The organism is Pelomonas aquatica (assembly GCF_026712205.1).
GTDB classification, from domain to species: Bacteria; Pseudomonadota; Gammaproteobacteria; order Burkholderiales; family Burkholderiaceae_C; genus Pelomonas; species Pelomonas aquatica.
Genome location: NZ_JAPPUW010000010.1, coordinates 56,659 through 112,184 on the forward strand (window position 1 = coordinate 56,659; position 55,526 = coordinate 112,184).

The following is a 55,526-nucleotide window of genomic DNA, read 5'->3' on the forward strand; positions in this document are numbered from 1 at the left end:
CCGGCAACCCGCTGGCCTGCGCGGCGGCCAACGCGGTGCTGGACCGCTTCGATGCCGGCCAGCTCGAAGACAACCGCGCCCAGGCCGATCGCCTGGCCCGCGCCTTCACCCCCTTGACCTCGCGCACGACGCATTGGCGCCAGCGCGGCATGATCCTCGCCTTCGATGTGCCTGAAGCACCACCCCGCTTCGCCGAGCGCTTCCACCTTGCAGCGCGCGCACACGAACTGCTGATCCGACCGATAGGCAGCACCGTCTACCTGATGCCCCCTTACCTGATCGACGACGCGACCGCGGCCTTCCTGGCCGCGGCCGTGACGGCGACTTTGAACGATGTCCTTGCTTGAACACCTGAGCGCCAAGCTCGCCGCCATCTCGGCGCAGAGCCTGACCCGCACGCTGCGCCGCGCCGACAACGGCACCGCGCCCCGCCAGACCATCAACGGCCGCGAGCTGCTGATGTTCTGCTCCAACGACTACCTGGGCCTGGCCGCCGAGCCGGCGATTGCCGAGGCGCTGGCCGAAGGCGCGCGCCGCTGGGGTGGCGGCTCGGGCGCATCGCCGCTGGTCAGCGGCCACAGCGCCGCCCACGAGGCCGTCACCGACACGCTGGCGGCGTGGTTTGCGCCGCACATCCCCGAGGCCCGCGCCATCGGCTTCTGCACCGGCTATATGGCCAACCTCGCCGTCGTCACGGCGCTGGGCGACGAGCACACCGAGATCTTCTCGGAGCAGCTCAACCACGCGTCGCTGATCGACGCCGCGCGGCTGTCCAAGGCCAAGGTCACGCGCTTCCCGCACGCCGACCTCGCCGCCTTGCGCACGGCGCTGGCCGCCAGCATCGCCAAGGTCAGGCTCATCGTCACCGACGCCGTGTTCAGCATGGACGGCGACCTCGCGCCGCTGCCCGGCCTGCTCGCGCTGGCCGAGGAATTCGACGCCTGGCTCGTCGTCGACGACGCGCATGGCTTCGGCGTGCTCGGCAGCACCGGCCGCGGCTCGCTGGAACACTTCGGTCTGAACAGCGAACGCCTGATCCTCGTCGGCACGCTGGGCAAGGCCGCCGGCCTCGCGGGCGCCTTCGTCGCCGCCCACGCGACCATCGTCGACTACCTGCTGCAGGCGGCGCGCAACTTCATCTTCTCGACCGCCTCGCCACCGGCCGTCGAGCATGCGCTGCTGACCAGCTTCGCGCTCATCGACGGCCCCGTCGGCGCCGCGCGCCGCGCCAACCTCGTCGCCCGCCAGGCCCAGCTGCGCGACGGCCTGCTCGCGCTGATCGCCCGCCACCCGCGCCTAAGCTGGTCGCTGACCGACTCGGCCACGCCCATCCAGCCGCTGATCGTCGGCGGCAACGCCGCGGTCATGGCCCTGGCCGCCGCGCTGGAAAGCGCCGGCCTGCGCGTGCCGGGCATCCGCCCGCCCACCGTCGCCGCCGGCACCGCGCGGCTGCGCATCACGCTGTGCGGCACGCACACGGCCGCCGATGTCGACGCGCTGCTGACCGCTCTCGACCGCGCGGCTTCGGCGCAGGAGCTGGCCGCGTGAGCGCCGCGCCGGGCCGCCCCAAGCAAGCTCGCTCCCGCCTGGCGGGACAGCGCGTAGCGCGAAGGGTGCACTCATGAAAGGCTTCTTCATCACCGGCACCGACACCGAGATCGGCAAGACCGCCGTCACGGCCGGCCTCGCGCATGCGTTCGCGCAGGCGGGCCGGCGCGTCGCCGCGCTCAAGCCCATCTCGGCCGGCCTGGATTTCGTCGACGGCCACTGGCTCAACGACGACGTCGAGCGCCTGCGCGCGGCCGGCAATATGGGCCTGACCTCGGCCGAGGTCGGCGCGCTGCAGCTGCGCACCGCCTGCGCGCCCCACATCGCCGCCCGCGTCGAGAACGAGGCCATCGCCCGCGAGCCGCTGCTGCATGCGCTGCGCTGGGTGGGTGGCCGGGCCGACGTGGCCCTGGTCGAAGGCGTCGGCGGCTTCCGCGTGCCGCTGAACGACGAATGGGACACGGCCGACCTCGCCACCGACCTCGGCCTGCCCGTCGTCCTCGTCGTCGGCCTGCGCCTGGGCTGCATAAACCACGCATTGCTGACGGCCGAGGCCGTGCGCGCCCGCGGCCTGACCTTGGCCGCCTGGGTGGCCAACACGGTGGACGCGCATCAGCCCCACGTCACCGACAATCTGCAGGCGCTGCAAGCCGGCCTGCAGGCCCCCTGCCTCGGCCATGTGCCCCGCCTGGCCCACGCCGACCACACCACGGTGGCGCGCCACCTGGCGCTCCAACCCCTGCTCGGACACCTCCCCGCATGAACCAGATCCAGACCCTCACCCCCACCACCGACGCCGAGCGCCGCCAGGCCAAGCCCTGGACCGTCGCCGAGGTTGCAGCCCTGTTCGAGCTGCCCTTCAACGACCTGCTGTTCCGCGCCCAGCAGGTGCACCGCGAGCATTTCGACGCCAACGCGGTGCAGCTGTCCACGCTGCTGTCCATCAAGACCGGCGGCTGCGAGGAAGACTGCGCCTACTGCCCGCAGTCGGCCCACTTCGACACCGGCCTGAAGGCCGAGAAGCTGATCCCGCTGGAAGAGGTCATGGAAGCCGCCCGCGCGGCCAAGGCCAATGGCGCGACGCGCTTCTGCATGGGCGCCGCCTGGCGTAGCCCCAAGCCCCGCCACCTCGAAGCCATCGGCACGATGATTTCCGAGGTCAAGGCCCTGGGCCTGGAGACCTGCCTGACCGCCGGCATGCTGGAAGACGGCCAGGCCGAGCAGCTCAAGGAAGCCGGCCTGGACTACTACAACCACAACCTCGACACCGCACCCGAGTTCTACGGCCAGATCATCACGACGCGCACCTATCAAGACCGCCTCGACACGCTGGACCGCGTGCGCCAGCAGGGCCTGAAGGTCTGCTCCGGCGGCATCGTCGGCATGGGCGAGACGCGCCGCCAGCGCGCCGGCCTCATCGTGCAGCTGGCCAACCTCGACCCCTATCCCGAGAGCGTGCCCATCAACAACCTCGTGCAGGTGGAAGGCACGCCGCTGGCTGGCACGGCGCCGCTGGACCCGCTGGAGTTCATCCGCACCATCGCCGTCGCCCGCATCACCATGCCGCGCGCCATGGTGCGCCTGTCCGCCGGTCGCGAGGAGATGCCCGAGACCATGCAGGCCCTGTGCTTCCTGGCTGGCGCCAACTCCATGTTCTATGGCGACAAGCTGCTGACGACGAGCAACCCGCAAGCCGAGAAGGACCGCGCGCTGCTGCAGCGCCTGGGCATGCGCTGCTCGACCGAGGCCGAACTGACGCCTTCGGACGCGGCGGCCAAGGTGCAGGTCTGCGCGCACTGACCGCTGCGACATCAGCGCGTCGACGGCCCATCAACCCGTTGCGCGCCCCGAACCTGAATCCACAAGAAGACGGCTGAGGAGATATCAAGCATGTTCAAGAAGATCCTGATCGCCAATCGCGGCGCTCGCGCCGAAGGCGCGGTCGCGCAAGCGACAAATTGCATGGTGCTCGGCGCAGCCGAGCACGCAGGCGAGTTCCCCTCGGGAGCACGCCATGTTTAAGAAGATCCTCATCGCCAACCGAGGGGAAATCGCCTGCCGCGTCGCGGCCACGGCCCGCCGCATGGGCATCCAGACGGTGGCCGTCTACTCCGAGGCCGATGCCGACGCCCAGCACGTCAAGGCCTGCGACGAGGCCATCCTGATCGGCAGCCCCGCGCCGCGCGACTCCTATCTGCAATGGGAGCGCATCCTTGATGCCGCCAAGCGCACCGGCGCGCAGGCCGTGCACCCGGGCTATGGCTTCCTCAGCGAGAACGAGGCCTTTGCGCAGGCCTGCGCCGATGCCGGTGTCGTCTTCATCGGCCCGCCGCCCAGCGCCATCCAGGCCATGGGCCTGAAGGCCGAGTCCAAGCGACTGATGGAGGCCGCCAAGGTGCCGCTGGTGCCGGGCTATCACGGCGCCGACCAGGACCCGGCGCTGCTGAAGAAGGAGGCCGACCGCATCGGCTACCCGGTGCTGATCAAGGCCAGCGCCGGCGGCGGCGGCAAGGGCATGCGTGCGGTCTACGGCGCCGACGAGTTCGACGCGGCCCTTGCCTCGTGCAAGCGCGAGGCCATCAACAGCTTCGGCGACGACGCGGTGCTGATCGAGCGCTATGTCCAGCGCCCGCGCCACATCGAGATCCAGGTCTTCGGCGACACGCAGGGCGACTGCGTCTACCTGTTCGAGCGCGACTGCTCCGTGCAGCGCCGCCACCAAAAGGTGCTGGAGGAAGCGCCCGCGCCGGGCATGACGGCCGAGCGCCGCGCGCAGATGGGCGAGGCCGCCGTGGCCGCCGCCAAGGCGGTCGGTTATGTCGGCGCCGGCACCGTGGAGTTCATCGCCGAGCAGGACGGCCGCTTCTATTTCATGGAGATGAACACGCGGCTGCAGGTGGAGCATCCGGTGACGGAAGCCATCACGGGGCAGGACCTGGTCGAGTGGCAGCTGCGCGTGGCCTCCGGCCAGCCGCTGCCGCTGAAGCAATCGGAACTGCGCATGCACGGCCATGCCATCGAGGCCCGCATCTGCGCCGAGAACCCGGACGGCGGCTTCCTGCCCGCCACCGGCACGCTGGACGTCGCGCGCTGGCCGGCACACGTCGCCTTTGAACGCGGCAACGTCCGCATCGACGCCGGCGTGCGCGAGGGCGATGCGATCAGCCCCTATTACGACTCGATGGTCGCCAAGCTCATCGTCTGGGGCGAGGACCGCGCGCAGGCGCTGGCCCGGCTGGACGCCGCGCTGCGCGACACCCATGTCGTCGGCCTGCAGACCAACGTCGCCTTCCTGCGCCGCTGCGCCGCGACGGCCTCGTTCGCCGGCGCCGACCTCGACACCGGCCTGATCGAGCGCGAGAAGGCCGTGCTGTTCGACCAGCCCGGCCTGCCGCTGCGCATCAGCGCGGCCGCCATCGTGGCCCACACGCTGGCCGTCGAAGCCACGACCCAGGGCAGCGACCCGTGGAGCGCCCGCGACGGCTGGCGGATGTTCGGTTCGGCCACGCGCCGCTTCGACCTCGAAGCCGGCGGCAGGCACTTCGATGCGCTGCTGTCGCGCCACCACCGCGGCGGCATGACGCTGACCGTCGAAGGCGAGGCCATCGAGTTCGCCGTGCAGTCGAGCGATGCCGAGACGCACGAACTCTTCCTCGGCACGGATCCCGAAGTTCAGCGATTGCGCGTGAAGACCTATGCCCAGGGCGAGCGTGTCGCCGCGTTCGCGCCGACGGGTTCCGCCGTGCTGACCGAGGTGGACGTCATCGCCCACGCCGGCGACGGCCCGGCCGAAGGCGGCCGCCTGACGGCCCCCATGCCCGGCAAGCTGATCGCCTTCCTGGCCAAGGCCGGCGACACCGTTACCCAGGGCCAGCCGCTGGCCGTCATGGAGGCGATGAAGATGGAGCACACCATCAGCGCGCCGCGCGACGGCAAGGTGGCCGAGCTGCTGTTCGCCGTCGGCGACCAGGTGGGCGATGGCGCCGAGTTGCTGAAGCTGGAAGCGTGACAATCCGGCCATGCTGCGCACGCTGAAGATCACCAATCGCAAGAGCCAGGCCGCAGAGGATCTGGCTTACTGGCGTTCGCGCCCGATGGCCGAACGCATGGCGGCCGTTGAAACGCTGCGACAGCAACTTCTGGCACCCCACGAGTCCGGCGATGCTGAACCAAGACTTCAAAGAGTTTGCCGAGTTGCTCAACGCGCGAGGCGTTGAGTACCTGGTTGTCGGCGGCTACGCGCTGGCCGCACACGGGCACCCGCGCTACACCGGCGATATCGACTTCTGGGTCCGACTCAGTCAAGACAACATCCGGCGCCTGCTGGGCGCTCTGCAAGCGTTCGGATTCGGGTCACTCGCTTTGAAGGTGGAAGACTTCGACTCCGACACCATCCTCCAGCTTGGCCAGCCGCCCCGACGCATCGACATCTTGACGGCCATTGACGGCGTGGATTTCGATGCTTGTTTCGAGCGTCGCGAGTCGGCTGTGCTTGGCGGCGTGCCGCTCAACGTCATCGGTCTGACCGATTTCATCGCCAACAAAAAGGCCAGCGGAAGACTGAAAGATCAGGTCGATCTCGAAGCCCTGGACCCACCGCAGCAGTGAACCCATCATGCCCCTGCCCACCCACGTCAAGATCCTCGACGTCGGCCCGCGCGACGGGCTGCAGAACGAGAAGGAGAACGTCGCCACAGAGCACAAGGCCCGCCTCGTCGCGATGCTGCAGGACGCCGGCCTGAAGGAGATCGAGGTCACCAGCTTCGTCAGCCCGAAGTGGGTGCCGCAGATGGGCGACAACGCGGCCGTGATGGCCGCGATCGAGCGCAAGCCCGGCGTCCGTTACTCGGTCCTCGTGCCCAACACCAAAGGGCTGGAGCCGGCGCTGGCTTCGAAGCCCGACGAGATCCTCGTGTTCACAGCGGCCAGCGAGGCCTTCACGCAGAAGAACATCAACTGCTCCATCGCCGAGAGCCTGGAGCGCTTCGCGCCCGTAGTCGCGGGCGCGCACGCGGCCGGCCTGAAGGTGCGCGCGGCGCTGTCCTGCGCGCTGGGCTGCCCCTACGAAGGCGAGATCAGCGCCGACCAGGTGGAGCGCGTCGTGCAGCCGCTGCGCGCGCTGGGCGTGGACGCGATCGACATCGCCGACACCATCGGCGTCGGCACGCCGCGCAAGGTGCAGGCGGCGATGGAGCGGGCGCTGAAGCACTTCCCTGGCCCGGAGGTGTCGGGCCATTTCCACGACACCTATGGCCAGGCGCTGACCAATATCTACGCCAGCATGGAGCTGGGCGTGCACAGCTTCCACGCCAGCGTGGCCGGCCTGGGCGGCTGCCCCTATGCCAAGGGCGCGACGGGCAATATCGCGACCGAGGACGTGGTCTTCATGCTGGACGGCCTCGGCATCGCTACCGGCATAGTCCTCGACAAGCTGGTGGACGCCGGCGCCTTCATCTCCCAGGTGCTGGGCCGCCCGCCGATGTCGCGCGTCGCGCGCGCGATGCTGGCCAGGCGCGCCGGCTGAGCGATTCGCCCGGCGTCAGACCGGCGGGTTCCTGAGGCGCTGGCTGAACCACCAAAGATGCCCGTCCGGGTCCACGCAGCCGTAGCTGCGGTCGCACCAGTGGGCGGCACCATAGTCGTTGTCCGTCGGCTCGTAGGTCACGCGGGCGCCGGCCGCGCGGGCCCGGTCGCAATGCGCGTCCACGTCGTCGACGTAGAGGAAGAGGCCCTGCGTGTTGACGCCGCCGATGGCCCGCGGTGCGCGGCCCGGCACGCCAAAGCGCGCCTTCCGCCCGGCGCTGCCCTCCGAGACCATGACGATGGCCTCGCCGTAGCGCAGCTCGCTGTGCATGACGCTGCCGTCGGGCGCGTCCACGACGATCTCGACCTCGAAGCCGAAGGCGTGCTGGTACCAGGCGATGGCCTCGCGCGCGTTCTCGCAGTAGAGGGCCGAGGACAGGCGCGGCCAGCCGGGCGGGGTGGGTTTCATGGCGGTCTCCGGGGAGTGGGGCGCGGTTCAATTCCCGTCCCGATCAACGTCAACGGCCCGGTTCATCAGACCCGGGCCCTGAAGCTCAGCCGCGCCTGAGCACCTTGGCGACGGGGTTGGGCCGCAGCCGGTAGGCGTCCGGCATGCCCGAGCCCAGCAGCGGGCGCAGATAGAGGCGGAAGGCGTCGGTCACGTCGGTGCCGGCGGCGTTGATGAAGTGGTCTTCCATCGTGCGCGTCTTGCCGGCCACGGCGGCCAGCGGCAGCAGCTCGTAGTCCACCGAGTAGTAGCCCACGCGCCGGATGGCGACGGACCCGTCGCGGTCGCCATGGAAGGCGTATTGCACGGCCTTCTCGCCGACCTCTCTAGCCTCGCGCTGGTCCACGTCGGACACGCAGCCCAGGAAGCTGCGCTGCAGATAGCCGAAGGTGTCGCCGCGCACGCGCTTGATGCCGAGACGGGCCTTGATCTCCTCGCAGAGCAGGTCGGCCAGCGCGCCGGTGCCGCTGAGCTGCACATTGCCGTGGGCGTCGCGCTCCAGGTCGCCAGCCAGCCTGGACAGCATGGGCGCGCCCGAGGCGTCGTGGATGCCCTCGCTGACGGCGATGACGCAGCGGCCGTAGCGCGCGTGCGTGGCCTTCACGTCGTGCAGGAACTGCTCGATGTCGAAGCTGCGCTCGGGCAGGTAGATGAGATGCGGGCCGTCGTCGTCGAACTTCTTGCCCAGGGCCGCGGCCGCCGTCAGGAAGCCGGCGTGGCGGCCCATGACGACGCCGACGTAGACGCCCGGCAGCGCCGCGTTGTCGAGGTTGGCGCCGGCGAAGGCCTGGGCCACGAAGCGCGCGGCGGACGCATAGCCGGGCGTGTGGTCGTTGCCGACGAGGTCGTTGTCGATGGTCTTGGGGATGTGGATGCAGCGCAGCGGGTAACCGGCCGCCGCGGCCTCCTCGGACACGATGCGCACCGTGTCGGACGAATCGTTGCCGCCGATGTAGAAGAAATGCGTGATGCCGTGGGCCTGCAGCACGATGAAGATCTCGCGGCAGTAGGCGGCATCGGGCTTGTCGCGCGTGGAGCCCAGCGCGGACGCGGGCGTGTTGGCCACCAGCTCCAGGTTGTGGCTGGTCTCCTGCGTCAGGTCGACGAAGTCCTCGTTGACGATGCCGCGCACGCCGTGGCGCGCGCCGTAGACCTTGCCCACGCCGGCCTGGCGCCGCGCTTCGAGCACGACGCCGACGAGGCTCTGGTTGATGACGGCGGTGGGGCCGCCGCCCTGGGCGACGAGGATCTTGGCGAGGCTCATGGGCGCTCCTGGCAGGTCGTGGCAACGGCGCAGTTTAGGGTTCCGCCGCCTCGGTGCAACCAGGGGTTCAGCGCGCCATGAAGCTCTCGAGCTGGTCCGCCGGCATGGGCTTGGCGAACAGCCAGCCCTGGCCTTCGTGGCAGCCCAGACCGATCAGGTAGCGGCGCTGCTCCTCGGTCTCGATGCCTTCGGCGATGACCGTGAGGCCCAGGCCGCGGCCGAGGTTGATGACCATCTGCGCAATCGTGGAACCGGCCGACGAGGCCTGCGCCTCCTGCACGAAGGCGCGGTCGATCTTCAGGCGGTCCACCTGCAGTTGGCGCAGCTGGCTCAGCGACGAGAAGCCGGTGCCGAAGTCGTCGATGGCGACGGAAAAGCCCAGGCGCTTGATGTCGGCCAGCACGCGCAGCACGAGCTCGGCGTCCTCCATGGCCATGGACTCGGTGATCTCGAGCTCGATGCTCTGGCCGGCGACGCCGCTGTCCTTCAGCGCGCGGGCCAGCATGTCGAGGAAGGCCGGGTGGCGGAACTGGGCCATCGAGATGTTGACGGCCATGCGGAACTCGGCATGCCCCTGGTCCTGCAGCTCCCTGAGCTGCCGGCAGGCCGTGCGCATGACGAATTCGCCGATGGGGATGATGAGGCCGCTCTGCTCGGCCAGCGGGATGAACTGGTCGGGCGGGATGAAGCGGCCGTCCTCGGTGCGCCAGCGCAGCAGGGCTTCGGCGCCCAGCACGCGCCCGCTGCCCAGGTCGACCTGGGGCTGGTAGACGACGAAGAGGCGGTTTTCCTCGAAGCCGGTGCGCAGGCCCTTGAGCAGCTTGAAGCGCTCGCGCGCGTCGCTGCCCATGGCGGCGGAGAAATACTGCGAGGCGCCGCGCTGCTGCTGCTTGGCGCGCTTCAGCGCGATCTGGGCGTCCAGCAGCAGCTCGGAGCCCACGGCCGTGGACTCGCCCAGGCGCACGAGGCCGGTCGTGGCCGACAGCTGCAGCCGCTCGCCGGCGACGACGAAGGGCTCGGCGAAGACGGCCTGCACGCTGTCCGGGCAGACCTTGGCATGCTCGCCGAGCACGCCGAAGGTGTCGGCGCCGACGCGGGCCATGGCCGTGTTCAGGCCGAGCATCTCGCTCATGCGGTGCACGACGGCCTGCAGCACCTGGTCGCCGAAGTGGTGGCCGAAGGCGTCGTTGATGTCGGAGAAGTCGTCGATGTCGATCAGCGCGAGCGTGACGCCGGCCGGGTCCTTCAGGTTCTTGTCCAGCAGCTCGACGAAGCGGTTGCGGTTGGGCAGGCGCAGCAGCGGGTCGTTGTAGGCCTGGTCCAGCAGTTGGCTGTACAGCACGACGTTCTCGAAGCCGACCGCGATGTTGGAGCAGAAGGCGCGCAGCAGCTGCTGGTCGAGCTCGTCGAGCTCGCGGCCGACGTCGACCAGCGCGGCCATCGCGCGGCCCTGGCCCATGCCGAAGTAGAGGCAGGTGCCGTCGTCGTAGAGGTTGCGCTGCTCGCGCAGGCAGCGCTCCAGGCGCTCGCGCACGTTGGCGATCTTGACCTGGGCCAGCGGCCGGTCGATGAGGCCGCTGTACTGGCCGGCGGCGGCGACGATGCGGACCTCCTCGCCGGCATCGCCGCCCATCTGCGCGCAGACCAGGCCCTCGGGCAGGATGCCCAGCAGCGCGCAGAGCTGGGTGACGACCCCTTCGGCGAAGCGCGAGAGGCCGCGCATGCGCGACAGCGAGGTGCTGCTCTCGACGATCATCTCCAGGCCGCGGCGGTTGGCCTCCAGCGCGCAGATCTGCCGGTAGGAGCGCACGGCCGCGGTCAGCACCGTGTACAGCCGCGTGCGGGTCAGCTCGGACTTGGTCTTGTAGTCGTTGATGTCATAGGCCTGCACCGTCTCGATCTCGGGCGCATAGCCGGGCTGGCCGGTGCGCAGCACGATGCGCACCGCGCCCAGGCGCAGCTCGTCGCGGATGTGGCGCACCAGCTGCAGGCCGGCGTCCTCGCTCTCCATGACGACGTCGAGCAGCACGACGGCGAGGTCGTCCTCGCTCGCAAGCAGCTGGCGGGCCTGGGCGGCGGATGAGGCGTGCAGGAAGACCAGGGGCTGGCCTTCGACCGTGAGCCCCTGCATGGCCAGTTCGGTGGCCTTGTGGACGTCGCCGTCGTCGTCGACGATGAGGATGCGCCAGGGTCGGTCGTGGGGGCGGTGCTCCGCGTCCGCATGCTCGGGCTCGTCGAGCAGTTCGAGCAGGTCGTCGTCAGCGGCGGGCGTTTCTTGCATGGGGGCGGGGGCTCCGGGCAGGGCGGCAGCCACGGCGGCGCCGGCCTCTTCGGTCAGGACGCGCAAGCGTAGTGCATCCGCGCGCGGCATGTCACGTAAAGCGCGGGCAAATGTCCCGCAGTCCCCCTCAACGCTTACCGGGTTTGCCCGGACGCGGGCCGCCCGCGCGGGTGGCGCCCGTCACGCGCGGCGGCAGGCCGGTGTGCTGGGTCAGCAGCTGGCCCTTGCGCGGCGTGGCCGGCTTGGCCGAGGTCGAGTTCTTGCGCCGCGCGCTGTCGTAGCTGCCGTCGGTGACGGGCTGGTAGCTCGGGATCAGGTGGTGCTTGCCGTTGCCGATCAGGTCGGCCCGGCCCATGGCCTTCAGGGCCTCGCGCAGCAGCGGCCAGTTGTTGGCGTCGTGATAGCGCAGGAAGGCCTTGTGCAGGCGGCGGCGGCGCTCGCCGCGCACGACGTCGACCTTCTCGCCGCGGCTGTCGTCGCGGCTGATGCCCTTGAGCGGATTCAAGCCCGAGTGGTACATGGCCGTGGCCGTGGCCATGGGGCTGGGATAGAAGGTCTGCACCTGGTCGGCGCGGAAGCCGTTCTTCTTCAGCCACACGGCGAGGTTCATCATGTCCTCGTCGCTGGTGCCGGGGTGGGCGGCGATGAAATAGGGGATCAGGTACTGCTTCTTGCCGGCCGCAGCGCTGGCCGCCTCGAACATCTGCTTGAAGCGGTCGTAGGTGGCTATGCCCGGCTTCATCATCTTGGACAGCGGGCCGCCCTCGGTGTGCTCGGGCGCGATCTTCAGGTAGCCGCCGACGTGGTGGGTGACCAGCTCCTTCACGTACTCGGGCGACTGCACGGCCAGGTCGTAGCGCAGGCCGGAGCCGATCAGGATCTTCTTGACGCCCGGCAGCGCACGCGCGCGGCGGTACATCCTGATGAGCGGGTCGTGGCTGGTGTTCAGGTTCGGGCAGATGCCCGGGTAGACGCAACTGGGCTTGCGGCAGGCGGCCTCGATCTCGGGGCTCTTGCAACCGATGCGGTACATATTGGCCGTCGGGCCGCCGAGGTCCGACACGATGCCGGTGAAGCCCTTGACCTTGTCGCGCATCTCCTCGATCTCGCGGATCACGGAGTCTTCCGAGCGGCTCTGGATGATGCGGCCCTCGTGCTCCGTGATGGAGCAGAAGGTGCAGCCGCCGAAGCAGCCGCGCATGATGTTGACGCTGAAGCGGATCATTTCCCAGGCCGGGATCTTGGTCGCGCCGTCGTGGCTGCCGGCCGCGTCCGCATAGCTCGGGTGCGGGCTGCGCGCATAGGGCAGGTCGAAGACATGGTCCATCTCCGGCGTCGTCAGCGGGATGGGCGGCGGGTTGATCCAGAGGTCGCGCGCGATGCCGTTGAAGTCGTAGCGCTGCACCAGCGCGCGGGCGTTGCCGGGGTTGGTCTCCAGGTGCAGCACGCGGTTGGCGTGGGCGTAGAGCACCGCGTCGCTCCTGACCTGCTCGTAGGCCGGCAGGCGCACGACGGTGTGGTCGCGCGGCGGCATCACGATGCGGCCGGTCTTGTGGAGGGTGATCGGCTTGGGCGCGTCGGGTTCGGTCGCGCAGGCCTCCTGCTTGATCTCCTGGTAGGGGCTGATCAGCTCGTCGACGCGGCCGGGGCGGTCCACCTCGGTCGAGTCCAGCTCGAACCAGCCGTCGGCCGACGGATCGCCGTCGCGGCGCATGAAGGCCGTGCCGCGCACGTCGGTCAGGCTCTCGATGGGCTCGCGGCGCGCCAGGCGGTGGGCGATCTCGACGATGGCGCGCTCGGCATTGCCGTAGACCAGCAGGTCGGCCTTGCTGTCCACCAGCACCGAACGGCGCACCTTGTCCTGCCAGTAGTCGTAGTGGGCGATACGGCGCAGCGAGGCCTCGATACCGCCGATGACGATGGGCACGTCCTTGAAAGCTTCCTGGCAGCGCTGCGTGTAGACCAGCGTCGCGCGGTCGGGGCGGCGGCCGCCCTCGCCGCCCGGCGTGTAAGCGTCGTCGCTGCGGATTTTCCGATCAGCCGTGTAGCGGTTGATCATCGAGTCCATATTGCCGGCCGCGACGCCGAAGAAAAGATTCGGCTTGCCGAGCGCCTTGAACGCATCGGCGCTGTTCCAGTCCGGCTGCGCAATGATGCCGACGCGGAAGCCCTGGGCCTCCAGCGTGCGGCCGATGACGGCCATGCCGAAGCTCGGATGGTCGACGTAGGCGTCGCCCGTGACGATGACGATGTCGCAGGAATCCCAGCCGAGCTGCTCCATCTCCGGCCGGCTCATGGGCAGGAAGGGCGCGGGGCCGAAGCGCTTGGCCCAGAACGGGCGGTAAGCGGTCAGCGCCTTCGGCGCGGCGGCGGGGATTGCGGACATAGCCATCAATTGTCGTTGCGCGGCCACGGAAAGCACAAAGCCCGCGCCAGGCGCGGGCTTTGTGTCGGGGCGACGCGTGAATTACAGCGCGCGGATGTTCGAGGCCTGCAGGCCCTTGGGGCCCTGCTTCACTTCGAACTCGACCTGGGCGCCTTCGGCCAGCGTGCGGAAGCCGCCGTTGTTCTTGATTTCGCTGTGATGGGCGAACAGATCCTTGCCGCCGTCGGCGGGAGTGATGAAGCCGAAGCCCTTGCCGTCGTCGAACCATTTGACGATGCCGGTTTGCATGGTGCTCATGAGAGATTCCTAGGTGTTGTTGGATCAGGATTCATCCGCAGCCCGAGCGGCTGCGGCAAAACACAACACTCAAGATCAGACGACGCGGACGCCGGCGGCCGTTGCCGACCGGAGCGTGGATTGTAAAGGCTCAGACCGCCAGCAGCGGCTGGACGGCGGCGGCCATGCCGCGGGCGCGCGGCGCACCGCCCTCGACGCGGCTCTCCTCGAAGACCGCGCAGGCGCAGTCGCGGCAGGCGCCGCAGGCCGTGGCCACGCGCAGATCGTCCTGCAGGGCCTCGAAGCTCGGGCAGCCGCTGGAGGCGGCAATCGCGATGTCGCGGTCGGAGACGCGGTGGCAGACGCAAACAATCATGGTCGGAATTTTAATGCGAATCGATCTCATTTGCAGAAAGAGCGGTTTTGCCGAGGGGCTTTCGCTGGGGATACTGCCAGCCCAGTCCCACGTTCCGGAGAGCCCCATGAAAGGCGACGCCCAGGTCATCGTCCACCTCAATCAGCAGCTCAAGCTGGAGCTGACCGCCATCAACCAGTATTTCCTGCATGCCCGCATGCTGAAGAACTGGGGCCTGGCCAAGATGGCCAAGCACGAGTACGAGGAGTCCATCGAGGAGATGAAGCACGCCGACAAGCTCATCGAGCGCGTGCTGGTGCTGGAAGGCCTGCCCAATCTGCAGGACCTGGGCAAGCTGCTGATCGGCGAGAACGCCGTCGAGACGATGGAGTGCGACCTGAAGATCGAGAAGGCCTCCCACGTCCACCTGAAGGACGCCATCGCCTACTGCGAGAGCGTGCGCGACTACGTCTCGCGCGAGATCTTCGTCGAGATCCTCGACGACACCGAGGAGCACATCGACCACCTCGAGACCCAGCTGGAGCTGGTCAAGACGGTCGGCGAGCAGAACTACCTGCAGTCGCAGATGGCTGAATAAGACCGCCCCCACGCGCTTCGCGCGCCCCCCCAAGGGGGCACTGCCAGTGGCCCGGCAAAGCCGGCTCCACGGCAGTCGCGCGAGGGGCAGTCGCGCTGCGCGCGAACCTTGCTACAAGAACCGCTCCAGCAGCCGCCTGGAATGCTTGTCCAGCGCCCAGCGGTCCGGCACCTGCAGCTGCACGCCGTGCGTGGACGTGATCAGCAGCCGGCCTTCTTCCAGGCGGCGGATGTCTTCCTCGCTCTTCAGCACGAAGTCGACCTCGCCGCGGTCGGTCTCGATGCGCCAGGTGCTGGGCGTCGCGAAGGTGTTCACGGCGATCAGGCGCTTGAGCGTCGGATGGAATTCGCGGGCGGCGAGTTCGCTCTCCAGCAGGCGGCGCGGGCCGTCGGGCAGGGCGGACAGGTGCTCGACCCAGGCCAGCTCGTGGCCATGGCTACCGACCAGGGACAGGCCTTCGTCCGGCGCCGAGATCGGGTGGGCGCGCACCGGCGTCACGCCGACGTGGGCGTCGCCGTTCAGGTCGGTCAGCACCAGCCGGCCGTTGGCATCGAGGTGCAGGTCGCGGAAGGGAAGCGTCGTGCTCATGCGTTCACCGTGTGCGCATTCGGGTTGGGGGCCACGACCATCAGGCCGCCGTCCTCGGCGGCCTCGGCGTCGACGCGGCGGGCCTGGGCCTCCCACAGGCGCCAGTAATGGCCCTGCCGGGCGATCAGCTCGTCGTGCGGGCCCAGCTCGACGATCTCGCCGCGGTCCATGACGACGAGGCGGTCGGCCTTGCGCAGCGTGGACAGGCGGTGGGCGATGGCGATGGTCGTGCGGCCCTTGACGAGGTTGTCCAGCGCGCGCTGGATCTCCTTCTCGGTCTCGGTGTCGACGGCCGAGGTCGCCTCGTCGAGGATCAGGATGGCCGGGTCGATCAGCAGCGCGCGGGCGATGGAGATGCGCTGGCGCTCGCCGCCCGACAGGCCCTGGCCGCGCTCGCCGACGAGGCTGTCGTAGCCATGCGGCAGGCGCAGGATGAACTCGTGGGCATGGGCCGCGCGGGCGGCGGCCACGATCTCGTCGCGCGTCGCGTCCGGCTTGCCGTAGGCGATGTTCTCGGCGATGGTGCCGAAGAACAGGAAGGGCTCCTGCAGCACCAGGCCGATGTGGCGGCGGTAGTCGGCCACCTTCACTCTGCGCAGGTCCGTGCCGTCGACCTTGATGGCGCCCTCGGTCACGTCGTAGAAGCGGCAGATCAGGTTCACCAGCGTGCTCTTGCCCGAGCCGCTGTGGCCCACCAGGCCCACCATCTCGCCGGGGCGGATGTCGAGGTTGAGCGTGCGGATGACGGAGCGCGAGCCGTAGCGGAAGTTGACGCCCTGCAGGGAGATGGCGCCGGTCACGTTCTCGAACGGCTGGGGGTTGACCGGGTCGGGCACGTTGGAGACGTGGTCCAGGATGTCGAAGATGCGCTTGGCGCCGGCCGCGGCCTTCTGCGTGACGGACACGATGCGGCTCATCGAGTCGAGGCGCCCGTAGAAGCGGCCGATATAGGCCAGGAAGGCGGTCAGCGTGCCCACCGTGATGCTCTGGTGGGCGATCAGCCAGATGCCGACGCCCCAGACGACCAGCAGGCCCATCTCGGTCAGCATCGCGACGCTGGGCGTGAACAGGCTCCAGGTCTTGTTCAACCGGTCGTTGACCTGCAGGTTCTTCTGGTTCGCGTCGCGAAAGCGCGTGGCCTCGCGCTTCTCCTGGGCAAAGGCCTTCACGACGCGGATGCCCGGGATGGTGTCGGCCAGCACATTGGTGATCTCGCCCCAGACGCGGTCGATCTTCTCGAAGCCGGTGCGCAGCTTGTCGCGCACGAGGTGGATCAGCCAGGCGATGAAGGGCAGCGGCACCAGCGTCGCCAGCGCCAGGCCGGGATGGATGCTGAACAGGATGAGGGCCGTCATCGCCAGCATCAGCACATCGGTGATGAAGTCCAGCGCGTGCAGGCTCAGGAACACCGAGATGCGGTCCGTCTCCGAGCCGATGCGCGACATCAGGTCGCCGGTGCGCTTGTTGCCGAAGTATTCGAGCGACAGGCCGAGCAGGTGCTCGAAGGTCGCCGTGCGCAGGTCGGCCGCGATGCGCTCCGAGACCAGGGCCAGCAGATAGGTCTTGGCCCAGCCCAGCGCCCACGAGAACAGCGCCGCGCCAAGCAGGCCGCCCAGCAGCCACATGACGAGGCCGGGGTCGATGGCCTGGCCGTTCTGGAAGGGGATCAGCACCTTGTCCATCAAGGGCATGGTCAGATAGGGCGAGACCAGCGTCGCGCCGGTCGCGCCCATCATCAGCGCGAAGCCGAGCAGCAACTGGCCCTGGTAGGGCCGCGCGAAGCGCCACAGCCGCAGCAGCACCCAGGTGCTGGGCGGCGTGCCGGCCTCGCCGAAGTCGAAGCCGGAGTCCTCGCCCTCGGCCTCGTCGTCGAGCACGACATGGCCGGCCAGGCGCTGCAGCTCGCGCTCGAAGCCGGCGGCAAAGCGCACGGCGGCCGGGTTGCAGGCCAGCGTGAAGCGCCAGCGCGCCAGGCGCCGGTCGGCGCCGAACAGCTCCATGAAGGCCAGGCCGCCGTGGTCGATGAGCCTGAGGCTCTGGCCGACGGCCAGCGGGAACTCGGCCCAGCCGCCGCCCGCGGGCTCGAAGGCCAGCAGGCGTGAATTCGTCAGCGCGATCAGCCCCTGGGCGAAGCGGCCGTCGGCGCCCAGGTCAACCTCCAGCGTGGCCACCACGTTCTCGCCGGCCAGGAGCCGCCCCTGCAGGGTGGCCATTTGCGGATGATGCGCTGTGACGGGAGGGTGGTCTTGCATGTTGTTGTTCGCTCTGACGGGCTGTCGCAATTCTCCCCGATGACTTCGGCGCACAATTCCACGCGCTTCCCGGCGCCCAACTCCCCCACTCCATGAGCAAGAAGAACGACATCCGCCTGCTGCGCATCAACTACCTGCGCGGGCCGAATATGTGGACCTACCGGCCGGTGCTGGAGGTCTGGCTGGACCTGGGCGAGCTGGAGGACTGCCCCTCCAACCTGCTGCCCGGCTTCAACGACCGCCTGACCACCGCCCTGCCCGCGCTGATCGAGCACCATTGCGGCGTCGGCGAGCGCGGCGGCTTCATCGAGCGCCTGCGCGACGGCACCTGGATGGGCCACGTGCTGGAGCACATCGTCATCGAGCTGCTGAACCTGGCCGGCATGCCCACGGGCTTCGGCCAGACCCGCTCCACCAGCCAGCGCGGCGTCTACCGCATGGTCTTCCGCGCGCGCGACGAGCAGGTCGCCCGCGCCGCGCTCGCCGAGGGCCATGCGCTGCTGATGGCCATCATCAACGCCGAGGCCTTCGACGTGCCGGCCGCCGTGGCCCGCGTTCGCGACAAGCTCGACGACTGCTACCTCGGCCCCTCCACGGCGGCCATCGTGGCCGCGGCCACGGACCGCCGCATCCCGCACATCCGGCTCAACGACGGCAACCTCGTGCAGCTCGGCCACGGCCAGCGCCAGCGCCGCATCTGGACGGCCGAGACCGACATGACCAGCGCCATCGCCGAGGGCATCGCCGGCGACAAGGACCTGACCAAGACCCTGCTCAAGGCCGTCGGCGTGCCGGTGCCGGCGGGCCAGGAGGTCAAGACCGCCGCCGAGGCCTGGGAGGCGGCCCAGGACATCGGCCTGCCCGTCGTCGTCAAGCCCAGCGACGGCAACCACGGCCGCGGCGTCACGCTGGACATCTCGACGCAGGCCGACTGCGAGGCCGCCTTCAAGCTGGCCGATGCGCACGGCTCGTCGGTGCTGGTGGAAAGCTATATCCGCGGCAACGAGCATCGGCTGCTCGTCGTCGGCGGCCAGGTCGTGGCGGCCTCGCGTGGCGAGGCGGCCTGGGTCCACGGCGACGGCCGCCAGACGGTCACCCAGCTCGTCGACAGCCAGATCAACGTCGACCCACGCCGCGGCCTGACCGAGGACTTCCCGCTGAACCGCATCCGGGTCGCGGAAGACGGCGTCATCCTGCTGGACCTGCAGCGCCAGGGCCTCACGCCCGAGTCCGTGCCGGCCGCGGGCACGGCCGTGCTGATCCAGCGCAACGGCAATGTCGCGATCGACTGCACGCCCGAGGTCCACCCCGAGGTCGCCCACGCCGTGTCGCTGGCCGCCCGCACCGTGGGCCTGGACATCGCCGGCGTCGACCTCGTCACCGAGGACATCTCCAGGCCGCTGGCCGAGACCGGCGGCGCCATCGTCGAGGTCAACGCCGGCCCGGGCCTGCTGATGCACCTCAAGCCGGCCAGCGGCGCGCCCCAGCCCGTGGGCCAGGCCATCATCGACCACCTGTTCGCCGAGGACGAGTCCGGCCGCATCCCCATCGTCGGCGTCGCCGGCTCGCGCGGCGGCCACCAGATCACCCGCCTCGTCGCCTGGCTGCTGCACCTGAACGGCCGCCACGTCGGCCTGGCCTGCAAGGACGGCCTGTTCCTCGGCACGCGCCGCGTCGAGAAGCGCGACAGCGCCTGCTGGGACGCCGCCCACCGGCTGCTGATGAACCGCGGCGTCAACGCGGTCGTCGTCGAGAACGACGCCGCCTCCATCCTGCGCGACGGCCTGGCCTACGACCGCGCGACGGTCGGCGTCGTCACCGACCTCGACGGCATCGCGGCCCTGGCCGAGTTCGACGTGCAGGACGCCGACCAGCTCTACAAGGTGCTGCGCACCCAGGTCGACGTCGTGCTCAGCGACGGCGCCAGCGTGCTGAACGCGGCCCACCCGCGCCTCGTCGACATGGCCGAGCTCAGCGACGGCGAGGTCGTGTTCTATGCCGAGGACGGCACGCTGGAAGCCATCCGCCACCACCGCGACCGCGGCGGCCGCGCCGTCTTCCTGCGCGGCGGCGCCGCCGTGCTGGCGCAAGGCCCGGCCGAGACGCCCGGCGCCAACATCGAGGCCCTGCTGCGCCGCTTCGGCAGCAACGCGACGGACGCCGCCACGCTGCTCGCCGCCGTCGCCGCCGCCTGGGCCCTGGGCATCTCGCCCGAGCTGATCGCCGCCGGCCTCGACACCTTCGTTCCCGACCTCCACCTGGCATAAACAAGAAACCATGGACGTTTCCCGCACCCGCGCGCTGCGCGGCCCGAACATGTGGAGCCGCCACACGGCCATCGAGGCCGTCGTGCACTGCGCCGACACCGAGCGCTCGCTCGAACGCCTGCCCGGCTTCGAGGCCCGCCTGCGCAAGCTCTTCCCCACCATCGGCGAGCTGCGCGCCGACGCCTCTCTGGCCCAGGTGCTGGAGCAGGCCGCGCTGGCCCTGCAGGCCCAGGCCGGCTGCCCGGTCACCTTCAGCCAGACCCACGTCACGCCCGAGGCCGGCACCTACCAGATCGTCATCGAATACAGCGAGGAAGACGTCGGCCGCCTGGCCTTCGAGCAGGCGCTGAAGCTCGTGCTCGCGGCGCTCAATAGTGACGGTAGCGGCGGCGAGTTCGACGCCGACGCCGTCATCGCGCAGCTGCGCGAGCTGGACGAGGACATCCGCCTCGGCCCCTCCACCGGCTCCATCGTCAATGCGGCCATCGCCCGCGGCATCCCCTTCCGCCGCCTGACGCAGGGCAGCCTGGTGCAGTTCGGCTGGGGCGCCAAGCAGCGTCGCATCTGGGCCGCCGAGGTGGACGCGACCAGCGCGGTCAGCGAATCCATCGCCCAGGACAAGGACCTCTGCAAGCGCCTGCTGCAGGCCGCCGGCGTGCCGGTGCCCACGGGCCGGCCGGTCGACTCGCCGGACGACGGCTGGGCCGTCGCGCAGGAGATCGGCCTGCCCGTCGTCGTGAAGCCTCAGGACGGCAACCAGGGCAAGGGCGTGACGGTCAACGTCGCCACGCGCGAGCACTTCGACAGCGCCTACAAGGCGGCCGACGAGATCGGCCCCGTGATGGTCGAGAAGTTCCTGCCCGGCTCGGACTACCGGCTGCTCGTCATCGGCGACAAGCTCATTGCCGCCGCGCGCCGCGACCCGCCCCACGTCATCGGCGACGCCGTGCACACGGTCAAGCAGCTGGTTGACAAGGTCAACGCCGACCCGCGCCGCGGCGATGGCCACGCGACGTCGCTGACCAAGATCCGCTTCGACGACATCGCCGTCGCGCGGCTCACGCAGCAGGGCCTCAGCCCCGAGTCCGTGCCCGAGAAGGGCCAGCGCGTCATCCTGCGCAACAACGCCAACCTGTCCACCGGCGGCACGGCCACCGACGTGACGGACGACGTGCACCCCGAGGTCGCCGCGCGCGCCATCGCCGCGGCCCAGGTCGTGGGCCTGCACGTCTGCGGTGTGGACGTGGTGGCCGAGAGCGTGCTGCGCCCGCTGGAAGAAATCAGCGGCGGCATCGTCGAGGTCAACGCGGCGCCGGGCCTGCGCATGCACCTCAGCCCCAGCTTCGGCAAGGGCCGCAACGTCGGCGAGGCCATCGTCGGCCACCTGTTCGGCGGCTCGCAGAAGTCCGGCGGCGCGGCCGAGGACGGCCGCATCCCCGTCGTGGCCGTCACCGGCACCAATGGCAAGACCACGGTCACGCGCCTGATCGCCCATCTGTTCGCCAGCTGCGGCCTCAAGGTCGGCATGACCAACACCGACGGCGTCTACGTCGACGGCCGCCAGATCGACAGCGGCGACTGCTCCGGCCCCAAGAGCGCCCGCAATGTGCTGATGCACCCCGACGTCGAAGCCGCCGTGCTGGAGACGGCGCGCGGCGGCATCCTGCGCGAAGGCCTGGGCTTCGACCGCTGCCAGGTCGCCGTCGTCACCAACGTCGGCGCGGGTGACCACCTGGGCATGAACTTCCTGCACACGGCGGAAGACCTGGTGCTGGTCAAGCGCGTCATCGTGCAGAACGTCGCGCCCAACGGCTATGCGGTGCTGAACGCGACCGACCCGCTGACGGCGCAGATGGCCGCCATCTGTCCCGGCCAGGTCATCTACTTCGCGGCCGACCGCCACCACCCGCTGATGGCCACGCACCGCGCCCAGGGCAAGCGCTGCGTCTATGTCGACGGCGACCAGCTCGTCGCGGCCCAGGGCGTCTGGCGCGAGAGCATCCCGCTGCGCGACGTGCCGCTGACGCGCGGCGGCCTGATCGGCTTCCAGGTCGAGAACGCGATGGCCGCCGTGGCCGCGGCCTGGGCCGTGGGCCTGGACTGGGACACCATCCGCCGCGGCGTCGGCAGCTTCGCCAACGACGCCGACAACGCGCCGGGCCGCTTCAACGTGATGGACTACAAGGGCGCCACCGTGATCGCCGACTACGGCCACAACGGCGACGCGATGAAGGCCCTGGTCGGCGCGGTGGCCGCGCTGCCGGCGAACAAGCGCAGCGTCGTCATCAGCGGCGCGGGCGACCGCCGCGACGAGGACATCCGCGTGCAGACCGAGATCCTCGGCGCCGCCTTCGACGAGGTCGTCCTCTACGAAGACGCCTGCCAGCGCGGCCGCGCGGCCGGCGAGGTCGTCGCGCTGCTGCGCCAGGGCCTGCAGGGCGCCGCGCGCACCCGGCACGTCGAGGAAATCGTCGGCGAGTTCATCGCCATCGACCGGGCGCTGGCGCGCCTGCAGCCGGGCGACCTCTGCCTGGTGCTGGTGGACCAGGTCGAGGAGGCGCTGGCCCATCTGGCCCGGCGCATCGCCGAGGCCTGAGGCTTGGCCGCATGGGCCTGGGCGCGGTCAGCGCCCGGGGCCAAGCCATAATCCGCGCGGGCGCCGCCGGGCCATGGTGGCGCCGGATCCATGCCGCTCCGGCCTGCATTCGAACCGCTTCGCGCCTGCCACGAAACCCGCGACGAACCGCCAGCCGGTGGCAGGCGCCGTCCCCCTCTCACTAGGCCGCCGCGATGCGTTCAATTGCCGACTTCACCCGCCGCCTGCCGCCCTGGTGGCCCCTCGTCCTGCTGGCGCTGTGGCTGGTCGCCACGGCCGGCTGGCGGCCCGTGGCCCTGCCCGACGAAGGCCGCTACGGCGGCGTGGCCTACGAGATGCTGCGCAGCGGCGACGGGCTGACGCCAACTCTGTTCGGCATGCCCTATTTCCACAAGCCGCCGCTGATGTACTGGATCGACATTGCGGCCCTGAAAGTGCTGGGGCCCCATGCACTGGCCCTGCGCATGGCGCCGCTGGTGGGCGCCTGGGTGATGGGCCTGGCACTGTGGATCGAGGCCGGTGCGCGCTACGGGCACGACGGCGCATGCAAGGCGCTGGCCGTGCTGGCCGTGCTGCCGCTCTTCTACCTCGGCAGCCAGTACGCCAACCACGACATGCTGGTGGCCGGCTGGATCTCGCTGGCCGTCGCCGCCGCGCGGCGTGCGCTGACGCCGCAGCGGCGCAGCCTCGCCTGGCTGTGCACGGCCTGGGGCGCGATGGCCCTGGCCCTGCTGTCCAAGGGCCTGATCGGCGTCGTGCTGCCCGGCCTCATCGTTGCCCCATGGCTGCTGGCGAACCGCCGCTGGGCCGACCTGCGCTTCGCGCTGCACCCGCTGGCCCTGCTCGTTTTCGTCGCCATCGCGCTGCCGTGGATGGTGGCCATGCAGCAGCGCTACCCGGGCTTCTTCGACTACTTCATCATCGAACAGCATTTCGCCCGCTACACCGAGGCGCGCTTCAACAACCCCCAGCCCTGGTGGTTCTTCCTCGTCGTGCTGCCGCTGGGCACGCTGCCGCTGAGCCTGCGCCTGCCCGGCGCGCTGCGCCGCACGGGCTTCGACCTCTGGTGGGTCGTCGTCATCCTGGCCTTCTTCTCGATGCCGCGCTCCAAGCTGGTCGGCTATGTGCTGCCGGCGCTGCTGCCGCTGGCCCTGCTGCTGTTCGAGGCCTGGCGCGGCCGGCGCGGCGAGCGCGCGGCCTGGGTCGTCGCGGCGCTGGTCTGCGTGCTCACGGTGCCCGCCGTCGTGTACTGGGGCCGCCCCGATCATTCGGACGTCGGCACCGCGCTGCGCGAGCGCCTGGCGCCGGGCGACCGCGTGCTGCTGACCGGCGGCTCCTTCTTCGACCTGCGCCTGCAGGCCCGCCTCGACGCGCCGCCCGCCGTGCTGGACGACTGGGAGGCGCTGCGCAGCCGGGGCGGCGACAGCTGGCGGCAGGAGCTGCTCGACGCGGCCCGCTTCGACCCCGCGCGCGGCGACGAGGTGCTGTGGACGCCGGCCCGGCTGGCCCGCGAACGCTGCCAGGCAGGCCGCATCTGGCTCGTGGCCGCGCCCGCGGACGCCCTGCCCGACGCGCGGCCCGTGTTCACCGGCCGCCGCGCGACGCTGTTCGAGCTGCCGCCACCCGCCAGTTGCCCATGAAGCGGCTGGCGCGCTACGCGAGCGTCGGCGTCGCCGCCACGGCGGCGCACTATGCGCTGCTGGTGCTGGTGGTCGAGGCCTGGCACTGGCCGGCCTGGCTGGGCTCGGGCGCCGGCGCGCTGCTCGGCGCGCAGATCGCGTTCTGGGCCAACCGGCGCTACACCTTCGACCACCGCGGCCCCTGGTGGCCCGCCTGGTGCCGCTTCCATGCGACGGCCGGCGCGGGCGCGCTGCTCGGCATGCTGCTGGTGGACGCCGGCGTGCGCGCCGGGCTGCACTATCTGCTGGCCCAGGGCGCGGCGACCCTCATCGTCATGCTGGCCAGCTTCGCGGCCAACCGGGTCTGGACCTTCGGGCAGCGCTGAAGCAAGGTGCTCGCCCAGCCCCGCATCGCTGAACGCGGGCGAGTCTGGTCGGTCCCCCGCGGGACGAGGCTGTTTGCGGCATTGAGCCGCAAACAGCCTCAGGTGGGCCGGCTTGGGAGTGGCCCGGCGCTCGGCCCGGAAATCAGCGGCTCAGTTCGACGCCAAACTCCGCCAGGTCAGCCGCGAAGGCCTCGCCGGCCAGATAGGCCATCTCGTTGACCCGCGCCGCGCCGATCGGGTCGCCGGCATCGGGTTCGCCCAGCGCCGGGTGGCAGAACAGCAGCGCGCCGTCGGGCGCGGCGGCCAGCCAGCCGCGCATCAGCGCACGGTAGTCGGCCCGCGGGTCGAAGCCGTAGACGCCCACCAGGGCCGTCGCGGATGCCACATGGCTCGCACGCATCTCGGCCGCCAGCGCGCGGCCCCCGCAGGCCTCGATGACGCGGCGCTTGAACGCGAAGCCCTGGCCCGGCAGCCGGCCGGTGTTGCGCAGCGGCACGCCCAGGCTGCGCGCGGCCGCCAGCGCATGAGGGCGCACGCCGGGCAGCGCATGCACATGCTGGTGACCGTCGATGAAGGCGGGCGGACGGCCCGTGACGGCGACGAAGCGCTGCAGCTGGGCCTGGAACTCGTCGGCCACCGCGGCCGGCAGCCGGCGCAGGAAGGCCTGCGCGATGACGCTGCCGAGGGACGGGAAGCGCGGCCAGTGGCGGCGCAGCGCGGCGCTGAGCGGCTCGCCCTCGGTCAGGTTGAAGTGCAGGCCGGCGTCGGCCGGCACGTCGCGCAGGGCCGGCCCCGCCTCGGCCCAGCGCGGCGCCGTGACGAGGGCGCTCAGCGCCGTGACGCGGCCCTGAGCGGCCAGCGCCAGGATGCCGCGGTCCACCGCGGAGCCCTGGCCGTAGTCGTCCGCGCAGACGGCGAGCCGCTTCACCGCGGCTCGCCCGTGTCGTGGGCGACGACGTAGACCGGCCGCTGCTTGACCTCGTCGAAGATGCGGCCGACGTACTCGCCGATGATGCCGATGGACAGCATCTGGATGCCGCCGAAGAACATCAGGCCGACGACCATGGTCGCCCAGCCGGGGATCTGGTCGCCGAAGATCAGGTGCTCGACGACGATCCAGGCGCCATAGCCCAGGCCTCCGAGCGCCACCATGGCGCCCAGGCCGCTCCAGATGCGCAGCGGCATATTGCTGAAGGCGGTCACGCCGGTCAGCGCCAGCCGGATCAGGCGGCGCATCGAGAAGCTGCTGCGGCCGCCGGTGCGGGCCTGCGGCGTGTAGGGCAGGAACTCGGTGCGGAAGCCCACCCAGGCGTACAGGCCCTTCATGAAGCGGTTGCGCTCGGGCAGCGCGTTCAGCGCGGCGACGACGCGCCGGTCCAGCAGCCGGAAGTCGCCCGCGTCGGGCGGGATCTGCAGCTGCGAGGACGCGTTGACGATGCGGTAGAACAGGCTGGTGCCCAGGCGCTTCAACGCACCCTCCTCGTCGCGGTTGGCGCGCACCGCGCAGACCGTGTCGGCGCCGCGCTGCCAGGCCGCGTCCATCTGCGCGATCAGATCGGGCGCATGCTGGCCGTCGGAGTCCATCAGCAGCACGCGGTCGGCATCGGCCACGGCCAGGCCGGCGGTCAGCGCGGCCTCCTTGCCGAAGTTGCGCGACAGGCGCAGATAGCGGATGGGCGTGCCCGCCGCGATGGCCTGCTGCACGACGGCCGGCGTCGCATCGGCGCTGCCGTCGTCCACGATGATGAGGCGCCAGCGCGCCGACAGCGGCTCCAGCACCTGGGCGAGCATGGGCAGCAGCTGCGGCAGCGAGGCCGCCTCGTTGTAGGCGGGCAGCACCACGTCGAGGCTGGCGCGGGCGGGGCGGGGTTCGGTATGCATGCGCGCATTGTCCGCGCGCCGGCGGGTCAATTGACCCTGCAGACCTTCAGCATGTTGGTGCCGCCCGGGTAGCCCATCGGCTCGCCGCAGGTGATGGCATAGGTGTCGCCCGGCATCAGCGCGCCGCGCTCGACGAGGATCTTCTCGGCCGCGGCCAGGGCCACGTCGCGGTCGTCGAACTTGGGCATCAGCAGCGGGCGCACATTGCGGTAGAGCGCCATCTTGCGCTGGCTGATCGGCTGCGTCGTCAGCGCGTAGATGGGCACCTGGATGCGGTGGCGGCTCATCCACAGCGCCGTCGAGCCGGACTCGGTCAGGGCCAGGATGGCCTTGCAGCCGAGGTGGTAGGCCGTGAACAGCGCGCCCATCGCGATGGACTGGTCGATGCGGCCGAACTGGCGGCCGGCGAAGTCGGTGTCGAGGCTGACGAACTCGGCGCGCTCGGCCTCCAGCGCGATGGCGGCCATCTGCTCGACGGTCTCGATGGGGAATTTGCCGGCGGCCGTCTCGGCCGACAGCATGACGGCGTCGGTGCCGTCGAGCACGGCGTTGGCCACGTCGCTGACCTCGGCGCGCGTGGGCACCGGGTTCACGATCATGGACTCCATCATCTGCGTGGCGGTGATGGCGACCTTGTCGAGCTCGCGGGCCATCTTGATCATGCGCTTCTGCAGCGCCGGCACGGCCGCGTTGCCGACCTCCACGGCGAGGTCGCCGCGCGCCACCATGATGCCGTCGCTGGCCTTCAGGATGGCTTCGAGATGCGGGATGGCCTCGTAGCGCTCGATCTTGGCGATCATGGCCGGCTTGTGGCGGTAGGGCTCGCCGGCCACGTTGGCCAGCTGGCGCGCCATCTCCATGTCGGTCGCGTTCTTCGGGAAGCTCACGGCCAGGTATTCGCACTGGAAGGACATCGCGGTCTTGATGTCCTCCATGTCCTTGCCGGTCAGCGCCGGCGCGGTCAGGCCGCCGCCCTGCTTGTTGATGCCCTTGTTGTTGGACAGCTCGCCGCCGAGCTTGACGACGGTGTGCACCTGGGCGCCGCGCACGGCCTCGACGGTCAGCACCAGCAGGCCGTCGTTGAGCAGCAGCGTGTCGCCGGGCTTCACGTCGCGCGGCAGCTCCTTGTAGTCGAGGCCGACGATGTCCTGGTTGCCGAGCTCGCTGCGGTCGGCGTCGAGGATGAAGGGCGTGCCGGGCACCAGCTCGATCCTGCCGTTCTCGAACTTGCCGACGCGGATCTTGGGGCCCTGCAGGTCGGCCATGATGGCCACCGACTTGCCGACCTTCTCGGCCACGGCGCGGACCATGGTCGCGCGGTCGATGTGGTCCTGGGCCTTGCCGTGCGAGAAGTTCAGCCGCACGACGTCGACGCCGGCGCGGATCATTCGTTCCAGCACCTCCGGCGTGTTGGAGGCGGGGCCGAGGGTGGCGACGATCTTGGTGGCGCGGGTCATGGCTGGTCTCAACTGATCTGGGGCGGCGGAATTATGGGCCGCCGAGCCCGCCGGAAGTTTCGCGCCGTTACGCGCGCGCGGCCCGCTCCACGCGGTCGCGGCCGGCATGCTTGGCGCGGTACATGGCCTGGTCGGCCTCGCGCATCGCGAGATCGATGCCGGCCTCGTCGTTGGCCTGGGCCACGCCCCAGCTCGCCGTCACGGCCAGCCCGGCCGGCCATTCGACCTGGGTCAGCGCCTGGCGCAGCCGCTCGGCCACGCCGGCCGCCTCGGCGGCCGAGGTCTGCGGCATCACGATGACGAATTCCTCGCCGCCCCAGCGCGCCAGCAGGTCGTCGCGCGGCAGGTTGGCGCGCAGCGTGCGGGCCAGATGGACCAGCACCTGGTCGCCGACGTCGTGGCCATGCTCATCGTTGATGCGCTTGAAGTGGTCGGCATCGACGAAGACGACGGCCAGCGGGAACACCTCTTCGCCCTGCACCTGATGCAGCAGTTCCAGCGCATGGTAGAGGCCGTCGCGGTTGGCGACGCGCGTCAGCGGATCGCGCTGCACGAGCTTTTCCAGCGCCTGCGAGCGCGTCAGCGAGGCCTGCAGCCGCCGCCGCGTGTGCCAGCTCTCCCAGCCGAGATAGGCCAGCAGGCTGCCCATCCACAGGCCGACCAGGCCGAGGCGGAAGCTCTCCGGCGCGATCCAGTTGCCGATCAGCTCGGCGCGCGCCAGCCGCAGCAGGTGCTCGCCCGACGCCGACTCGCCGCCGGTGCTGACGCTGAAGATGCGCACCCGGTCGAGCTCGGCGCCCTGCAGTTCGTCGGGCAGTTGGTGATCCTGTGCCCACCAGGTGGCGACGACGAACTGCGACAGGCGCAGCTCGATGGGCATCTGCCGGTTGCCGGGCGTCAGCACCACCTCGTGCGGTTTCAGGTCGGGGTGGGGGCCGCTGCCGGCATAGGCCGGGTTGTAGTTGCGCAGGAAGACACGCACCTGATCCGGCGCGCCGTTGTGCGTGGGGCCTTCGGCGCGCAGCCACAGCCGGATGCGGCTGAAGCGGTTCAGGTCCAGCCCCGGGGCGTCGAACTGGATGACCATCTCGCAGAAGGGCCACTGGTAGGTGCTGCGTAGCCGGCAGCGCACGGCCGGCCCGTGGCCGTCGTCGGGCAGCAGCGTGGCCTCGCTGTTGCCGCCGCTCTCGTCGTCACTGTAGACGAGCAGGCGCTGGCCGGCGCCGTGCCCGTCGAGCACGAGGGTGTGCATCGTCCAGTGTTCGTTGGCATAGAGGCCGACGAAGGTGAGGACGACGAGAACCGCGAGCAGCCAGCGCAGCACCATGGGCCGATTGTGGCCGGGCGAGTGCGCCGCAGGCTTCTCGCAAGCCCGGGGCGGCGGGCGCGGAGCGTGACTTCGGTCAGGGTTGTGCGCCGCAACCTCAGCGGCCGGCGCGCACCTCGCAGACGTCGGCCGCGGCCAGCGCCGTCATGTTGACGATGCGGCGCACGGTGGCCGAGGGCGTCAGGATGTGCACGGGCCGGGCCGCGCCGAGCAGCACGGGGCCGATGGTCACGCCCTGGCTGACGCTGATCTTCAGCACGTTGAACAGGATGTTGGCGGCGTCCAGCGTCGGCAGCACCAGCAGGTTGGCCGCGCCGCTGAGCTTGCTGTCGGGCAGGAAGGCCTGGCGCACGCTCTCGGACAGCGCCGCGTCGCCGTGCATCTCGCCGTCGCACTCCACGTCGGGGCGGGCGGCCGCGAACAGCTCGTGGGCGCGGCGCATCTTCAGCGCCGAGGGCCGCGTGCTGGAGCCGAACATCGAGTGGCTGACGAAGGCCAGCTTGGGCGGCAGGCCGAAGCGGCTGACCTCGTCGGCGGCCATCGCGGCGATGTCGGCCAGCGCCTCGGCGCTGGGGTCGTCGTTGACGAAGGTGTCGGTCAGGAAGAGGGTCATCCGGTCCAGCATCAGCGCGTTCATCGCGGCGAACTGGCGCGCGCCGGCGCGCAGGCCGACGAGGTCGCGCACCTGCTCCAGGTGGCGGTCGAAGCGGCCGACCATGCCGCAGATCATCGCGTCGGCGTCGCCGAGCTCGATGGCGAGCGCGCCGATGGCCGTGTTGGAGCGCCGCACGGCCGACTTGGCCATCTCGGGCGTCACGCCGCTGCGCTTCATGCGCGCGTGATAGGCCTCCCAATACCGGCGGAAGCGCGGGTCGTCCTCGGGGTCGATGACGGCCACGTCCGCGCCGAGCTTCAGGCGCAGGCCGGCGCGCTGGATGCGCGCCTCCAGCACGGCTGGGCGGCCGATCAGCGTGGGCCGGCACAGGCCCTCGTCCAGCGCGACCTGCACGGCGCGCAGCACGCGCTCGTCCTCGCCCTCGGCGTAGATGACGCGGGCCGGCGCGCCGGCCGCCGTCATCGCCTTGGCGGCGGAGAACACCGGGCGCATGAACATGCCGGTCTGGTAGACGAAACGCTCCAGCGACTGGCGGTAGGCGTCCAGGTCGGCGACCGGCCGCGTCGCCACGCCGTCCGCGGCCGCGGCCCTGGCGACGGCGGGCGCGATGCGCAGGATCAGGCGCGCGTCGAAGGGCTTGGGGATCAGGTAGTCGGGGCCGAAGGCCAGCTCCTGGCCGGCGTAGGCGGCAGCCACCTCATCCGAGGTCTCGGCCTTGGCCAGCGCGGCGATCTCGCGCACGCAGGCCAGCTTCATGCCTTCGGTGATCCGCGTCGCGCCGCAGTCCAGCGCGCCGCGGAAGATGTAGGGGAAGCACAGGACGTTGTTGACCTGGTTGGGGTAGTCGCTGCGGCCGGTGGCGACGATGCAGTCCGGCCGCACGGCCTTGGCCAGCTCGGGGCGGATCTCGGGCTCGGGGTTGGCCAGCGCCAGGATGATGGGCTGGCAGGCCATGGTCTTGACCATGTCGGTGGACAGGACCCCGGCGGCCGAGCAGCCGAGGAAGACATCGGCGCCGGCCACCACATCAGCCAGCGTGCGGGCCTTCGTGACCTGGCAGTAGCGCTGCTTGGACTCGTCCAGCCTGCCGGCCCTGGCGTCCTCGCGCTCGCTCTGGATGAGGCCGCGCGAGTCGCAGACGAAGACGTTCTCGCGCTTCACGCCCAGGCCCACCATCACGTCCAGGCAGGCGATGGCCGCGGCACCGGCGCCGGACACGGCGACCCTGACCTTGGTGATGTCCTTGCCCACCAGCTCCAGCCCGTTCAGCAGCGCGGCCGACGAGATGATGGCCGTGCCGTGCTGGTCGTCGTGGAAGACCGGGATGTTCATGCGCTTGGACAGTTCGCGCTCGATGTAGAAGCACTCGGGCGCCTTGATGTCCTCGAGGTTGATGCCGCCCAGCGTCGGCTCCATGGCCGCGATGATGTCGATGAGCTTGTCCGGGTCGCGCTCGGCCAGCTCGATGTCGAACACGTCGATGCCGGCGAACTTCTTGAACAGGCAGCCCTTGCCTTCCATGACCGGCTTGGCCGCCAGTGGGCCGATGTCGCCCAGGCCTAGCACAGCCGTGCCGTTGGTGATGACGCCGACGAGGTTGGCGCGCGACGTGAACTCGGCCGCCAGCGACGGGTCGCGCTCGATGTCCAGGCAGGGATAGGCCACGCCCGGCGAATAGGCCAGGGACAGGTCGCGCTGGTTGGACAGCGCCTTGGTCGGCGTGACCGAAATCTTGCCGCGCGTCGGCGCGCGGTGGTACTCGCGGGCGGCGTCGCGCAGCGCGGCTTCGGCGGGCGCGAGTTCGGAAGGCAGGGGAGCGTTGTTCTTTTCCATGACTGCGGGTCTTCAGAGCGGAACCTGCGAGGTTACGCCCGGTTTCGGCCCGCCGCCGATGCCGGTTTGCTGGCGCTCCATGCCGAAGCCGATATCGCCCAAAAACGAAAGGCCCCGGTCGGGGCCCTTGGGCGTCGGGGGTGTCGGCGATCAGCCGGCGGCGCGCCGGCCGAGGATCTCGAAGGCCGGCAGGGTCTTGCCCTCCAGCACCTCCAGGAAGGCGCCGCCGCCGGTGGAGATATAGCCCACGTCCTTCTCGATGCCGTACTTGGCGATGGCCGCCAGCGTGTCGCCGCCGCCGGCGATGCTGAAGGCGACGCTCTCGGCGATCGCGCGGGCGATGGCCTCGGTGCCATGGGCGAAGGCATCGAACTCGAACACGCCGACCGGGCCGTTCCAGACGATGGTGCCGGCCGCCCTGAGCTTGTCCGCCAGCCTGGCGGCCGTCTTGGGGCCGATGTCGAGGATGAGGTCGTCGTCGTCCACGTCGGTGGCCGCCTTGACGGCCGCAGTCGCGCCGGCCGCGAAGGTCTTGGCGGTCACGACGTCCTCGGGAATGGGCACCTCGGCGCCGCGCGCGGCCATCGCCGCCATGACGGCCTTGGCCTGGTCGACGAGGTCGGGCTCGGCCAGCGACTTGCCGATCTTCAGGCCGGCGGCCAGCATGAAGGTGTTGGCGATGCCGCCGCCGACGATGAGGCCGTCGACCTTGCTCGCCAGGCTCTGCAGGATGGTCAGCTTGGTCGAGACCTTGGAGCCGGCGACGATGGCCACCAGCGGGCGGCGCGGGTTGGCCAGGGCCTTGGTGATGGCGTCGATCTCGGCGGCCAGCAGCGGGCCGGCGCAGGCGACCCTGGCGTACTTGGCGATGCCATAGGTCGTGGCCTCGGCGCGGTGGGCGGTGCCGAAGGCGTCGTGCACGAAGATGTCGCACAGCGCCGCGAGCTTGCGGGACAGCTCCTCGCTGCACTTCTTCTCGCCCTTGTTGACGCGGCAGTTCTCCAGCAGCACCAGCTGGCCCGGCGCCACCGAGACGGCGTCCACCCAGTCGCGCTGCAGCGGCACCGGGCGGCCCAGCAGCTCGGCCATGCGCTCGGCCACCGGGGCCAGCGAGTCCTCGGGCTTGAACTCGCCTTCGGTCGGGCGGCCGAGGTGGGACGTGACCATGACGGCCGCGCCCGCGTCCAGCGCCATCTTGATGGCGGGCAGCGAGGCACGGATGCGGGTGTCCTCGGTGATCCTGCCGTTGTCGTCCTGCGGCACGTTGAGGTCGGCGCGGATGAAGACGCGCTGGCCGGCCACCTTGCCGGCGGCGATCAGGTCGGAGAAGCGGATGACGTTCATGGTCGGGCGATGCAGTTGAGAAGAACTGGCCCGATTCTCGCCGCCCGCGCGCGCATGCCGGTTACCAGCCGAGTCCGAGCCTGAGCGGCAGCATCACCGCCATGCCGACCAGGATGGTGCCGAGGATGCCGCGGCGCCAGAAGTAGTAGGCCGTCGCGGCCAGCGCGGCGGGCCAGCGCGCGTCCTGCCAGGTCGTGATGACGTGGCCCTGGGTCATGAAGACCTCGGGCGCGACGACGGCCACCAGGGCCGCCAGCGGCGCGACCTTGAGCAGCTCGCGCAGCCAGTCGGGGATGGGCAGGGGCCGGTCGCCGATCATGAAGAAGCCGCGCGTCAGCACCGTGACGCCGGCCAGGCCGAACAGCGCGATCCAGGTCATCAGCTCGCTCACTTGGCAGACCTCCGTGCATCCAGCCACCAGCCCACCGCCCCGGCCGCGACGATGGCACAGAGGATGTTGAGCTTGAGCGGCAGCGAGTAGGTCGCGATGGACACCGCGCCGGCCGTGACGGCCACCCACCACAGCGTCTTCTCGGCCAGCAACGCGTAGGAGATGCCCAGCAGCGCCAGCACGCCGGCGAAGCCGATGCCCCACTGCGGCGGGATGCGGTCGGCCAGCAGGATGCCGGCGAAGGAGCAGGCCTGCCAGGTCGGCCAGTTGACGGCCACGCCGCCCCAGAAATAGCGCAGCTGGCCCGGCGCCGGAGCGGCGTCGGGATAGCGCTTCACGAAATAGGCGAAATTCAGGTCGGCCGCGAAGTACGTCGTCACCAGCCGGCGCGCGCGGGGCAGGTGGCCGAAGTAGTGGCGCCACTGCGCACTGAAGATGACAAAGCGCAGATTGACGCAGAAGGCCGTGGCCAGCAGCACCCACAGCGGGGCGCCGGCAGCGATCAGCGGCAGGGCCGTCAACTGGGCGCTGCCGGCAAACACCAGCAGCGACATGCCCATGGCCTGAGGCAGGCTGAGCCCAGCCTTCACCATCGTGACGCCCGCGACCAGGCCCCAGGCGGCCAGGCCCAGGGAGGGCGAGGCCATGTCGCGCGCGCCGCTGCGGAAATCGGGGTCGGCCGCGAGCGCGCGCAGCCTTGCAGTCAGACTCATGCCGCCATTGTCGGCGGGTTAGGGATCACTGGCCGATTCGGCGGACCTTGCCACTGCCGGCGATGGAGCTGGAGATTTCCGGCGAGCCGGCGTACCTCACGTCGCCGCTGCCGGCAATGCTGACATTGAGCCGCTTCGTCGCCTGCACCAGCGCATCGCCACTGCCGGCGATGCTGACCTTGACCTCCTCGGCGGCCAGCTCGGCGGCCTTCACGCCGCCGCTGCCGGCGATGGCGACGGTGGCGCTGCCCGCGCGGCCCGCCGCGACGATGTCGCCGCTGCCGCTGACCTTCATGCCCAGGCGCTCGGCGTCCAGGCCGGCGAAGCGGATGTCGCCCGAGCCGGCGATGGCCGCGTCGACACCGCCGGTCTTCATCGCCTCGACCTTCACGCTGCCGGAGCCGGCCACGGCCACGGCGCGCAGCGTGGGCATCTCGAGGCTCAGGCCGGAGTTGTTCGACGTGGACAGGTCGACGCCCTTCTTCGGCCCGATCTCCAGCGTGCGGCCCCTGCTGCCCTCGACGACGCGGGTCTCGATATAGGGCAGCAGATTCCTGTCGGCCCTGACCTCGACCTTGTTGCCCTGGCCCTGGCGGATGACGACGCGGAAGCCGCCGGCCAGCGCCACGGCGTCGAAGGCGCCGGTCTCGCGAACCTCGGTGGCGACATCGCCGTTGCCGGTGATGCGCTCGCCGCTGCCCCAGCCCCAGGCCTGTGCGGCGGTCGTGGCGGCCAGCGCGGCGGCGAGGCCGGCGATGGTGAAGAGGCGGCGGGTGGTGTTCATGGCGGGCTCCATCGGGTTGCGATGGGCCGCATCTTGGCCAGCCGGCCGGGGCCGGTCGAGGCCGGCGCGACGATGCGCCGGATCGGGGGCACGAAATGCGGGCGGCGCGGCCGGGCCGGCGCCGCGTCAGTGGCCCCTGGCCTTGTCGGCAGGCTTGTCGGCCGCCTTTTCCGCCGGCTTCTCGGCGGGCTTGGCAGCCTCTTCTTCGTCGGCCTTGGCCTTGGCGGCGCCCGGTCGCGGCACGACGGGCACGATGCCCTCGAGCTTGTTGTCGCGCATATAGGCGTCCATATCCAGCCAGCCGGCGTAGACGGCGGCCTTCTGGGCCTTGGGATTGAGGGTGTAGCAGTCCTCGATGGCGCGCATCGCATGCCGGCAGGCGCTGCCGATGGCCTTGCCCTCGGCCTCCTTGGCGGCGGCCAGCTTGACGGGGTCGTCGATGCCGAGCTGCTCGCAGGCGCTCAGGGCCGCGAGCAGGGGCAGGGCGAGAAGAAGGCGCTTCATCGTGTCAGGTATCGGCCGCGGCGGCGCCAACTTGAGTCAGTGCCCGCCGCCGCGGGCCATCGCGAGCAGGCGCTGGATGCGCTCCTCGGTCGGTGGATGGGTCGCGAACAGGCCGGCGATGCCGCCGCCGGACAGCGGGTTCATGATCATCATCTGCGCCGTCTCGGGATGGGCCTCGGCGGGCACGAGCGGGATGCCCTGGGCGACGCGGTGGATCTTGTCGAGCGCCGCGGCCAGTGCGGCCGGGTCGCCGGAAATCTCGGCGCCGCCGCGGTCCGCCTCGAACTCGCGGGCGCGGCTGATGGCCATCTGGATCAGGCTGGCGGCCAGCGGCGCGAGCAGCGCGATGGCGATGCCGGCGATGGGGTTGGTCGGCCGGCCGTTCTCGTCGCGGCCGCCGAAGAAGGCGGCGAAGTTGGCCAGCATCGAGATCGCACCCGCCATCGTCGCGCTGACCGTGCTGATGAGGATGTCGCGGTGGGCCACATGGGCGAGCTCGTGGGCCATCACGCCGCGCAGCTCGCGCTCGGACAGCAGGCGCAGGATGCCGGTCGTCGCGGCGACGGCCGCATGCTCGGGGTCGCGGCCGGTGGCGAAGGCGTTGGGCGCGTCCTCGTCGATGAGGTAGACCTTCGGCATGGGCAGGCCGGCGCGCTGCGACAGCTCCTGCACCAGGCGGTAGAACTGCGGTGCGCTGCTCTCGTCGACCTGCTGGGCGTTGTACATCCTCAGCACCATGTCGGCCGAGAACCAGTAGCTGAAGAAGTTCATGCCGACGGCCACCAGCAGTGCCACCAGCATGCCGGTCTGGCCACCGATGTAGGAACCGATGACCATGAACAGCGCCGTGATGGCGGCCATCAGCACGGCGGTCTTCACGAGGTTGAACATCTTGCGGACTCCAGGGTGCAGGCAACGCGGCAGATGGTGCCACGCGGCAGATGTTTCAAGCGCCGAAGCGCTCACCGACCTGAATGGGCCGCGCCTGCAGGAAGGCCACCGCCGGGCCGCGCTTGCCGCCGGCGCGCTGCAGTTCGGTGAGCCTCAGCGCGCCTTCGCCGCAGGCCACGACCGGCCCCGGCGCGATGACCTCGCCCGGCGCGCCGCGGCCCTCGACGACCTCGGCCCGCCAGACCTTGACGGCCTCGCCGGCCAGCGCCGCGACGCCGCCGGGGAAGGGGTCGAAGGCGCGCAGCCGGCGCTCGATCTCGGCGGCCGGCCGGGTCCAGTCGATGCTGCTCTCGGCCTTCTCGATCTTGTGGGCGTAGCTGACGCCTTCGGCCGGCTGGGGCGTCTGCGGCAGGCCGCCGCAGGCGGCCATCTCCAGCGCCTCGACGATGAGGCGGCCGCCCAGTTCGGCGAGGCGGTCGTGCAGCGTGGCCGTCGTGTCGCCGGCGCCGATCTTCAGCCGCTCCACGACGCACATCGCGCCGGTGTCCAGGCCCGCGTCCATCTGCATGATGGTGACGCCGGTCTCGGCGTCGCCGGCCTCGATGGCGCGGTGGATGGGTGCCGCGCCGCGCCAGCGCGGCAGCAGCGAGGCGTGGATGTTCAGGCAGCCGCGCCGAGGGGTGTCCAGCGCCCACTGCGGCAGGATGAGGCCGTAGGCGGCCACCACCATCACGTCGGCATCCGCGGCGACCAGCGCGTCGCGCGCGGCGGCGGCATCGGCCGCGTATTTGCCGTCCAGCCTCAGGCCCTGCGGCTGGGCGACGGACAAGCCGGCCGCGATGGCGCGCTGCTTGACCGCCGAGGCCTGCAGCTTCATGCCGCGGCCGGCCGGGCGGTCGGGCTGGGTCAGCACCAGCGGCACCGTGAAGCCGGCGCGCAGCAGCGCGTCCAGCGCGACGGCGGCGAACTCGGGCGTGCCCGCGAAGACGACGCGCATCGGACTCAGAGCCTCTGGTTGCGGCGCTTGGCTTCGAGCTCTTCCTCGCGGGCCTTCTTGACCATCTTGGTCTTGATGCGGTCGCGCTTGAGGGGGCTCAGGTATTCGACGAAGACCTTGCCCAGCAGGTGATCCATCTCGTGCTGCACGCAGACGGCGAGCAGGCCGTCGGCGTCGAACTCGACGACCTCGCCGTCGCGGTTGGTCGCGCGCACGCTGACCTCGGCATGGCGCGGCACCTTGTCGTAGATCTGTGGCACCGACAGGCAGCCCTCCTCGCCGTCGACCATGCGCTCGCTGACCTTGACCAGCTCGGGGTTGATCAGCACGCGCGGCGTGTCGCGCTCCTGCGAGGTGTCGATGACGACGACGCGCTCGTGCACGTCGACCTGGGTCGCGGCCAGGCCCACGCCGTCGGCGGCATACATGGTTTCGAGCATGTCGTCGACGAGCTTGCGGATGCGGGCGTCCACCTCGGCCACGGGCTTGGCGACGGTGTGCAGGCGCGGGTCGGGGTAGCGGAGGATGTGCAGTTGGGCCATGGGGTGTGGGCCGGCGGCCACGGCGCCTGTGTTGTAAGCACTCGCAAGCGCGGTCCGGCCGGGTTGAATGCGGGCAGAATCACCCGGATTTTCGCCGATCCGGCAACCCCTTCGGAGACTGCGCCTGATGCCCGCTGCCCGCCCTGCCCACATTGCAGTCCTTGCGGCCTGCCTGACCCTCGCGACGACCTCGGCGTGGGCGCAAGCCAGCAAGCTCCCCATCACGCCCGAGCAGCGCCGCGTGGCCGACGCGGTCGCCAGCGTCGGCGTGCCGCTGTCCGAGCTGGCGCCCGACGCGCCCGACCGGCATGTCGTCGTGCCCGGCGACACGCTGTGGGACATCTCCAAGCTCTTCCTGAAAAGCCCCTGGCGCTGGCCCGAGCTGTGGGGCATGAACCGCGAGCAGATCCGCAACCCCCACCTGATCTACCCCGGCCAGGTGCTGCTGCTCGTGAAGAAGGACGGCCGTGCGCGCCTGGAGTTCGGCCAGCGCGTCGGCGGCGATGCGGCCGGCGGCACGGTCAGGCTCAGCCCGCAGATGCGCATCTCGGCGCTGGACTCCAGCCCCATCCCCAACATCCCGCTGAACCTGATCCAGCCCTTCCTGTCCGACACCGCCGTCTTCGACACCGACGTGCTGGCCACCGCGCCGCGCATCGTCGCCGCCCAGGAAGGCCATGTCGTGCTCGGCCAGGGCGACCTGGCCTATGCCCGCGGCGACTTCGGCGGCGCGACCGACTTCCGCGTCTTCCGTGGTGCGCGCGCGCTGCGCGACCCGGCCACGCAGGAAATCCTCGGCTACGAGGCGCCCTATGTCGGCACGGCCGACCTGGTCCGCGCCGGCGAGGACCGCCAGAACGCCGACGGCAAGACCGAGATCGTGCCGGCGACGCTGTTGATCAAGCAGGCCAAGCAGGAAGTCGGCATCGGCGACCGGCTCGCGCCCGCGCCGCAGCGCTCCCTGCAGCGCTATGTGCCGCATGCCCCCGACAAGCCGCTGGCCGGCCAGGTCGTGTCCATCTACGGCGAGGCGCTGAACGCCGGCCAGAACCAGATCGTCGCGCTGAACCGCGGCGCGGCCGACGGCGTCGAGCGCGGCCATGTGTTCGCGCTGTGGCGCAACGGCGCCGCGGCCGTCGACGCCACCGGCGACCGCTCGGTATCCATCCGCCTGCCCGACGAGCGCCACGGCGTGCTGTTCGTCTTCGAGGTCTACCAGCGCGTGTCCTATGCGCTGATCATCACCGTGAAGGAGCCGGTCAAGGCCGGCGACCGCTTCACTCAGCCCTGACCCGCCGGCGATGCTGGAGCCGGCCGAACTGGCCGCCTGGCTCAGGCTGACCGAGAGCGTCGGCCCGGTCGCCGCGCGGCGGCTGCTCGCGATGGCCGGCAGCCCGGAGGCCGTTTTCGAGCTGCCCGCCGCCGCGCTGGACCAGGCCCTGCCGCCACGCCAGCGCGCGGCCCTGGGCAAGCCGCCCGAACACCTGGCCGAGCTGCTGGGCAGGGCCGGGGCCTGGCTGGCCGAACCCGGCCACGGCCTGCTCGCGCTTGGCGACGCCGACTACCCGCCGCGCCTGCTGGCCACGGCCGACCCGCCGCTGCTGCTGTGGCTGCAGGGCCGGCGCGAGCTGCTGGCGGCGCCGTCCATCGCCGTCGTCGGCAGCCGCAACCCGACGGCCCAGGGCGGCGACAACGCCCGCGCGTTTGCGCGCGCGCTGGCGCAGAGCGGCTATGCCATCGTCTCCGGCCTGGCCCTGGGCGTGGACGCCGCGGCCCACGAGGGCGCACTGGATGCCGGCGGCGCCACCATCGCCGTCGTCGGCACCGGGCTGGACCAGGTCTACCCGCCCCGCAACGCCCGGCTGGCCGCCCGCATCCTGGCCGCCGGCGGCCTCATTGCCAGCGAATACTCGCTGGGCACGCCGGTCATGCCGGCCAATTTCCCGCGTCGCAACCGCATCATCGCCGGCCTGAGCCAGGGCTGCCTGGTCGTCGAGGCGGCCGTGCAGTCGGGCTCGCTGATCACCGCGCGGCTGGCCGTGGAGGCCGGGCGCGAGGTCTTCGCCATCCCCGGCTCCATCCACTCGCCGCAGGCGCGCGGCTGCCATGCGCTGATCCGCCAGGGCGCCAAGCTGGTCGAGTCGGCCGAGGACATGCTGGAGGAATTGCCGCCGCTGGGCACCCCGCTTGCACCGCAGCCCGCGGAGGCGGCGCCGCACGGGCAGCAGGCCCTTCTGGACGCGATGGGCTTCGACCCGGTCAGCCTGGATGCGCTGATGGCCCGCTGCGGCTGGCCGGCGGCCGAGCTGAACGCGGCGCTGCTGGAGCTGGAACTCGACGGCCAGGTCGCCCGCCTGGCCGGCCAGCTGTTCCAGCGCCGCGGCCGGGGGTAGCGAGCTTATCCCCCGACATCAGAGCCGGAACCGAGGGCTTGTTCGCGTCCGGGCCCGTCAGGGCGCTGGGCTATCATCCCCTCACCATGTTCGATGTCCTGGTTTATCTCTACGAGACCTACTGGCGCCCGGACGCCTGTCCCGATTCCGCGCAGCTGGCCCGCAAGCTGACGGCGGTGGGCTTCGAGAACGACGAGATCCAGGAGGCGCTGAACTGGCTCGAAGGCCTGGCCACGGCCGGCGAGGCCTACCACGGCGAGCAGAGCCCGCATGCGCTGCGCGTCTACTCGGCCGCCGAGGTCGAGCACCTGGGCGAGGCCTCCATCGGCTTCATCAGCTTCCTCGAATCGGCCGGCGTGCTGCCCGGCGCGATGCGCGAGATGGTCATCGACCGCGCGATGGCCATCGGCGGCAACGCGATGGACCTGGAAGACCTGAAGATCATCGTGCTGATGGTGTTCTGGAGCCTGGGCGAGGAGCCCGACGCGCTGATCCTGGACGAGCTCTTCGTCGCGCCCGAGGACCGGCTGATCCACTGAGCGGGTCTCACACAGCAAAACGGCGCCTGAGGCGCCGTTTTTCATTTCAGCAATTGCTCGGGGTCGGCGTCCAGCTTGGCCAGCGCCTTGCGCGTGGCCAGCACGGTGAGGGCCTCGTCCTGCGCCGGCAGCAGCAGGCCGGCCTGCAGGAAGGCGGCCATGCGGTTCAGCGAGAACAGCACGCCGCGGCCCTTGGGCGTGACGAACAGGGCCAGCTGCTTGCGCAGGCCGCGCCAGGCCAGCTGCACCTGCTCGTTGCGGCCGCGGTAGTCCAGCATGAACCAGCCGCCGACCTGCAGCTCGCGCGCCCAGGCGACCATGGCCGGCGTCGGCGCCGAGCCGCCCTCGGCGACGACCTCCATGCCCTCGGACTCGTGGCCCGACAGGTCGCGCACCAGCATCTCGTCGACATGGCTGTCGCCGCCCTCGACGTCCTCGGGCAGCATGGCCTCCAGCGTCTCGAGCTGGTCCATCAGCTCGTCCAGCCGCTCGCGCGGGATGGCCGCCGTCTTGGCCGTGAAGGCGGCGGCCAGCGCGTTGTTCAGCTGGCGCACATGCTCGTCCTGCTTGTCGGTCGGCAGGCCGGCATGGCTCATGCCGTCGCGCAGCGTCTTCAGCAGCGGCGGCAGGCGGCGGATCACGTCGGCGCGCTCCTCGCGCGAACTCTTGGCGCTGGCCGACCAGATCAGGTCGGCCGCGGCGCGCTTCATCACCCGGGTCGTGTCGGACTGGGCGCCGGCGCGCACGGCCGTGACGGCCAGCACGTCGGCCCAGACGTGGAACAGGAAGTCGCGCACGCCTTCCTGCACCGGCACCTCGGACAGCATCTTGCGCAGCTCGATGGTGTACTGGATGGCCAGCGTCTCGCGCTGCTCGACCTGCTGGGCCAGCGACACGCCGCGCCTGCTGGCCTGGTTCTCGTTCTCGAAATAGTGGTCGAGGAATTTCTCGAACTCGGTCAGCACGGTGGCGAACACGCGCCGGCCGGTGTCGGGGTAAGCCTCGACGACCTGCACGACGCGCTTGATCTCGCGCTCCAGCGCGTCGCCGCTGGCGCGGTCGGCGCCGGGGCCGCTGCTCTGCGCGGTGTTGAAGCCCATCACGCAGGCGCCCATGCGGTCGATCAGGCGGCGCGCCGGGTGGTCGGCGGCGGCGAAGAAGTCCGGCTCGCCGACGGCCACGCGCAGCACCGGCATCTGCAGCCGCGCGAACCAGACCCGCACCGTGGCCGGGATGCGCTCCTCGGTCAGGATGCTCTGGAACATCATCGCGACGATCTCGATGGTCGCGCGCTCGGCCGGCGTGCCCGCCGCCTGCTTGAGCACCTGCTTGAAGGCCTGGTTGCGCGCGCCGATCTCCTCCAGCGCACGCGGTGCGCTGTGGCTGGCGATGTCGCCGGCATCGCCGCCGGGGCGGCGCTGCAGGGATTCCTGCGCATGCCGGATCGCGCCCATCAGGCGCGGCGACGAGGCCGCCCCGGCGCCTGGCAGGGGCGCGTCGGCCAGCGCCGGCCTGGGCGCGCCCATGTCGGCACCAGCCGGGGGGGCGCCGGCCAGGCTGGGCTTGCCGGCGCCGGGGCGGGCCGGCACCTGGCGGGTCGTGACCGGGAAGCCCGGCACATGGCGGGCCAGCACGCGCTGCAGCTGCGCCATGACCTCCTCGGCCTGGGCGCTGGCCTTGCTGCGCGCCGGCGCGCCCGAAGGTACGGACGCCGCGGCGGGCGCCGTCGGCGTCGGGTCGGGGCCCGCCGCGGACGCGGTGGCCGCGGCCTGGGCCGTGCGGCGGATGAAGGGCCGCAGGTCGACCTCGGGCAGCACCTGCTGCGCGATCAGCCAGCGGTTGGTCTCGTGGTAGGCCTCGCCGATGAGCTGGGCGAACTCCTCGTGCAGCTCGTGGTGCAGCAACTGCCAGATGTTGGCGTCCAGGCCGACGCGGCTCCAGGCGTCCAGCGCCATGCGGGCGACGACGTGGGCGCGCAGCAGGTCCAGCGGCGCCAGGTCGTCGTGGGACTCCAGCGCCTGCATGCGGGTGCGCAGGTCGGTGAACTCCCAGGTGGCGCGGTCCATCATGACCAGGGCCAGGCGGGAACTGGTGATCTCGCGTTCGATGGTCGAGTCGTCGACCAGGCTCATCTTCAGCGACGAGGGGCCCGGCGTCGTAGGCTCGTGCTCGCGGCCGGTGTCCGACACGCCATGCACGGCCGCGTGGCGCAGCGCGCCGACGACGGCCATCTGCCAGTTGGGGCCCAGCTTCTGCCAGGCCTGCACCGCGTCGCGGCGCGCCATCATGACGGCATGCGGCGCGCCATGGGTCAGCAGGTTGGCGGCGCCCTGGCCGATGGCGGCAACGAGGGGCGTCATGCCCCGCACCAGGGCCTCGAGGTAGACGCGCCGTGCCTGGGTGGCCAGGGCCTGGTTGCGGGCGGCGGTCATGGGCGAGTCAGGGCGGCGCGGCGATCGTGGGTGTTGCGGATCACTCTACACGACGGCCCCGGCGTTCGGGTCGCTGGGGTCGTCGCGGTTGATGGCAGTCTTCACCAGGTCCTCGCGCTTGACGCCCAGCCACATCGCGATGGCCGCGGCGACGAACACCGAGGAGTAGATGCCGAACAGGATGCCGATGGTCAGCGCGACCGCGAAGTAGTGCAGCGTCGGTCCGCCGAACAGCAGCATCGAGATCACCATCAGCTGGGTGCAGCCGTGGGTGATGATGGTGCGGCTCATCGTCGACGTGATCGCGTGGTCGATGACCTCGTGGGTGTTCATCTTGCGGAACTTGCGGAAGGCCTCGCGCACCCGGTCGAAGATGACGACGGATTCGTTGACCGAATAGCCCAGCACCGCCAGCACCGCCGCCAGCACCGCCAGCGAGAACTCCCACCGGAAGAAGGCGAAGAAGCCCAGGATGATGACCACGTCGTGCAGGTTGGCGATGATGCCGGCCAGCGCGAACTTCCATTCGAAGCGGATGGCCAGGTAGATCATGATGCCGAGGATGGTCACGCCCAGCGCGCGCGCCGCGTCCCAGGCCAGCTCGGCGCCGACGGCCGGGCCGACGACCTCGGAGCGCGACAGCTTGATCGGCTCGGCGCCGTCCGTCTTCTTGCAGATCTGCTTACTGACCTGCTCGCCCTGGGGCGTGACCTCCTGGTGCTCGCTGACCGTGCCGGACTCGGCCGTGCACAGCTCGCCGAAGACCTTGCCGACCAGCTCGGTCTGCTTGACGTCGCCGCGCACCGGCAGGCGGATCATCACGTCGCGCGAGCTGCCGAAGTTCTGCACCTGCACTTCGCCGAAGCCCATCTTCTCGACGACGAGGCGGGTCTTCTCGATCTCGGCCGCCTGCGGGTAGGCCACCTCGATGACGGTGCCGCCGGTGAATTCGATCGAGAAGTGCAGGCCGCGCGTGACCAGGAAGAACACGGCGGCGGCGAAGGTGATGAAGGAGATCGCGTTGAAGACCAACGCATGCTTCATCAGCGGCAGGTCGCGCTTGATGCGAAAGAGTTCCATCGTTTGCTTTCTCAGGCCTTGGCGGCTTCGGTCGTCTCGGCCTCGGGCTTCCAGATCTGCCCGATGGAGACGCTCTTGAGCTTCTTCTGGCGGCCGTACCAGAGGTTCACGAGGCCGCGCGAGAACACGACGGACGAGAACATCGAGGTCAGGATGCCCAGGCAGTGCACGACGGCAAAGCCCTTGATCGGGCCGGAGCCGAACACCAGCAGCGCCACGCCGGCGATCAGCGTCGTCACGTTGGAGTCCAGGATGGTGGCCCAGGCGCGCTCGTAGCCGAGGTGGATGGCCTGCTGGGGCGAGGCGCCGCCGCGCAGTTCCTCGCGCACGCGCTCGTTGATCAGCACGTTGGAGTCGATGGCCATGCCCAGCACCAGCGCGATGGCCGCGATGCCCGGCAGGCTCAGCGTGGCCTGCATCAGCGACAGCGCCGCGATCAGCAGCAGCAGGTTCAGGCCCAGGGCCAGCGACGAGAACAGGCCGAACAGCAGGTAGTAGATGCACATGAACACCGCGACCGCGGCAAAGCCCCAGCTGACGCTGGCGATGCCCTTCTCGATGTTCTCCTTGCCCAGGCTCGGGCCGATGGTGCGCTCCTCGATGATCTCCATCGGCGCGGCCAGCGAGCCGGCGCGCAGCAGCAGGGCCGTGTCGCTGGCCTCCTGCGTCGTCATCGCGCCGGTGATCTGGAAACGGTTGCCCAGCTCGGAGTTGATCTTGGGCGCCGTGACGACCTCGCCCTTGCCCTTCTCGAAGATCAGGATGGCCATGCGCTTGCCGATGTTCTCGCGCGAGGTCTCCTTCATGAGCCGCGCGCCCTTGGCGTCGACGGTCAGCGCCACGGCGGGCTGGTGGTTCTCGTCGAAGGCGGGCTGGGCGTCGTTCAGGTTGTCGCCGGTCAGGATGACCTGGCGCTTGACGATGATGGGGCCGAAGCCGCGGTCCATGAAGCGCTCGGTGCCGAAGGGCACGGGGCCGTTGCCCTTCAGCGCCTCCAGCGCCTCGGCGCTGTCGTCCACCATGCGCAGCTCCAGCGTGGCGGTGCGGCCGATGATGTCCTTGGCCTTGGCGGTGTCCTGCACGCCGGGCAGCTGCACGACGACGCGGTCGGCGCCCTGCTGCTGGATGACGGGCTCGGACACGCCGAGCTCGTTGACGCGGTTGTGCAGCGTCGTGATGTTCTGCTTGATGGCCGCGTCCTGCACGGCGATCTGGGCCTTGGGGCTCAGGCCGCCGGTCAGCTGCAGCTCGCTGCCCTCGCCTTGCGGCGTCCAGATGACGTCGGGCAGTTGGTTCTTCAGCAGCTCGACGGCAGCAGCGCGCTGCTCGGCATCGCGGAAGGCCACCAGCACGGTGTTGCCCTCGCGGGTGATGCCGGCATGGCGGATGTTCTTCTCGCGCAGCAGGGAGCGCACGTCGCCGGTCAGCGCCTCGGCCTTCTTCGTCAGGGCCGCCTTCATGTCGACCTGCATCAGGAAGTGCACGCCGCCGCGCAGGTCCAGGCCCAGGTACATCGGGTCGGCATGCAGGGCCGACAGCCAGCGCGGCGAACGCGACAGCAGGTTCAGCGCGACGATATAGGTCGGCTCGGCCGGGTCGGCGTTCAGCGCCTTGCTGATGGCGTCCTTGGCCTTGAGCTGGGTGTCGGTGTCGCCGAAGCGGGCCTTGATGGAATTGCCGTCGAACTGCACATAGTCCGCCTGGACGCCGGCGTCCTTCAGAGCCGCCTCGATGCGGCTCTGCAGCGCAGTGTCGATCTTGACGGTGACCTTGGCCGAAGACACCTGCACGGCCGGCGCCTCGCCGAACAGATTGGGCAGGGTGTAGAGGGTGCCGATCAGCAGCGCGACGAGCAGGATCGCGTACTTCCAGAACGGATAGCGGTTCATGAGACTTCCTTGTTAGCGCCGCCGGAGGTGACGCCGGGCCGGCTTACTTCAAGCTGCCCCTAGGGAGAACCTGGGTGATGGCGCCGCGCTGGACCTGCAGCTCGACGCCGCTGGCCACTTCGAGGTGGACGAAGTTGTCGCCCAGCTTGGCGATCTTGCCGATGACACCGCCGGCCGTGACGACCTCGTCGCCCTTGGCCAGCGCCTCGATCATGGCCTTCTGCTCCTTCTGGCGCTTCATCTGCGGCCGGATCATGACGAAATAGAGCACGACGAACATCAGCACCAGGGGCAGCATGCCGAGCAGGCCGGACTCTGGGCTGGCGGCGGCCGGGGCGGCCTGGGCATAGGCGTTGGAGATGAACACGGTGATTTCCTTGAATGAGCGGCTGCGGGAGGCGCAGGGCAACCTTGAATTCTAGTGCCGGCCGTCGGGCGCACTGCTAACCTGTGCCTGCCCTCGAACCGCTGCGGGAGCCGCCCTTGCCGATCAGAACCCTGGCCGACCGTCTCAGCCTGCGCAGCCTGCTCACGCTGCCCTATGTCGTGCTGGTGCTGGGCCTGGTGCTGCTGATGGGCACGCTGTCGTGGCGGGCCGGGCGCGACACGGTGGACACGCTGTGCGGCCAGCTGGTGGCCGAGGCCGTGAACCGCATCGGCGCCTCGCTGGCCCGCCACGTCGGCGGCGCCGACGCGGTGCTGGAGGTCGCTTTCCCGACCGGCCTGCCCGCACCCGAGGGCGGGCCGGAGCAGGAGCTGGCCACGCTGCGCGAGCGCTTCTGGCTCGCCACCTCGGTGCACCGCGACCCGAACAACTATGTCTACTACGGCGACCGCCACGGCCACTTCATCGGCCTGTGGCGCTTCTCCGAACAGGAGGCCGAGCTGAGGCTGCGCACCGGCGACGGCGGCCCGCGCACGATCTACCGGCTCAGCGGCATCCGCGGCACGCTGCGCTCGCCGGTCGGCGAGGACAGCATCTTCGAGGCCAGCGAGCGCCCCTGGTACCGGGCCGCGCTGGCCGGCACCCAGCCGCTGGCCTGGTCGCCGGTCTATATCGACTTCAAGGCCCGCGACCTCGTCACCACCCGCACCAAGCGCATCGGCAACGCGGCCGGCGAGACCGAGGGCGTCGTCGCGACCGACCTGCCGCTGCGCCAGGTCAGCGCGCTGCTGTCGCGCGTGACGCTGAGCGAGAACGCCGTCGCGATGGTCGTCGAGGCCGACGGCCGGCTCGTCGGCGTCTCGCGCGGCGCCCCCATGAAGTCGCCGCCGGGCGGCGGCGACCTGGCGCGGCTGAACGCGAACCAGAGCAGCGACGCCCTCGTCGCCGATGCCTACGACGCCGTCCGCCACCTGAGCGCCACGGCCGGCCCCGGGGCGCTGGGCACGGCGCCGCGCACGGCCGGTTTCGCCGACCGCGGCGGCCACCGCGTGATGCTGGGCTTCGCGCGCCTGGACCCGGCGCTGGGGCTGGACTGGACCATCGTCGTCGCCGTGCCGCGGTCCGACTTCCTGGTCGGCCTGCAGCGCGGCTTCGTGCATGCCGGCCTGCTGGCCGCCGCGGGCGCCGCCATCGTGCTGGCCCTGGGCTGGGCCGTGCTCGGCATCGTCTCGCGCGAGCTGCGCCGGCTGGCCGACACGGCACGGCGCGTCGGCGACGGCATGCTGGACGAGCCGCCCGAGGTGCACCGCAACGACGAACTCGGCGAGCTCGCGCGCAGCTTCGCCGACATGCAGCGCCGGCTGCGCACCGACCAGCTCACCGGCCTGTCCAACCGCAGCGCCATCCTGCACCGCATCGAGGACCGCATCCTGCGGCAGCGCCGCCGCGGCGACCGCCGCCCCTTCGCCGTGATGTTCATCGACTTCGAGCGCTTCGAGGACATCAACCAGCGCTTCGGCCATGGCGTCGGCGACGCGGTGCTGCAGGAGGTCGGCCAGCGCCTGCGCGCCGGCGTGCGCAGCGGCGACCTCGTGGCCCGCTATGCCGGCGACGAGTTCGTGCTGCTGCTGGAATCGGTCGACGACCGTGCCGAGGCCGAGGCCATCCGGCAGCATCTGGAGGCGGCGCTGCGGCGGCCGCTGGACAGCCTGGCCGGCGCCGCGCCGGCCGGCCAGGCGGTCTGCGCCAGCATCGGCATCGCCGTCTACCCCGACGACGGCCAGCACACCGAATCCCTGCTCAGGCACGCCGACGCCGACATGTATGCCCGCAAGCAAGCCCCCGATGCCGACAGCCGTTGACCTCCCCGCCCTGCGCCGCCACGCGGTCGCGCGCAGCCTCTTCACGCCGACGACGCTGCTGAAGGCCGTCGAGAAGCTCGGCGGCTTCGTGCAGGCCGACCCGCTGCGCGCCCCGGCCCGCGCCCAGGACCTGACGCTGCGCCACCGCGTCAAGAGCTACCGGGCCGGCGACCTGGAGCGCCGCTACCCGCGCCTGCCGCTGCAGGAGGACTTCTTCATCAACTACGGCTTCGTCACGCCCGCGCTGCGCGCGCTGATGCACCCGCGCACGGCGCGCCGCGTCTGGGACAAGGCGCGCTGGAAGCTCGCCGACGCGGTGCTGGCCGAGGTCGGGCGCCTGGGCGAGGCCCACCCGGCCGATGTCGACGCGGCGCTGGACCACGGACCGGTGAGGAACTGGTTCGGCGGCAACAGCCGGCTCTCGACCGAGCTGCTCGACGGCCTGCACTACCGCGGCCACCTCGACGTCGTGCGGCGCGACAGCGGCACACGGGTCTATGCGCTCGCCCCGCCCTGGGCGCCCCACCCCGACCCGCAGGCGGCGATGGACGCGATGGCCGACACCCTCGTGCAGAAATACGCGCCGCTGCCGGCCGGCAGCCTGTCCCAGCTCATCCACATGCTCTTCAACGCCGCCCACCAGTGGGAGTCGCTGCGCAAGCCGACGCTGCAGCGCGCGAAGGAGCGCCTGGCCCACGCCAGTGTCGACGGCACGGACTGGTACTGGCCGGCCGACGAGGACCCGACGCGCGGCTGGCGCATCCCGGGCCAGGTGCGGCTGCTGGCCCCCTTCGACCCGGTCGTCTGGGACCGCCGCCGCTTCGAGCTGCTGTGGGGCTGGGCCTACCGCTTCGAGGCCTACACGCCGGCGACCAAGCGCGTGCGCGGCCACTACGCGCTGCCGCTGCTGTGGCGGGACCAGGTCATCGGCTGGGCCAATGCGGGCGTCAAGGAGGGCCAACTGCGGGTGGAGTACGGCTATGTGGCCGGCCGCGCGCCGCGCGATGCCGGGTTCAGGGCCGTGCTGGCCGACGAGGAACAGCGGCTGGCCGGCTTCCTCGGCCTCGGCTGAAGGCGCTGCCCACAGAAGAAAGGGTTTGCCCGCTGGTTGCGGCCCGGCGGGCGTCGCATGGTCGGGCCGGAGACCTCTCGCGACGGTCGCGAGCCGGCCTCAAACATCCACCCAAAGAGGCAGCTCCCATGACCACCACCAGCAGCCCGCTGGCGCGCGCCGCGCGCCGCATCGCTCGTAGCGCAACGGCATTGCTCATGATCGGCACTTCGGCCCTGGCCCTGGCCGACGACGGCAAGGCCCCCATGCTCTCGCTCGGCGACAGCGTGGTCTTCGGCTACATCGAGCAGGACGGCTATGCCTGGGTCAACCCCGAGAACTTCCTGGGCTACCCGGAGATCGCGGGGCATGCGCTGCACCTGGACGCCAGCAACCCTTCCTGCCCCGGCGAGACCTCGGCCTCCTTCCTGTCGGCGACCGTGCCGGACAACGGCTGCCGCAGCTACCGCGCCAGCTTCCCACTGCATGAGCGCTACGCCGGCACCCAGATGGAGTTCGCGCGCAGCTTTCTGGCCGCCCACCGCAACACCCGCCTGGTCACGCTGAGCCTGGGGGCCAACGACGGCTTCCTGCTCCAGGCCGCCTGCAAGGGCGACCCGGCCTGCATACAGGCGGGCCTGCCCGCGGCCCTGGCGGCCGTGTACGGCAACCTGAACACCATCCTGAGCAATCTGCGCGCCTCCGGCTTCAAGGGCGTGCTGATGGTGGTGAACTACTACTCGCTCGACTACAGCGACCCGGCCCAGACCGGCCTGTCCATCGCCCTCAACCAGGCCCTAGCCGGCGCGGCCGCCGCCAATGGCGCGGTCGTGGCCGATGCGTTCACGGCCTTCTACAAGGCGGCGGCCAGGCCCTTCGCGGCCGGCAACACCTGCAAGGCCGGCCTGCTCAACGGCAGCGCGGCCAGCCTCACCGCCTGCGACGTGCACCCCAGCCTGACGGGGCAGCGCCTGCTGGCCCGGACGGTGCAGGCCGCCTACCTGGCCGCGCGGCGCGCCGGCGATTGAGGCGCCGGGCCGCTAAGCGTTCACCGCCCCGATCTGCGCCGCCGGGTAGCGCAGGCCGGCCACGGCGTGCCGGCGCAGCAGCGCGTCGACGGCATCGCGCCGACCGTCTCCTCGATGGGCACGGTCTTGTCGACGCGGTGCTGGCAGTAGAGATCGATGCGCTCCACGCCCAGGCGCTGCAGGCTGGCGTCGCAGGCCTCGCGGACATGGGCCGGGCTGCCGTCGATGCGCAGCATGCTGCCGTCCGGCGCGCGCATATGGCCGAACCTGGCCGCCAGCGCCGCCCGCCGCGTCGGCTACGAGAGCCCGTCGCAGTTCAGCCGCGAGTACCGGCGGCTGTTCGGCGCGCCGCCGCGGGAGGACATCACGCTGTTGCGCAGCGCCGCCGGCTAGAATGCCGCCTCTTCCGAGGAGCGTTGCAACCTCAGCTCGAGGCCAGGCTCGGAAGTCCAGCCCCCTGCAACTGCGCTCACCCGCTGGCCGTCCGTGCCCGGGTGAGGAATGCCCCACCCGTCGACCGCCAGCGGCTTCATTCGCTTGAAGGAGCCCGCATGACTGCCGCCGCCCAACACATCGTCAAGAACCTGTCGCTCGCCGACTGGGGCCGCAAGGAAATCCGCATCGCCGAGCACGAGATGCCGGCGCTGATGGCCATCCGCAAGGAATACGCCGCCAGCCAGCCGCTCAAGGGCGCACGCGTGGCCGGTTCGCTGCACATGACCATCCAGACGGCCGTGCTGGTCGAGACGCTGCAGGCCCTGGGCGCCGAGGTGCGCTGGGCCTCCTGCAACATCTTCTCGACCCAGGACCACGCGGCCGCGGCGCTGGCCGCCGTCGGCACGCCGGTGTTCGCCTACAAGGGCGAGACGCTGGAGGACTACTGGGACTACACCCACCGCATCTTCGAGTTCGCCGGCAAGGGCGAGGCCGGCGAAGGCCCCAACATGATCCTGGACGATGGCGGCGACGCGACGCTGCTGATGCACCTGGGCCAGAAGGCCGAGAAGGATCTCTCGGTGCTGGCCAACCCCGGCAGCGAGGAGGAGCGCATCCTGTTCGCGGCCATCAGGAAGAAGCTCGCCGAGGACGGCAGCTGGTACACCCGCAAGAGCGCCGAGATCATCGGCGTGACGGAAGAGACGACGACGGGCGTGCACCGCCTGAAGGAAATGTCGGCCAAGGGCACGCTGCTGTTCCGTGCCATCAACGTGAACGACTCGGTCACGAAGAGCAAGTTCGACAACCTCTACGGCTGCCGCGAAAGCCTGGTGGACGGCATCAAGCGCGCCACCGACGTGATGGTGGCCGGCAAGATCGCCGTCGTGGCCGGCTACGGCGACGTGGGCAAGGGCTCGGCCCAGGCGCTGCGCGCGCTGTCGGCCCAGGTCTGGGTCACCGAGATCGACCCCATCTGCGCGCTGCAGGCCGCGATGGAGGGCTACCGCGTCGTGACAATGGAGTTCGCCGCCGACAAGGCCGACATCTTCGTGACGACCACCGGCAACAAGAACGTCATCCGCCACGAGCACATGGCCGCGATGAAGAACAACGCCATCGTCTGCAACATTGGCCACTTCGACAACGAGATCGACGTCGCCTCGCTCGAGAAGTACGAGTGGGAAGAGATCAAGCCCCAGGTGGACCACGTCATCTTCCCCGGTATTGATGGCAAGCCGGGCAAGCGCATCATCCTGCTGGCCAAGGGCCGCCTCGTGAACCTGGGCTGCGGCACGGGCCACCCGAGCTATGTCATGTCCAGCTCGTTCGCGAACCAGACCATCGCGCAGATCGAGCTGTTCGCGCACCAGAACGCCTACGACATCGGCAAGGTCTATGTGCTGCCCAAGCACCTCGACGAGAAGGTCGCCCGCCTGCAGCTGACCACGCTGAACGCGCAGCTGACCGAGCTGACCGAGGAGCAGGCCGCCTATATCGGCGTGTCCAAGCAGGGCCCCTACAAGCCCGACACCTACCGGTATTGATGCGCGCTGACCAGCTCCTCGTCGCCCAGGGCCTCGCGCCGACCCGCTCGGTGGCCCAGCGCCTGATCGCCAACGGCGCGGCCGAATGGGCCTCGCCCACCGGCTGGGCCGCGCTGAGGAAGGCCGGCGAAGACCTGCCCGACACGGCCCAGCTGCGCGTCACCGACGACGCGGAGCTGCGCTATGTATCGCGCGGCGGACTCAAGCTGGAAGGGGCGCTCAAGCGCAGCGGCTTCGACGTCGCCGGCCACACCGTGCTGGACGTCGGCCAGAGCACGGGCGGCTTCACCGACTGCCTGCTCGCGCATGGTGCCCGCCATGTCGTCGGCGTCGACGTGGGCCACGGCCAGTTGCACCCGCGGCTGCAGGCCGACGCGCGCGTGACGGCGCTGGAAGGCATGCATGTGCGCGAGCTGGACCTGCTGCGCCCGCATGCGCCGACGGGCGGCTTCACCCTCGTCGTCGGCGACCTGAGTTTCATTTCCATGGTGGGCAGCCTCCCGGAGCTGCTGCCCTGGCTGGAGGTGCACGGCCATCTGCTCGTGCTCATCAAGCCGCAGTTCGAGCTGGGGCCACAAGCCCTGGGCAAGGGCGGCCTCGTCAAGGACGAGGCCGACTACCCGCGACTGGAAGCCCGCGTGCGCCTGGCCTGCACGGCCCTCGGCCTCAAGGTGCTGGACTATTTCGACAGCCCCATCACCGGCGGTGATGGCAACCGCGAATTCTTTCTACACGCGTCCCGATGAGCACTTCCGTCTCGTTCGAATTCTTTCCCCCCAACACGCCGGTCGGCGTCGAAAAGCTCAAGACCGTCGTGCGCGAGCTGGGCGCGCTGGCGCCGCAGTATTTCAGCGTCACCTACGGCGCCGGCGGCTCCACCCGCGACAAGACCCTCGGCGCGGTGATGGACATCGCCGCCGCCGGCTTCGAGGCCGCGCCTCATCTCTCCTGCGTGGGCTCCACGCGCGAGAACATCGCCGAGATCCTCGCGACCTACCGCGCCCAGGACATCCACCGCGTCGTCGCGCTGCGCGGCGACCTGCCCAGCGGCACGGCCACGGCGGGCGAGTTCCGCTACGCGTCCGAGCTGGTCGCCTTCATCCGCGAGACGCAAGGGCCGGACTGGCATATCGAGGTCGCCGCCTACCCCGAGGTGCACCCGCAGCAGCGCTATGCCGCCAAGGACCTGCAGCACTTCGCCGACAAGATGCGCGCCGGCGCCGACGGCGCGATCACGCAGTTCTTCTTCAACGCCGACGCCTACTTCCATTTCGTCGACGAGGCCCGCCGCTTGGGCGTCACCCAGCCCATCGTGCCGGGCATCATGCCCTTCCACAACTACGGCCGCATCGCGCAGTTCGCGCAGCGCGACGGCATCGAGATCCCGCGCTGGGTGCAGATGAAGATGGAAGGCTTCATGGACGACGCCGCCGCCATCCGCGCCTTCGGCCTGGACGTCGTCACGCGGCTGTGCGAGCGCCTGATCGACGGCGGCGCGCCGGGCATCCACTTCTACACGCTGAACCAGAGCGCGCTGACGCTGGAGCTGTGCCGGCGGCTCGGTCTGGGCGTTTCGCCATGAGCGTCCGCCGCATCCTGTTCTTCTGCATGGGCAATATCTGCCGCAGCCCGACGGCCGAGGGCGTCATGCGCGCCAGGCTGGCGGCGGCCGGGCTGCACATCGAAGTGGACTCGGCCGGCACGCAGGGCTACCACGCCGGCGAGCCGCCCGACGCGCGCAGCCAGGCCCATGCGCTGCGCCGCGGCTACGACCTCGGCGCACTGCGCGCCCGCCAGCTGCAGGCGGCGGACTTCGAGCGCTTCGACCTCGTGCTGGCCATGGACGACGACAACCTCGCTCGCGCCCGCCACCTGTGCCCGCCGGCGCGGCGCGAACGCCTCGGGCTGCTGATGGACTATGCGCCGGACGCCGGCTCGCGCATCGTGCCCGACCCCTACTACGGCGAGGCCGAGGACTTCGAGCGCGTGCTGGATCTCGTCGAGGCTGGCTGCGCCGGGCTGCTGGCCGCGCTCAGCCCAGCGCCGCGAACGCGTCCCGCGTGAGGTTCTCCGGCGCCTCGCCGCCGGCCCGGCAGACCACGTCGTCCTCGATGCGGATGCCGCCGTAGCGCGCCAGGCGCTCGACGCGCGCCCAGTCCACCAGCGCGGCCTGCGGCGATGCGCGCAGCTGCTTCAGCAGCGTCGGGATGAAGTAGAGGCCCGGCTCGATGGTGACCACCATGCCGGCCTGCAGCGGGCGCGTCAGGCGCAGATAGCGGTGGCCCTCGGGCTTGTCCGCCACGCCGCCGGTCTCGCTGGCCATGAAGCCGCCGACGTCGTGCACCTGCAGGCCCAGCAGATGGCCGATGCCGTGCGGGAAGAAGGGCTTGGTCACGCCCTCGGCCACCATGGCCTCCTCGCCCATCGCGACGATGCCGGCCTCGCGCAGCACGCGCGCGGTGCGGCGGTGGGCGCTGAGGTGGATGTCGCGGTAGTCCACGCCCTCGCGCACCTCGTCGACGAGGCCGAGCTGCGCGCCCTCCATCGCGGCGATCAGGTCCGCGAACTCGGCATGGCCCGACGCGACCCAGGTGCGCGTGATGTCGCTGGCATAGCCGTTGACCTGGGCGCCGGCGTCGATCAGGAAGCTGCGCGATTCGGCGGGCCGGGCTTGGTCCTGGTACTGGTAGTGCAGCACCGCGGCATGCTCGTTGAGGCCGACGATGTTGCCGTAGGGCAGGTCGCGGTCGGTGTGGCCGCTGGCGACGAGATAGGCGCGGTGGATCTCGGCCTCGCTGGCGCCGGCCAGGAAGGCCTCGCGCGCGGCGATGTGGGCCGGCGCCGCGCGGCGCGATGCGGCCCGCAGCTGCGCCAGCTCGTAGGGCGTCTTCACGCCCCGCGCCCAGTGCAGCAGGTTCAGCAGCGCCTCGGGGTTGTTGGGCACCAGCCCGGGCAGGGCCGCATCGGCCTCGGCCAGGATGGCGGCGCGCGGCGTGACGAGGTCGGCCAGCGCCTGCGCGGCGTCCTCGGGCTCGCGGATGACGACGAGCTCGACCGCCTCCACCCACTCGCCGCCGGGCGCGCTGGGCGGCACATGCCAGTAGTCGTCGGGCTGGTAGTAGACGACGCGCGGCTTGCGGCCCGGCCGCACGGCCAGC

51 protein-coding genes, 1 pseudogene and 1 riboswitch (2 of these 53 only partly in view) are annotated in these 55,526 nt (G+C 70.7%); of the genes and pseudogenes, 25 read left to right on the plus strand and 27 right to left on the minus strand.

The annotated features are described in order from the left end of the window. The 9 genes from bioA to NYP07_RS12445 all read left to right on the plus strand — a co-directional run. Positions 1 to 347, plus strand: the final stretch of a protein-coding gene (gene bioA / locus NYP07_RS12405) for an adenosylmethionine--8-amino-7-oxononanoate transaminase (protein WP_268150864.1). 934 nt of this gene lie to the left of the window's left edge; 347 of the gene's 1,281 nt are visible here — the last part of the coding sequence; the start codon falls outside the window, past its left edge; it ends in the stop codon at positions 345 to 347. Beyond that, the gene (locus NYP07_RS12410; protein ID WP_268150866.1) at positions 334 to 1,548 is read left to right on the plus strand and encodes an 8-amino-7-oxononanoate synthase; all 1,215 of its coding nucleotides are present in this window, start codon (positions 334 to 336) and stop codon (positions 1,546 to 1,548) included. Before bioA ends, NYP07_RS12410 begins: the two co-directional genes overlap by 14 nt. 73 nt (positions 1,549 to 1,621) lie before the next feature. After that, complete coding sequence (bioD, locus tag NYP07_RS12415) at positions 1,622 to 2,311, plus strand: dethiobiotin synthase (protein ID WP_268150868.1); 690 nt, start codon at positions 1,622 to 1,624, stop codon at positions 2,309 to 2,311. Further along, entirely contained in the window at positions 2,308 to 3,348 is a 1,041-nt protein-coding gene (gene bioB / locus NYP07_RS12420) for a biotin synthase BioB (RefSeq protein WP_268150870.1), read from the plus strand. The genes bioD and bioB overlap by 4 nt, the downstream gene beginning before the upstream one ends. A 90-nt stretch (positions 3,349 to 3,438) precedes the next feature. Next, on the plus strand, positions 3,439 to 3,570 hold the full coding sequence (locus NYP07_RS12425; RefSeq protein ID WP_268150872.1) for a hypothetical protein: 132 nt from the start codon (positions 3,439 to 3,441) through the stop codon (positions 3,568 to 3,570). Further along, entirely contained in the window at positions 3,563 to 5,557 is a 1,995-nt protein-coding gene (locus NYP07_RS12430) for an acetyl-CoA carboxylase biotin carboxylase subunit (protein WP_268150874.1), read from the plus strand. The genes NYP07_RS12425 and NYP07_RS12430 overlap by 8 nt, the downstream gene beginning before the upstream one ends. Positions 5,558 to 5,567: 10 nt before the next feature. Further along, a complete protein-coding gene (locus tag NYP07_RS12435; RefSeq protein ID WP_268150876.1) occupies positions 5,568 to 5,765 on the plus strand; it encodes a hypothetical protein in 198 nt (65 codons plus the stop codon). Next, the gene (locus NYP07_RS12440; RefSeq protein ID WP_268150877.1) at positions 5,710 to 6,156 is read left to right on the plus strand and encodes a hypothetical protein; all 447 of its coding nucleotides are present in this window, start codon (positions 5,710 to 5,712) and stop codon (positions 6,154 to 6,156) included. The genes NYP07_RS12435 and NYP07_RS12440 overlap by 56 nt, the downstream gene beginning before the upstream one ends. A gap of 7 nt (positions 6,157 to 6,163) precedes the next feature. Then, positions 6,164 to 7,072, plus strand: a complete 909-nt coding sequence (locus NYP07_RS12445) for a hydroxymethylglutaryl-CoA lyase (RefSeq protein WP_268150878.1) — start codon at positions 6,164 to 6,166, stop codon at positions 7,070 to 7,072. A gap of 15 nt (positions 7,073 to 7,087) precedes the next feature. On the opposite strand, the gene NYP07_RS12450 is transcribed toward NYP07_RS12445, so the two are convergent. The 6 genes from NYP07_RS12450 to NYP07_RS12475 all read right to left on the minus strand — a co-directional run bounded on the left by NYP07_RS12450 (position 7,088) and on the right by NYP07_RS12475 (position 14,162). Beyond that, positions 7,088 to 7,540, minus strand: coding sequence for a VOC family protein (locus tag NYP07_RS12450; protein ID WP_268150880.1), 453 nt, complete (start codon positions 7,538 to 7,540; stop codon positions 7,088 to 7,090). An 85-nt stretch (positions 7,541 to 7,625) separates the two neighbouring features. Continuing rightward, the gene (locus NYP07_RS12455; RefSeq protein WP_268150882.1) at positions 7,626 to 8,843 is read right to left on the minus strand and encodes a 6-phosphofructokinase; all 1,218 of its coding nucleotides are present in this window, start codon (positions 8,841 to 8,843) and stop codon (positions 7,626 to 7,628) included. Between the two features lie 67 nt (positions 8,844 to 8,910). Further along, positions 8,911 to 11,124 (minus strand): putative bifunctional diguanylate cyclase/phosphodiesterase, encoded by a 2,214-nt coding sequence (locus tag NYP07_RS12460; RefSeq protein ID WP_268150884.1) that lies wholly within the window; start codon positions 11,122 to 11,124, stop codon positions 8,911 to 8,913. Positions 11,125 to 11,251: 127 nt separating this feature from the next. After that, the gene (locus tag NYP07_RS12465) at positions 11,252 to 13,510 is read right to left on the minus strand and encodes a YgiQ family radical SAM protein (RefSeq protein ID WP_268150886.1); all 2,259 of its coding nucleotides are present in this window, start codon (positions 13,508 to 13,510) and stop codon (positions 11,252 to 11,254) included. Between the two features lie 81 nt (positions 13,511 to 13,591). After that, entirely contained in the window at positions 13,592 to 13,798 is a 207-nt protein-coding gene (locus tag NYP07_RS12470; protein WP_268151105.1) for a cold-shock protein, read from the minus strand. 139 nt (positions 13,799 to 13,937) lie between these two features. Then, positions 13,938 to 14,162 (minus strand): (2Fe-2S)-binding protein, encoded by a 225-nt coding sequence (locus NYP07_RS12475; RefSeq protein ID WP_268150888.1) that lies wholly within the window; start codon positions 14,160 to 14,162, stop codon positions 13,938 to 13,940. A 106-nt stretch (positions 14,163 to 14,268) separates the two neighbouring features. Between NYP07_RS12475 and bfr the strand changes: the two genes are divergently transcribed. Then, a complete protein-coding gene (gene bfr, locus NYP07_RS12480; protein ID WP_268150890.1) occupies positions 14,269 to 14,739 on the plus strand; it encodes a bacterioferritin in 471 nt (156 codons plus the stop codon). A 111-nt stretch (positions 14,740 to 14,850) separates the two neighbouring features. On the opposite strand, the gene NYP07_RS12485 is transcribed toward bfr, so the two are convergent. Next, the gene (locus NYP07_RS12485; protein ID WP_268150892.1) at positions 14,851 to 15,327 is read right to left on the minus strand and encodes a cyanophycin metabolism-associated DUF1854 family protein; all 477 of its coding nucleotides are present in this window, start codon (positions 15,325 to 15,327) and stop codon (positions 14,851 to 14,853) included. Beyond that, complete coding sequence (locus tag NYP07_RS12490; RefSeq protein ID WP_378990257.1) at positions 15,324 to 17,579, minus strand: cyanophycin metabolism-associated ABC transporter; 2,256 nt, start codon at positions 17,577 to 17,579, stop codon at positions 15,324 to 15,326. The genes NYP07_RS12485 and NYP07_RS12490 overlap by 4 nt, the downstream gene beginning before the upstream one ends. 92 nt (positions 17,580 to 17,671) lie before the next feature. On the opposite strand from NYP07_RS12490, the gene NYP07_RS12495 reads away from it, so the two are divergent. From NYP07_RS12495 to NYP07_RS12510, 4 genes are all read left to right on the plus strand, one after another. After that, on the plus strand, positions 17,672 to 19,846 hold the full coding sequence (locus NYP07_RS12495) for a cyanophycin synthetase (RefSeq protein ID WP_268150896.1): 2,175 nt from the start codon (positions 17,672 to 17,674) through the stop codon (positions 19,844 to 19,846). 10 nt (positions 19,847 to 19,856) lie between these two features. Then, positions 19,857 to 22,442: a cyanophycin synthetase gene (cphA, locus tag NYP07_RS12500; RefSeq protein WP_268150898.1), complete on the plus strand. Its 2,586-nt coding sequence runs from the start codon at positions 19,857 to 19,859 to the stop codon at positions 22,440 to 22,442. A gap of 194 nt (positions 22,443 to 22,636) precedes the next feature. Further along, positions 22,637 to 24,082 carry an ArnT family glycosyltransferase gene (locus NYP07_RS12505; protein WP_268150900.1) on the plus strand — a complete coding sequence of 482 codons (1,446 nt, stop codon included), beginning with the start codon at positions 22,637 to 22,639 and terminating at the stop codon, positions 24,080 to 24,082. Continuing rightward, positions 24,079 to 24,447: a GtrA family protein gene (locus NYP07_RS12510; RefSeq protein ID WP_268150902.1), complete on the plus strand. Its 369-nt coding sequence runs from the start codon at positions 24,079 to 24,081 to the stop codon at positions 24,445 to 24,447. Before NYP07_RS12505 ends, NYP07_RS12510 begins: the two co-directional genes overlap by 4 nt. Positions 24,448 to 24,589: 142 nt before the next feature. On the opposite strand, the gene NYP07_RS12515 is transcribed toward NYP07_RS12510, so the two are convergent. The 13 genes from NYP07_RS12515 to def all read right to left on the minus strand — a co-directional run bounded on the left by NYP07_RS12515 (position 24,590) and on the right by def (position 37,727). Next, a complete protein-coding gene (locus NYP07_RS12515) occupies positions 24,590 to 25,375 on the minus strand; it encodes a ChbG/HpnK family deacetylase (RefSeq protein ID WP_268150904.1) in 786 nt (261 codons plus the stop codon). After that, positions 25,372 to 26,328, minus strand: coding sequence for a glycosyltransferase family 2 protein (locus NYP07_RS12520; RefSeq protein ID WP_268150906.1), 957 nt, complete (start codon positions 26,326 to 26,328; stop codon positions 25,372 to 25,374). Before NYP07_RS12520 ends, NYP07_RS12515 begins: the two co-directional genes overlap by 4 nt. Positions 26,329 to 26,354: 26 nt before the next feature. Further along, entirely contained in the window at positions 26,355 to 27,785 is a 1,431-nt protein-coding gene (pyk, locus tag NYP07_RS12525) for a pyruvate kinase (RefSeq protein WP_268150908.1), read from the minus strand. 67 nt (positions 27,786 to 27,852) lie between these two features. Beyond that, complete coding sequence (locus NYP07_RS12530) at positions 27,853 to 29,112, minus strand: GGDEF domain-containing protein (RefSeq protein WP_268150910.1); 1,260 nt, start codon at positions 29,110 to 29,112, stop codon at positions 27,853 to 27,855. A gap of 97 nt (positions 29,113 to 29,209) precedes the next feature. Further along, positions 29,210 to 31,561, minus strand: a complete 2,352-nt coding sequence (locus tag NYP07_RS12535; RefSeq protein WP_268150912.1) for an NADP-dependent malic enzyme — start codon at positions 31,559 to 31,561, stop codon at positions 29,210 to 29,212. A 150-nt stretch (positions 31,562 to 31,711) separates the two neighbouring features. Continuing rightward, the gene (locus NYP07_RS12540) at positions 31,712 to 32,905 is read right to left on the minus strand and encodes a phosphoglycerate kinase (RefSeq protein WP_268150914.1); all 1,194 of its coding nucleotides are present in this window, start codon (positions 32,903 to 32,905) and stop codon (positions 31,712 to 31,714) included. A gap of 61 nt (positions 32,906 to 32,966) precedes the next feature. After that, positions 32,967 to 33,284 carry an AzlD domain-containing protein gene (locus tag NYP07_RS12545; protein ID WP_268151107.1) on the minus strand — a complete coding sequence of 106 codons (318 nt, stop codon included), beginning with the start codon at positions 33,282 to 33,284 and terminating at the stop codon, positions 32,967 to 32,969. Between the two features lie 8 nt (positions 33,285 to 33,292). After that, positions 33,293 to 34,009, minus strand: coding sequence for an AzlC family ABC transporter permease (locus tag NYP07_RS12550; RefSeq protein ID WP_268150916.1), 717 nt, complete (start codon positions 34,007 to 34,009; stop codon positions 33,293 to 33,295). Positions 34,010 to 34,034: 25 nt separating this feature from the next. After that, on the minus strand, positions 34,035 to 34,793 hold the full coding sequence (locus NYP07_RS12555) for a head GIN domain-containing protein (protein WP_268150918.1): 759 nt from the start codon (positions 34,791 to 34,793) through the stop codon (positions 34,035 to 34,037). A gap of 126 nt (positions 34,794 to 34,919) precedes the next feature. Continuing rightward, complete coding sequence (locus NYP07_RS12560; RefSeq protein ID WP_268150920.1) at positions 34,920 to 35,297, minus strand: hypothetical protein; 378 nt, start codon at positions 35,295 to 35,297, stop codon at positions 34,920 to 34,922. 36 nt (positions 35,298 to 35,333) lie between these two features. After that, positions 35,334 to 36,188, minus strand: coding sequence for a zinc metalloprotease HtpX (gene htpX / locus NYP07_RS12565; protein ID WP_268150922.1), 855 nt, complete (start codon positions 36,186 to 36,188; stop codon positions 35,334 to 35,336). Positions 36,189 to 36,243: 55 nt separating this feature from the next. After that, positions 36,244 to 37,185 (minus strand): methionyl-tRNA formyltransferase, encoded by a 942-nt coding sequence (gene fmt, locus NYP07_RS12570; protein WP_268150924.1) that lies wholly within the window; start codon positions 37,183 to 37,185, stop codon positions 36,244 to 36,246. Between the two features lie 5 nt (positions 37,186 to 37,190). Then, positions 37,191 to 37,727, minus strand: coding sequence for a peptide deformylase (gene def, locus NYP07_RS12575; protein WP_268150926.1), 537 nt, complete (start codon positions 37,725 to 37,727; stop codon positions 37,191 to 37,193). A 127-nt stretch (positions 37,728 to 37,854) separates the two neighbouring features. Here def and NYP07_RS12580 point away from each other — a divergent pair, with 127 nt between their 5' ends. The 3 genes from NYP07_RS12580 to NYP07_RS12590 all read left to right on the plus strand — a co-directional run bounded on the left by NYP07_RS12580 (position 37,855) and on the right by NYP07_RS12590 (position 40,659). Further along, entirely contained in the window at positions 37,855 to 39,018 is a 1,164-nt protein-coding gene (locus tag NYP07_RS12580; protein WP_268150928.1) for a LysM peptidoglycan-binding domain-containing protein, read from the plus strand. Positions 39,019 to 39,028: 10 nt separating this feature from the next. Next, the gene (gene dprA, locus NYP07_RS12585; protein WP_268150930.1) at positions 39,029 to 40,120 is read left to right on the plus strand and encodes a DNA-processing protein DprA; all 1,092 of its coding nucleotides are present in this window, start codon (positions 39,029 to 39,031) and stop codon (positions 40,118 to 40,120) included. A gap of 86 nt (positions 40,121 to 40,206) precedes the next feature. Further along, the gene (locus NYP07_RS12590; protein WP_268150932.1) at positions 40,207 to 40,659 is read left to right on the plus strand and encodes a Smg family protein; all 453 of its coding nucleotides are present in this window, start codon (positions 40,207 to 40,209) and stop codon (positions 40,657 to 40,659) included. A gap of 41 nt (positions 40,660 to 40,700) precedes the next feature. On the opposite strand, the gene NYP07_RS12595 is transcribed toward NYP07_RS12590, so the two are convergent. From NYP07_RS12595 to yajC, 4 genes are read right to left on the minus strand one after another with little or no spacing between them, the layout of a single operon-like run. Beyond that, positions 40,701 to 43,091: a DUF1631 family protein gene (locus NYP07_RS12595; RefSeq protein ID WP_268150934.1), complete on the minus strand. Its 2,391-nt coding sequence runs from the start codon at positions 43,089 to 43,091 to the stop codon at positions 40,701 to 40,703. A 45-nt stretch (positions 43,092 to 43,136) separates the two neighbouring features. Then, the gene (gene secF, locus NYP07_RS12600; RefSeq protein WP_268150936.1) at positions 43,137 to 44,171 is read right to left on the minus strand and encodes a protein translocase subunit SecF; all 1,035 of its coding nucleotides are present in this window, start codon (positions 44,169 to 44,171) and stop codon (positions 43,137 to 43,139) included. Positions 44,172 to 44,182: 11 nt separating this feature from the next. Further along, positions 44,183 to 46,060, minus strand: a complete 1,878-nt coding sequence (gene secD / locus NYP07_RS12605; protein ID WP_268150938.1) for a protein translocase subunit SecD — start codon at positions 46,058 to 46,060, stop codon at positions 44,183 to 44,185. Positions 46,061 to 46,103: 43 nt separating this feature from the next. After that, positions 46,104 to 46,427 carry a preprotein translocase subunit YajC gene (gene yajC / locus NYP07_RS12610; protein ID WP_268150940.1) on the minus strand — a complete coding sequence of 108 codons (324 nt, stop codon included), beginning with the start codon at positions 46,425 to 46,427 and terminating at the stop codon, positions 46,104 to 46,106. Positions 46,428 to 46,543: 116 nt separating this feature from the next. Here yajC and NYP07_RS12615 point away from each other — a divergent pair, with 116 nt between their 5' ends. The 3 genes from NYP07_RS12615 (at position 46,544) to NYP07_RS12625 (ending at position 50,386) form a co-directional block, all read left to right on the plus strand. Further along, the gene (locus tag NYP07_RS12615; protein WP_268150942.1) at positions 46,544 to 48,307 is read left to right on the plus strand and encodes a diguanylate cyclase domain-containing protein; all 1,764 of its coding nucleotides are present in this window, start codon (positions 46,544 to 46,546) and stop codon (positions 48,305 to 48,307) included. After that, the gene (locus NYP07_RS12620) at positions 48,291 to 49,379 is read left to right on the plus strand and encodes a DNA glycosylase AlkZ-like family protein (protein ID WP_268150944.1); all 1,089 of its coding nucleotides are present in this window, start codon (positions 48,291 to 48,293) and stop codon (positions 49,377 to 49,379) included. Before NYP07_RS12615 ends, NYP07_RS12620 begins: the two co-directional genes overlap by 17 nt. Before the next feature lie 128 nt (positions 49,380 to 49,507). Continuing rightward, on the plus strand, positions 49,508 to 50,386 hold the full coding sequence (locus NYP07_RS12625; RefSeq protein WP_268150946.1) for a GDSL-type esterase/lipase family protein: 879 nt from the start codon (positions 49,508 to 49,510) through the stop codon (positions 50,384 to 50,386). 20 nt (positions 50,387 to 50,406) lie between these two features. On the opposite strand, the gene NYP07_RS12630 is transcribed toward NYP07_RS12625, so the two are convergent. Further along, positions 50,407 to 50,622, minus strand: a complete 216-nt coding sequence (locus NYP07_RS12630; protein WP_338091313.1) for an aldo/keto reductase — start codon at positions 50,620 to 50,622, stop codon at positions 50,407 to 50,409. 34 nt (positions 50,623 to 50,656) lie between these two features. Between NYP07_RS12630 and NYP07_RS12635 the strand changes: the two are divergent. The 5 genes and pseudogenes from NYP07_RS12635 to NYP07_RS12655 all read left to right on the plus strand — a co-directional run. After that, positions 50,657 to 50,779, plus strand: a pseudogene (locus NYP07_RS12635) (AraC family transcriptional regulator); the annotation flags it as partial. A gap of 9 nt (positions 50,780 to 50,788) precedes the next feature. Then, positions 50,789 to 50,864: riboswitch (S-adenosyl-L-homocysteine riboswitch) on the plus strand. Between the two features lie 73 nt (positions 50,865 to 50,937). Beyond that, positions 50,938 to 52,368, plus strand: a complete 1,431-nt coding sequence (ahcY, locus tag NYP07_RS12640) for an adenosylhomocysteinase (protein ID WP_268150948.1) — start codon at positions 50,938 to 50,940, stop codon at positions 52,366 to 52,368. Further along, positions 52,368 to 53,114, plus strand: coding sequence for a TlyA family RNA methyltransferase (locus NYP07_RS12645; RefSeq protein ID WP_268150950.1), 747 nt, complete (start codon positions 52,368 to 52,370; stop codon positions 53,112 to 53,114). Before ahcY ends, NYP07_RS12645 begins: the two co-directional genes overlap by 1 nt. Beyond that, positions 53,111 to 53,950, plus strand: coding sequence for a methylenetetrahydrofolate reductase [NAD(P)H] (metF, locus tag NYP07_RS12650; protein ID WP_268150952.1), 840 nt, complete (start codon positions 53,111 to 53,113; stop codon positions 53,948 to 53,950). The genes NYP07_RS12645 and metF overlap by 4 nt, the downstream gene beginning before the upstream one ends. Next, entirely contained in the window at positions 53,947 to 54,432 is a 486-nt protein-coding gene (locus tag NYP07_RS12655; RefSeq protein ID WP_268150953.1) for a low molecular weight protein-tyrosine-phosphatase, read from the plus strand. The genes metF and NYP07_RS12655 overlap by 4 nt, the downstream gene beginning before the upstream one ends. Here the strand turns inward: NYP07_RS12655 and pepQ are convergent. After that, on the minus strand, positions 54,401 to 55,526 hold the 3' portion of the coding sequence (pepQ, locus tag NYP07_RS12660) for a Xaa-Pro dipeptidase (RefSeq protein ID WP_268150954.1). It continues 197 nt past the right edge of the window; the window shows 1,126 of its 1,323 coding nt (coding positions 198–1,323); the start codon falls outside the window, past its right edge; the stop codon is at positions 54,401 to 54,403. The two genes, NYP07_RS12655 and pepQ, sit on opposite strands and share 32 nt — an antisense overlap.

Bases quoted from the DNA above. Each gene is read 5' to 3' on its own strand.
- NYP07_RS12410 (WP_268150866.1), top strand. From the start codon at position 334: ATGTCCTTGCTTGAACACCTGAGCGCCAAGCTCGCCGCCATCTCGGCG.
- bioD (WP_268150868.1), top strand. From the start codon at position 1,622: ATGAAAGGCTTCTTCATCACCGGCACCGACACCGAGATCGGCAAGACC.
- bioB (WP_268150870.1), top strand. From the start codon at position 2,308: ATGAACCAGATCCAGACCCTCACCCCCACCACCGACGCCGAGCGCCGC.
- NYP07_RS12425 (WP_268150872.1), top strand. From the start codon at position 3,439: ATGTTCAAGAAGATCCTGATCGCCAATCGCGGCGCTCGCGCCGAAGGC.
- NYP07_RS12430 (WP_268150874.1), top strand. From the start codon at position 3,563: ATGTTTAAGAAGATCCTCATCGCCAACCGAGGGGAAATCGCCTGCCGC.
- NYP07_RS12435 (WP_268150876.1), top strand. From the start codon at position 5,568: ATGCTGCGCACGCTGAAGATCACCAATCGCAAGAGCCAGGCCGCAGAG.
- NYP07_RS12440 (WP_268150877.1), top strand. From the start codon at position 5,710: ATGCTGAACCAAGACTTCAAAGAGTTTGCCGAGTTGCTCAACGCGCGA.
- NYP07_RS12445 (WP_268150878.1), top strand. From the start codon at position 6,164: ATGCCCCTGCCCACCCACGTCAAGATCCTCGACGTCGGCCCGCGCGAC.
- NYP07_RS12450 (WP_268150880.1), bottom strand. From the start codon at position 7,540: ATGAAACCCACCCCGCCCGGCTGGCCGCGCCTGTCCTCGGCCCTCTAC.
- NYP07_RS12455 (WP_268150882.1), bottom strand. From the start codon at position 8,843: ATGAGCCTCGCCAAGATCCTCGTCGCCCAGGGCGGCGGCCCCACCGCC.
- NYP07_RS12460 (WP_268150884.1), bottom strand. From the start codon at position 11,124: ATGCAAGAAACGCCCGCCGCTGACGACGACCTGCTCGAACTGCTCGAC.
- NYP07_RS12465 (WP_268150886.1), bottom strand. From the start codon at position 13,510: ATGTCCGCAATCCCCGCCGCCGCGCCGAAGGCGCTGACCGCTTACCGC.
- NYP07_RS12470 (WP_268151105.1), bottom strand. From the start codon at position 13,798: ATGCAAACCGGCATCGTCAAATGGTTCGACGACGGCAAGGGCTTCGGC.
- NYP07_RS12475 (WP_268150888.1), bottom strand. From the start codon at position 14,162: ATGATTGTTTGCGTCTGCCACCGCGTCTCCGACCGCGACATCGCGATT.
- bfr (WP_268150890.1), top strand. From the start codon at position 14,269: ATGAAAGGCGACGCCCAGGTCATCGTCCACCTCAATCAGCAGCTCAAG.
- NYP07_RS12485 (WP_268150892.1), bottom strand. From the start codon at position 15,327: ATGAGCACGACGCTTCCCTTCCGCGACCTGCACCTCGATGCCAACGGC.
- NYP07_RS12490 (WP_378990257.1), bottom strand. From the start codon at position 17,579: ATGCAAGACCACCCTCCCGTCACAGCGCATCATCCGCAAATGGCCACC.
- NYP07_RS12495 (WP_268150896.1), top strand. From the start codon at position 17,672: ATGAGCAAGAAGAACGACATCCGCCTGCTGCGCATCAACTACCTGCGC.
- cphA (WP_268150898.1), top strand. From the start codon at position 19,857: ATGGACGTTTCCCGCACCCGCGCGCTGCGCGGCCCGAACATGTGGAGC.
- NYP07_RS12505 (WP_268150900.1), top strand. From the start codon at position 22,637: ATGCGTTCAATTGCCGACTTCACCCGCCGCCTGCCGCCCTGGTGGCCC.
- NYP07_RS12510 (WP_268150902.1), top strand. From the start codon at position 24,079: ATGAAGCGGCTGGCGCGCTACGCGAGCGTCGGCGTCGCCGCCACGGCG.
- NYP07_RS12520 (WP_268150906.1), bottom strand. From the start codon at position 26,328: ATGCATACCGAACCCCGCCCCGCCCGCGCCAGCCTCGACGTGGTGCTG.
- pyk (WP_268150908.1), bottom strand. From the start codon at position 27,785: ATGACCCGCGCCACCAAGATCGTCGCCACCCTCGGCCCCGCCTCCAAC.
- NYP07_RS12530 (WP_268150910.1), bottom strand. From the start codon at position 29,112: ATGGTGCTGCGCTGGCTGCTCGCGGTTCTCGTCGTCCTCACCTTCGTC.
- NYP07_RS12535 (WP_268150912.1), bottom strand. From the start codon at position 31,561: ATGGAAAAGAACAACGCTCCCCTGCCTTCCGAACTCGCGCCCGCCGAA.
- NYP07_RS12540 (WP_268150914.1), bottom strand. From the start codon at position 32,905: ATGAACGTCATCCGCTTCTCCGACCTGATCGCCGCCGGCAAGGTGGCC.
- NYP07_RS12545 (WP_268151107.1), bottom strand. From the start codon at position 33,284: ATGACCTGGATCGCGCTGTTCGGCCTGGCCGGCGTCACGGTGCTGACG.
- NYP07_RS12550 (WP_268150916.1), bottom strand. From the start codon at position 34,009: ATGAGTCTGACTGCAAGGCTGCGCGCGCTCGCGGCCGACCCCGATTTC.
- NYP07_RS12555 (WP_268150918.1), bottom strand. From the start codon at position 34,793: ATGAACACCACCCGCCGCCTCTTCACCATCGCCGGCCTCGCCGCCGCG.
- NYP07_RS12560 (WP_268150920.1), bottom strand. From the start codon at position 35,297: ATGAAGCGCCTTCTTCTCGCCCTGCCCCTGCTCGCGGCCCTGAGCGCC.
- htpX (WP_268150922.1), bottom strand. From the start codon at position 36,188: ATGTTCAACCTCGTGAAGACCGCCGTGCTGATGGCCGCCATCACGGCG.
- fmt (WP_268150924.1), bottom strand. From the start codon at position 37,185: ATGCGCGTCGTCTTCGCGGGCACGCCCGAGTTCGCCGCCGTCGCGCTG.
- def (WP_268150926.1), bottom strand. From the start codon at position 37,727: ATGGCCCAACTGCACATCCTCCGCTACCCCGACCCGCGCCTGCACACC.
- NYP07_RS12580 (WP_268150928.1), top strand. From the start codon at position 37,855: ATGCCCGCTGCCCGCCCTGCCCACATTGCAGTCCTTGCGGCCTGCCTG.
- dprA (WP_268150930.1), top strand. From the start codon at position 39,029: ATGCTGGAGCCGGCCGAACTGGCCGCCTGGCTCAGGCTGACCGAGAGC.
- NYP07_RS12590 (WP_268150932.1), top strand. From the start codon at position 40,207: ATGTTCGATGTCCTGGTTTATCTCTACGAGACCTACTGGCGCCCGGAC.
- NYP07_RS12595 (WP_268150934.1), bottom strand. From the start codon at position 43,091: ATGACCGCCGCCCGCAACCAGGCCCTGGCCACCCAGGCACGGCGCGTC.
- secF (WP_268150936.1), bottom strand. From the start codon at position 44,171: ATGGAACTCTTTCGCATCAAGCGCGACCTGCCGCTGATGAAGCATGCG.
- secD (WP_268150938.1), bottom strand. From the start codon at position 46,060: ATGAACCGCTATCCGTTCTGGAAGTACGCGATCCTGCTCGTCGCGCTG.
- NYP07_RS12620 (WP_268150944.1), top strand. From the start codon at position 48,291: ATGCCGACAGCCGTTGACCTCCCCGCCCTGCGCCGCCACGCGGTCGCG.
- NYP07_RS12625 (WP_268150946.1), top strand. From the start codon at position 49,508: ATGACCACCACCAGCAGCCCGCTGGCGCGCGCCGCGCGCCGCATCGCT.
- NYP07_RS12630 (WP_338091313.1), bottom strand. From the start codon at position 50,622: ATGCTGCGCATCGACGGCAGCCCGGCCCATGTCCGCGAGGCCTGCGAC.
- ahcY (WP_268150948.1), top strand. From the start codon at position 50,938: ATGACTGCCGCCGCCCAACACATCGTCAAGAACCTGTCGCTCGCCGAC.
- NYP07_RS12645 (WP_268150950.1), top strand. From the start codon at position 52,368: ATGCGCGCTGACCAGCTCCTCGTCGCCCAGGGCCTCGCGCCGACCCGC.
- metF (WP_268150952.1), top strand. From the start codon at position 53,111: ATGAGCACTTCCGTCTCGTTCGAATTCTTTCCCCCCAACACGCCGGTC.
- NYP07_RS12655 (WP_268150953.1), top strand. From the start codon at position 53,947: ATGAGCGTCCGCCGCATCCTGTTCTTCTGCATGGGCAATATCTGCCGC.